Here is a 53,719-nt window from a genome sequence, read left to right as displayed (position 1 = left end):
GGGAAATCGACATCGACGAGCTGGTTGCCCCCGCAGACGGCGGTGCGCAACCGGCGGTACAGGCTTCCGCCGCCGTGCCGGAACATCCCGCGCCCGCCGCAGAAGAAATCCCCGCTTTGGAAACGCCCGCCGAAACGGCAACACTCCTTGAAGCAAAACCGCAGCCGGAAACATCATCGGATGCGGAAACGGCTTCCGAAGCGCATTAGTCCCCATCCGCGCCACCAAAGGCAAAAGGCCGTCTGAAAAGCAATTTTCAGACGGCCTTTTTGGAACACAGGCAATACCCGCGCATCATTTGCGGCGCAAGCCGAAAACGCGGCAGCACAGCGGATAAAGCCATATCAGCAAACGGCAGGCGGGCAAGGCACAACGCCCAAATGCGCCGCAGGTATGGGAAAAAGGTTGCGGACCGTAGGGCGTGCCGCACCAGCGACGCACGCCCTCCCTAGCGTAGCGCAAAGGCCGTCTGAAAACCAAAACCGCGTGCGTGGCTGCGCCACACACCCTACGCAGCAAGCCCGCCTGGCGTGTCCGCTTCAAGGAACACACATTCCGAAACCATCCGCAGGGCGTGCCGCACCAGCGACGCACGCGTTCCCTAGCGTAGCGCAGAGGCCGTCTGAAAACCAAAACCGCGTGCGTGGCTGCACCACACACCCTACGCAGCAATCCCGCCTGGCGTGTCCGCTTCAAGGAACACACATTCCGAAACCATCCGCAGGGTGTACCGCCAAAGCGACGCACGCGTTCCACGACTTTCAAAAAATAAGGCCGTCTGAAAATTGGTTTTCAGACGGCCTCTGCACAGATGTTTCCTGACGAAACAACGGTTTGCCTGTTTTCAGACGGCCTATTCTATGCCCAGCCTTTCCATGCGGTAGCGCATGGAGCGGAAGCTGATGCCGAGGAGTTTGGCGGCCTGGGTGCGGTTGTAGCGTGTGATTTGCAGGGCTTGTTCGATAATGGAGCGTTCGAGCAGGTCGAGGTATTCCTGTATCTGGCTGCTCCCCGGCACAAAGGGGGGCAGGCCGCTGAAATCCAGGGGCGGGCAGTCGCAGCCTTCTTCTTCGGGCTGGGCGAACGAGGATGCGTCGGCGGGTGCGTTCTGTTCGTTCAGGTCGGCGGGGCGCACGCCGTTGCCGGCGGTAATCTGCAAATCGTCGATTTGGATGACGCTGCCGGCGGTGAGGGCAACGGCGCGTTCGAGGATGTTTTCCAGTTCGCGGAAGTTGCCGGGATAGCTGTATGCAAGCAGGGCTTCTTGTGCGCCGGGGCTGAGTTTGTAGCCGCCGGGAACGTTGCCGCTGTATTTGTGCAGCATACGCAGGATGAGGCTGCCGAGATCTTCGCGCATTTCGCGCAGGGGCGGCATATGCAGGGTAACGACGTTGAGGCGGTAGTAAAGGTCTTGGCGGAATGCGCCGGATTCGACAAGGGCTTCGAGATTTTTGTGGGTGGCGCAGACGATGCGTACGTCTACGGGTGTTTCTTTCGCATCGCCGATGCGGCGCACGGCTTTTTCCTGAATGGCGCGCAGGAGTTTGACCTGCATGGCCAGCGGCAGGTCGGCCACTTCGTCGAGAAACAGGGTGCCGCCGTCGGCGTGTTGGAAGAAGCCCATGCGGTCTTGGTCGGCTCCGGTAAAGCTGCCTTTTTTGTAGCCGAAAAATTCGCTTTCCATCAGGTTTTCGGGAATCGCGCCGCAGTTTACGGCGATAAAGGGGCCGGTGGTGCGCGGGGATAGCTCGTGGATGCTGCGGGCGGCCTGTTCCTTACCCGAGCCGGATTCGCCGGAGATGTAAACAGGAACGTTGCTGCCGGCAAGGCGGCGGATGAGGTGGCGCACTTCTACCATTTGCGGCGACATGCCCAGGAGGCGGGGCATATCGATGTCGCCGCCGACTTCGGGTTCGGATGCTGCTGGGCTGTGGGCGGTCATTTCGGAAACGGGCGGCGGCGCGCTGCGGAAGCGTTCGCGCAGGGAGCTTAACGCGCCCGAGGGTGCCATCGGTTTGTCGATGCCGCCGGAGATGCCTTTGCGGACGGGGCGGGATGCGTCGGGCGTGCTGCGGACGGGGACGGGCGGGGCGGCAACGGGCTGCGGGCGGGGCGGCGGGGTGTAGGCGGGTGCGGCGGCAGGCTGCGGCGCGGGCTGTGCGGCGGCCGGTTTGGGCTCGTGGGCGGTGTCGGCTTCGTTTACTTTGACGGCGGATTTGACCAGCGAGCGCAGCTGGGAGAGGGTGATGGGTTTTTGCAGATAGTCGAATGCGCCTTCTTTGAGGGCTTCGACGGCCTGATCGGCGTTGCCGAAGGCGGTGATGACGGCTACGGGTGTGTCGAGGGCGAGGCGGTTGATGTGCTGTACGACTTCGAGGCCGGAGCCGTCGGGCATACGCATATCGGTCAGCACGAGGGAGTAGTCGCCGCCTTCGAGTTTGCTTTTCGCGTCTTCCACGCCGACGGCGGTATCTACGCGCAAACCCATTTTCATCAGGGTCATTTCCATCAGGTCGCGGATGTCCGCTTCGTCGTCCACCACCAGTACGGGGTGTTGCAGATCGTTACTCTTCATGGTTTTTGTCCTTTGGCAGAATGAACTCGAAGCCGTTCATTTCGGGGTGGTAATGCAGCTCGCCCAAGTTGGCGTGCGCCAGTTCGCGGGCAACGTAGAGACCCAGACCGGTGCCGCCTTGTGCGGTGGTGAAAAACGGCTCGAACAGGCGGTTGCGGATGTCGGGCGGCACGCCGGGTCCGTTGTCGGAAACAACGACGGAGATGTTGAGCTTGCCGCTGGGTCGGATGGTTACTTTGATGGCGTTTTCGTCTTTTTTGCTGTGCCGCCAGGCGTTGTTGCAGAGGTTCCACATAATCTGCTGGACGTGCATGGGGTCGGCGGTTACCGAGAGGTTTTTGCCCTGCATTTCCATTTTCATGCAGTGGACCGCATCGGGATTGTTGAGGGTGAATTCCTGTTTGAACGAGAGCCAGAATTTCATCATGTTGATGTGTTCGCGGCCGAGGTTGTCTTTTTTGTTGAGCATCGACACTTCTTCGAGCATTTTGTCGATGCGGCGGATGTTGCCGTCGATGATGCCGTGGAGCTTGTTTTCCATCGGGTTTTCGCTGCTTTCTTTCAGCAGGTCGTTGGCATGGCGGATGGCGGACATGGGGTTGCGGATTTCGTGGGCGAGGTTGGCGGTAAGCTGTCCGAGGGAGGCGAGCTTGGTGGCCATCGCTTCGGAGGCGATTTCGCGCAGGGAGCGCACGAAGAGCATGAGGAGTTTGCCGTCTTCCTGCACCAGGGGTACGGCGCGTACGTGCATGGAATGCTGGTGCAGGTGGATGTCGGTTTCGAAGGTGCGTTCGGGGCTGTAGAGCCAGCGGCGGGCGATGTCTTCGAAGATGGGTTCTTTGCGCTCGGGGGCGAGTCCGGGGAAGTAGGTTTTGGCCTGGCGGTTGAACAGCCAGACGGTGAGTTCGGGGTCGATGACGATGACGGCTTCCTGCATACGGTTGAGCACGAGCTGGTTGAGGCCGCGCACGCGGTTGTAGTTGCTTTTGTGTTTCTTGGCCGAGGCGTTGGCGGCTTTGAGGAAAATCGCGCTGTATGAGGTGAGGTAGGCAACGGCAAACGAGGCGGCAATCAGCACGACGGCCGTGCCGATGCTGCGGCCGTTCCATTTTTCCATGTCCAGCCCGAACTGGTCGTTGAGGAACATGACGCAGATGACGCACAGGGCGGTAAAGCCGGCATAGAGGGCGGGAAAGCGGCCGTAGCTGAGCATACAGGAGGTGGCAACGAAAGGCAGCACGAGGATGCCGATGCCCGAACCGATGCCGCCTGTGAGGTACACCAGCACCATAATCATCAGGATGTCGATCACCGCGCTGGCGTTGGGCAGGCGGTCGTTGCGCTGGTGCATCCAGCCCGGGCGCAGGAACGAGAGCAGCGCAATGCCCGTGTACGCCGTTGTCCACACATAAAACACGACGGGCGACATGATTTCGCGCAGGCCGTTGTTTTCGGTAAGCACGGCCATCAGGTGCAGGCAGACCATGGATACGACGATGGTAAGCCGGCAGATATTGATGAGCCACGGGATGCGGTCGATTTGTTCTTCCCAGTCGTCGGCTTTGGTTAAGAAGGAGTTTTTCATGTTGTTTCTGACTGTGCTTTTGTCTGTTTGTCCGCATACGGCTCTCGGGCAACCGTGTCGGAGAGCCTTTTGTTCTTTGCATACGCATTATCGCAAACCGGTGCGGCAGGATGTTTGCAGACGGCCTTTGCGGTTGCCGTTCGGCATGAGTGGCGGGCGGCACGCGCTATTGTAAGGCAAAACCGCGCAGCGGCGGCGGCAAGAGGCCGTCTGAAACGGCTTTTCAGACGGCCTCTTGCTGTGTTTGCGGCGGCGGCGTGTTATTTTTTCTCTTCGCGCGCCCGGGCTTTTTTCTCTGCCGCTTCAATCCGCGCGGCCACGTAGTCCACCATCAGGTCTTTCTTTTCCCAGAAGAAAGTCTGCATTTTTTGCAGGGAGTAGATGCGGCGCACCATGCCGGGCAGGCCTTCGTGGATGATGGCGGCCACCTGCTTGTTCAGCTCTTCGTCGTCCATCGCGGTTTTGAGGTCGGTGTTTTTTTCGATGAGGAAGGCGTTGAGGTTTTTGACGACTCCGCCGTGGATTTCAAATTGTTTGAGCATGTCGTTTTCCCTTGTTCGAGATTGGTTTGAAAGACGGTATTCTAGCAAATGCAGCCGTCCGCCGCCATTGCCTGCTATATAATGCGGGCGGTTTGGGAGCGGGAACGAAGAGGCCGTCTGAAAAATGTATTTGTGGTTTAAGCTGCTGCATCTGTTTTTTATCATTTCGTGGTTTGCCGGGCTTTTTTACCTGCCGCGCGTGTTCGTCAATCTGGCGCAGGTGGCGGACACGGAAGGCGCGGAATACCGCCGGCTGTTGGAAATGGCGCGGCGGCTGTTCCGTTTTATGACTCCGCTGGGGATGTTCGCTCTGCTGTTCGGCTTCCTGATTCCGTTTGCGGCGGGCTGGTGGGGGCAGGGCTGGGTGTACGGCAAACTCGCGTTGGGACTGGGGCTGGCGGGCTACCATCTGCTTTGTTTTTTCCTGCTGCGGGATTTCGCGGCGGGGCGCAACCGCCGCAGCCACAGGTGGTACCGCGTATTCAACGAAATTCCGGTGCTGGCGATGGCTGCCGCACTGTATTTTGCGGTGTTCAAACCGTTTTAAACCGATTCACGGAAAGGCCGTCTGAAACATGACTGTGGAAATAGAACGCCGTTTTTTACTGGCGGACGACAGCTGGCGCGGGGAAGCGTCCGCGCCGCGCCTCTTGGTGCAGGGCTATGTGAGCGTGGAAAAGGAGCGCACGGTGCGGGTGCGTATCGACGGAAACAAAGCCTGGCTGACGCTCAAAGGCTATGTGTCCGACATCACGCGCAGCGAGTTCGAATACGAAATCCCTCTGGCGCATGCGCGGGAGATTTTTGCCACGATGTGTCCGTTTTGCATGGAAAAACGCCGCTACGAAATCCGTGTCGGCGGCTTTGTCTTTGAAATCGACGAATATCTCGGCAGCAACGCGCCGCTTGCGCTGGCCGAAATCGAGCTGCCCTCTGAAGACGCGGCCTTTCCCCGCCCGGCCTGGCTGGGGCGCGAAATCACCTGCGACGGCCGTTTTACCAATGCCTATCTGAGCAGGCATCCGTATGCGCAATGGGCGGCGGAACAAATACAGGCCGTCTGAAACACCCGCCGGCCGTTTTCAGACGGCCTCCCGACTTTCAAACCGACAAGGAACACAATATGTACGAAACCAACCGCAGCGCGTTTCTGCTGATTCCGCGCGAACCTTTCCTGCACTGGCTGGAATCGGCCGGCATCAGCGGCATGACGCTGGAAGAGCTGCAATCCGATGCCAACGCCTACCTGACCGATCCCTGCGACAACGCCGACGGCATTTGGAAAATTGTCGAAAGCCGAGCGGCGGAACTGTTTGCCGCCGAGCTGGCCGACTGGTGCGCCGATGAAAGCCTGTGGCCCGACCTGCATCCCGACATTTTCGCCTCATGGTTCGACATCCGCCCCGCCGCCGTCGTAACCGACCTGTCCGCCGCGCCGTTCGAGCGCGAAGCCTTCCGCCCCCTGGAGCCGTGATGGCAGGCTGCACCGTCCGCATCCGCAACTACCACCTCGACGGCTACGGCCACGTCAATAACGCCCGCTATCTCGAATTTCTCGAAGAAGCCCGCTGGCATCTGTTCGAGCAGCACGGCCTGTTGGCAACGCTAGGCGGCGTGCAGATCGTGGTTGCCCGCATCGACATCCGCTACCGCCGCAGCGCGGCGGCGGGCGATGTGCTGACTGTGTGCAGCCGCGTCCAATCCGCCGCGCCGCGCCTAGCCGTTATCCGCCAAACCGCTTCCTTTGCCGACGGCGGCACCGCCGCAGAAGCCGCCGTCAGCCTTGTTCCCGTTTCAGACGGCCACCCGACCGTATTCCCGTCTGCCGTACTGAGTGTCCTGAAAGAGTTGTCCGCACCATGAAAAAAATCCTGACCGCCGCCGCGCTGCTTGCCGTGGCCGCCCTCCTCGCCCTGGTCCTCATCCCGTCGGACAAGCCCGCGCCGGCTTTCGTTCTGTCCGACCTCGACGGACGCACGATTACCGATGCCCGCTTGCAGGGGCGCGTTTCCTTCGTCAATTTCTGGTTTCCCTCCTGCCCCGGCTGCGTGTCCGAAATGCCGAAAATCATCGATATGTCGCGGCACTACAAAAACCAAAGCGGCTTCCAAATCCTCGCCGTCGCCGAGCCTTACGATCCGGAAAGCACGGTGCGTACCTATGTGCGCGAACACGGCATAGACTTTGCCGTGATGTACGATGCCGACAAAGCCGCCGCCCGAGCCTTCGGCACCGCCGTTTACCCCACTTCCTTCCTCATCGACAAACAAGGGCGCGTGCTGAAAACCTTTGTCGGCGAACCCGATTTCGCCGAGCTCTACCGCCAAATCGACAGCGAACTGGCCAAATAGGCCGTCTGAAACAATAGAGGCCGTCTGAAAACCTGTTTTACGGTTTTCAGACGGCCTTTGGCATTGCTGTTTCAATACCGGCGCACAAAATGCCGCCAATCCGCCGCGCGCTTACAGCCCGCCGTAGGAGTGCAGTCCGCTCAGGAACAGATTCACGCCGACAAAAGCGAAAGCGGTGATGGCGAGGCCGACGATGGCCCACCAGGCCAGCACTTTGCCGCGCCAGCCGGCGACAAGACGCAGGTGCAGCCACACGGCATAGTTCAGCCACACGACGAACGCCCAGGTTTCTTTCGGATCCCAGCTCCAATAGCGTCCCCATGCGTCTGCCGCCCACAGTGCGCCGAGAATGGTGGCCAGCGTGAAAAACAGGAAGCCGACGGCAACGGCTTTGTACATGATTTCCTCAATCAGGGCGGAATCGGGCAGGCGGCGCGGGCTGTCGGCAGCTTCGGCACGGATGGCGAGCAGCTGCGCCACGCCGAGCATGGCGGCAATGCAGAACGCGCCGTAGCCGATGAAATTGGCGGGAACATGGATTTTCATCCACCACGACTGCAAGGCGGGGATGAGCGGTTGGATTTGTTGGGCGTTGCGGCTGAGGCTGTACCAGAGGACGAAGCACACTACGCCGGACATGAAGAGATAGACGAAGCCGCCGAGTTTCTGTACGGAAAAACGGCTTTCGTAATACCAGTACATCAGGGCGCAGATCACGAGAAAGAGGATGAACACTTCATAAAGGTTGGACACGGGGATGTGTCCCGCGCTGCCGAGGATGAGGTAGCTTTCGTGCCAGCGCACCAAAAGGCCGGTAAAGCCCGCCAGCGCACAGAGCCAGCCGAAGGCGGTGGCCATGCCCAGCAGGGTATTGGTCTGCTGGCGGCGGTGCAGGGCGATGAGGCCGCCCGCAAGATAGGCGAACAGGGCGCAGAAAATCAGGGCGCACTGCCACATGATGGCCGACTGGCTGCTGAGGAAATAGCGCAGCAGGAAGCGGTCGCGGTGGGCGAAATCGCCGCCGTAAAGCAGGACGCTGCCGTAGGCAAGAGCCAGCGACAGGGGTATAAACCATCTTAACGGCTTGAAAAACCAGCCCAATCCTGCCGCACAGGCCGCGCTTAGCCAGAGTATGACGACTTCGTATGCGTCCATATGGTGCGGCAGGGTATATTGGACAAAGGCGGCAACCGCAAAAATCAGAGCGGCATACAGCCAGTCCGCGCCGCCGAGATTTTTGCAGAAAGACCGGCGTACCAGCAGTTCGTGCTGCGGCACGGCGGAAGGTTCGTGTTTGGTGTGTGTCATGTTTCGAGTTCCTCTGACAGCCGCCGCAAATCGGAAAGGCGGGCGGGAAATTCTTGTTTGAGATCGCGCTCGTGGCGGTTGGACGACATGGCAAAGCGGATTTGGCCGCCGTCAAACAAAATCCAGGCGCGTTTTTCGCGGATGTAGAACATAAACACCGTGCCGAGAACCAGCAGCAGCGAGCCGAGATATACCAGCGACGCGCCGGGCGATTTGGTCATTTGCAGGCCGGAAGAACGGACTTCTTTGAAGCCGTCCAGTTGCAGCAGCACGGGAGAGGGGTATTCGGTCAGGCCGGTGTAGGCATCCATCGCGCCGAGCAGGAAGCGTTTGCGCGCCTCATCCGCAAGGGGCGGCCTACCCTGCCGCTTGAAGGCTTCGTCCAGCACCGGCTCGGCTGCGGCATAGAGTATTTGGTAGAAATAGCCGTTCATTTTGTCGCGTTCGGCGGCGGGTACGGCGGTTTGGATAAAGCGGTCGAGCTCGAGATAGCCGCCGCGCGCAAACAACACCATGGTGTTTTCTACGGCGGTGGCAAATTGGCCGCGCATGGCTTCGGGCGCACTTTCTGCCGCCCGTGCGGCAATGCTGCGGCGCAGGGTTTCGTCGCGTATCAGTTCGCGCCAAAGCATGAAGGTGTCGGGGCTGTTTTTGTCATCGGCGGGAATACGCAGCCAGCGGTATTGCTGTTCCAGGCCGGTGCGGGTGCCGGTCATAAAAAAACGGCCGTCCTCCTGCTTTACCGGCAGCATATAGTTTTTAAATTCCACCGCCTGTCCGGCTTTGTCGCGCAGACGGTAAACGATGCTGGGGCCGATGTTGGTGAATTTTTTGTCCTGCCGCACGCTGCGCACATCGTTGATTTTGTCTTGCAGGCCGTCTGAAACCTTTTCAGACGGCCTCTCCATGTCTTCCACGTTCATAGAGGAAAACTGGTCGAGTTCGAGCGTATATTGCTGTTTGCCACCCATATTGAGCGGAAAAGTATTCATCGATCGGCCGGACAAATCGGCAAAGCTGCTGCCGCCGTCGGCCAAATCCCATGCCTTGAAGCGCACGTCCGAGCCGCCGTCGGCAAAGCTGGCCTGATAAATGGTTACGCCGTGGAGGGTAAAGGGATGGTTGACGCGCACGGTGTGTTTTTCCGTTTTGCCCGTAGCCTTGTCGGTAACGGCCAAAACGCTGGCAAAATCGCTGGGCATACCGGTCGGATAAAAATCGATGTGGAATTTTTCCAGTTTCACCGAAAACGGAAGCTGCTGCACCAGCAGCCCTTTGTCGGCATTGAGGAAGACAACGTCCGCCTCCTGCCCTTCGCTGATGTTCACATTGCCGCGAAACGAGGGATTGCCCGCGCCCAGCACACTTTGCGGTTTGAAATCGCGGGCGAACACAGCAGTATCGTCGGGCACGATTTTGCCCGCCAGCATACCGGCTTTCAGCAGCAGATTGCTGTCGATCAGCCCGCCCAGGCAAATCACAATTACCGCCAGATGGGCAAAAATATAGCCCCATTTGTTCATCGCCCCTTTTTTCGCCGCCACCAGCACCGAGCCGTCTTCGCGCTCCTGCCGCTTCACGGCAAAGCCCTGTGCGGCAAAATAACGCACCGCCACTTCCGGCGGCAGCGGCTTGTCGAGCAGGGCACTATGTTTCATTGCCGCCAGCGAACGCTTTGAGGCTTTCAAACGGAACGAGCGCATTTCCCGCCAAAACGGCGGCACATTGCGCCACAGGCAAAGCGCGGTGCTGAGCACGAGAAACAGCATGATGACGACAAACCAGCCCGAAGCGTATACGTCGTAAAGGCCGAGAAAGCCGAAAATCCGCGCCCAAAACGGGCCGAATTTGACGATATAGTCCGCCTGGGCCTGATTCTGCTGCAATACGGTGCCAATCATCGAAGCAACAGCCAGCACGCACAACAAGGCAACCGCAAAGCGCATGGAGCTTAAAAAGGCAAACCACGGGCGGCGGCTCAACGGAATTTTTTCGGCGGTGGTCATGGCAGGGAGAGAAAGAAAGGGAAAAAATACGGAAAATCAAAGACGCACATTCTACTACAAACAGGGCTGCCGATAAGTTTGGACATATCGGCAGCCCGTTGCTCATAGGCCGAATCAATCGTGTTTTTCAGACGGCCTGACCATGTTTTTACAGAAGTCGGCCGTCTGAAAATCAATGGAGGCCTTGGATGAAGTTTGCCACGGCGTTGATTTCGTCTTCCGACATCCGCTTGGCGATTTCCTCCATCATACCGTTGGGACTGGTGCGCTGCCCGGCGGCATAAGCCTTAATCTGCGTAACCGTATAGTCTTTGTGCTGACCGCCCAAGCGCGGATAGGCAGTAACATCCGTACCGCCGCCGACAATGCCCGCACCGTTCGGGCCGTGGCAGGACATACAGGCAGGCAGCTTTTTACCGGCCAAACCGCCACGGAAAATCTGCGCACCCAGTTTGAGATTGTCTTTCGGATTGGCTTCGCCGGACTTGGGTGTCTGCGTAGCGTAAAACGCCGCCACATCGGCAATATCCTGTTCGCTGAGGCCGGCCACCATCGGTTTCATTGCTGCCGCCCCTCCGGTCGTGCGTTTGCCCTCTTTAATGGCGGCAGTCTGCACGGCAAGATAGCGGGCGTGTTGCGCGGAAAGTTTTGGATAAGCGGAAATGCCGCTGTTGCCGTCGGCGGCATGACAGGACGCGCAGACGGTTTGGGCAATCTGTTTGCCTTTGGCGACATCCGCCTTGGGCGCGGCAAACACCACACCGCCGGCCAACGCCAAAGTCAGTAGGGTTAAACGTTTCATGGAGGCTCCTGATTGCAGCGTTGCATCATCCGCAACACTCTTTTTTATGTCTTATTGATACTCTGATGCGGCAGCTTTGCGCCGCGACGAACCGATTTCGATACAAACGTGGTATTCTATACCAAATTTACTTATCTTTTCCATAGCTATGAACTTATTCCGAAACGCAAAATTCTTCACTACGGTAAACCATCTGCAAGATTTGCCCGACACGGGTGCGGAAATCGCCTTTGTCGGCCGATCGAACGCGGGCAAATCCAGCGCGATCAATACATTGTGCGACCACGTCCGACTGGCCTATGTTTCAAAAACGCCCGGCCGCACACAGCATATCAACTTTTTCGAACTGCAAAACGGATGCTTCATGGCCGACCTGCCGGGCTACGGCTACGCCCAAGTGCCCGAAGCCGTACGCCGACACTGGGAAGGACTTTTGGGCGACTACCTGCAAACACGCCGCCAACTTGCCGGACTGGTCATGATTATGGACTGCCGCCACCCGCTCAAACCGCTGGACATCAAAATGCTCGATTTCTTTGCCCTTACCGGCAGGCCTGTGCATATCCTGCTTTCCAAAGCCGATAAATTATCCAAGAACGACCAAATCAAAACATTGTCTTCTGTCAAGAAAGCGTTAAAACCGTTTTCCGAACGCCAAGCAGTATCCGTCCAGCTCTTTTCCAGCCTGAAAAAACAAGGGATTGAAGAGGTAAACACAACTGTCGCCCAATGGCTTTCGCATACAGGAAAACATATGGGAGACGGCAAGGCCGAAACGGGAGAATAAAGACTCGAAAGGCCGTCTGAAAATCTCAAAACGGATTTTCAGACGGCCTTTCGATATAGGTCTGCCGTTAATGCCCACCACATGCCCCGAGATAAAAATTTTCCAACGGAAATAACCGGGGCAGGAAGCTGTTCAAACAACGCGGGACTGATGCACAGATATAGCGGGACAAAATACAAATCTGCGACATTGCCGCACCTTACCGTACTACCTGCCGGCCACGGTTTGCTACCCTGTATCTTTTCTATTTTATTTTAATATAGTATCGCAGAGCTGCTTCAAGAGATAAAAAATACCGGAATCCCGGTATTTTCACAGATAAACATATTGATTGGTGCCCGGAACCGGAATCGAACCGGTACGCCCGTATCAGGGGCGACGGATTTTAAGTCCGTTGTGTCTACCAATTCCACCACCCGGGCTTTACCTCTACCCGAAAGGAGGAAAAGGCAGAGATAAATTTTGGAGGCGGGGGCGCGGATTTTAACCGGCCTGTACAGGACTTGCACATCCTGTCGCATAAACACTCTGCCACCCCGCCGCTGGAAAAGACTATATCAGCTATATTGTTGGAGGCGGGAGTCGGAATCGAACCGGCGTAGACGGATTTGCAATCCGCTGCATAGCCACTTTGCTATCCCGCCATAAAGAAAAAAGTTGTTTTACCAACAACTTTGTCTTAAATGGAGCGGGAAACGAGTCTCGAACTCGCGACCTCAACCTTGGCAAGGTTGCGCTCTACCAACTGAGCTATTCCCGCATATCAATACGGTTTCTTGGAGCGGGAAACGAGTCTCGAACTCGCGACCTCAACCTTGGCAAGGTTGCGCTCTACCAACTGAGCTATTCCCGCTAAACCGGATTGCATTTCAAACTGTGGAGCGGGAAACGAGTCTCGAACTCGCGACCTCAACCTTGGCAAGGTTGCGCTCTACCAACTGAGCTATTCCCGCTTGGATTTTTTTATCGCCCTAAGGCAAAGAAGCCGACATTATAGCTGCTTTTGCGGTGCTGTCAAGCAAGAGGGGATTTATTTGAACTCGCGCCATGCCATTTTAAGATAGTAAAACATCGACCAAATGGTCAGCACGGATGCTGCGGCCATCAGTATATTGCCGACAAAGAGCAGATTCCAGCCGCGCCAGTCTTTCAAACCGACAAGCAGCATGATGATGGCGGCCATTTGCGCGGTGGTTTTAAATTTGCCGATACGGGCAACGGCAACGCTGCCGCGTTTGCCCATCTGCGCCATCCATTCGCGCAGGGCCGAGATGGTAATTTCGCGGCCTATGATGATCATGGCGAAAACCGGATGGGTACGGTTGAGGCTGACAAGCAGGATGAGGGCAACAGCCACCATCAGTTTGTCGGCCACCGGATCGAGAAAGGCACCGAAGTCGGAAGTTTGCTGCCATCGGCGTGCCAAGTAGCCGTCGAACCAGTCGGTTACTGCGGCGGCGGAGAAAACGAAAGCAGCCGCCCAATTGGCGGTTTGCGGTTTTATCCAGTCTTCCGGCAGGTAGAAAAGGAGGGTAAAGACCGGAATAAGGAGGACGCGCATCCAGGTCAGAAGGATCGGTATATTCCACGGCATGGGTCGGTTCTTTCGGGCAGCGGTTTGTGGTGCGGCAGATGTGTTTTCAGACGGCCTCATATGTATGACAGGCCGTCTGAAAACGCTGCGGGGCATTATAGCGGATTTGCCGGCGGCTTCGGTTTCCATGGAGGGGGCTTTGTTTTAGAATGTTGCGCGAATGATGCTTAGGGCTTAGAGGTTTGCCTGCGCCGTTTCTTCTTTACAATTAAGATAGGATGTCTGCTAGGAGATGAAGATATTACGAAAAACAGGTATAGCAATATTGCTTGCTTTGAGTTTGGGCGCATGCAAACCGGAAACAGCCGAAAATGCCGCACTTTTGATCAAGGCGTTGTCCGCATGGTTCAAAACCAATAAACAAAATGATGGCGGCGGGGCTGTTCATCAAACAGAGAAAACCATTCCGGACGCGGGGCAGCAGGTCTTGGCAGACCGTATTCTTGCATTCCAAAAGGCCGAGCAATCAATTAAGAACGGGAACGCCTATTTTGACTATACGCCTGTAACGCATTCCGAAATTTATTATTTTGACAGAGCGGGCAAACCCGTTACCAAAAAACAGGCGGAAGGCTATTACCGGAAAGTCTTGGGTAAAACGGGAAAAGGAAATGTGGTGGCGCAAGATTTTTACAGCGATACCGCACAACCTCAGACCAGTCCTTTTATACTGAAACCCAATATCGATATTCAAAATTTTTCAGCTGAAGGCACTTTTGAAGGGGTTATTTTCTGGTTCGACAAGCAAGGAAAAGTCAGCACCGCAGCCTCGGACAAAAACAATATGATGTTGTATAACACACAGGAACGTGCGTTCGCCATGTTGTCCGTCAAAGAGGGTAAAGCAGCATATTAGGATGAATCCGGCAGGATTTTTGCCATTGAATATCACGACTCAGATAACGACGCAAACCCGCAGATTCAAATTTGGCTGCTTAACAGCAATTTGCAGGCATGGAGTTATGCCAAACAAAACAGCAAGAAAGAGGGATTTATTCTGCTTAAAGACAAACAAGGACATATCCGCGTTTTTGATAAAAACATCAGTAAAAAAGAGGTCAGGGAATTGAAGCCGTATATCAATGAAGTAACCCAATCCCTTCAAAAAGTAGAAATTCTGGAACAAGAAGTAAGAAAAATAATTACGAACAAATCAAACCAATAATAAAATATACAGGCCGTCTGAAACAAAATCCTGTTTTCGGATGGCCTGTATATTTGCCATCTTGCCTTTAAGGATACACTCGTGTCTGTCAATCATTATGAAAATTTCCCCGTCGGCTCTTGGGTGCTGCCGCGCCGCCTGCGCCGCCCCGTACACGCTGTGTATGCGTTTGCACGTTATGCGGATGATATAGCTGATGAAGGAGAGGCTGACGCTGCGGGGCGTTTGGCGGCTTTGGACGGGCTGCGTACGGAATTGGGCCGTATCGAAAGGGGAGAGGAGCCGCAAACGGATTTGATGCGGCGGTTGAATAGTGAGGCGGTTGCGCCGTTTGCCATGCCCTTGCAGCCGTTTTACGATCTGCTTGACGCGTTTTCACAGGATGTGGTGAAAACCCGTTACCAAAATTTCGCCGAGCTGGCCGACTACTGCCGCCGCTCGGCCAATCCCGTCGGCCGCATCATGCTTCATCTCTACGGGGAAACCGACACGCGCAGTATTGCACAGAGCGACGGTATCTGTACTGCCCTGCAACTGATTAATTTCTGGCAGGATGTGGCTGACGACTGGAAAAAAGGACGTGTTTATATCCCGCAGGACGATTTGGCCAAATTCAAGGTAACGGAAGACCAAATTGCTGCCGGCCGCGCTGATTTTGCCTTCCAACAGCTGATGGCATACCAGTGCGAACGGGCTTTTAAGATGCTCAAAGCGGGTTCGCCGCTGGGCAGAACGCTCAAAGGCCGTATCGGTTTGGAGCTGCGTATGATAGTGGTGGGCGGACAGATGATTCTGCAAAAACTGGATGCCTGCCGCTACGATGTATTTGAACAGCGGCCCGTATTGGAAAAACAAGATTGGTGGCTGATAGTGAAGCGTGCTGTAATGGGAAAATAGGCCGTCTGAAAAGCCTTCCCATCCCAAACCCAGCCTAGCCCGACAAGTTATGAAATTACCAAAATCCCTACTGTTTTCCTGTTCGACCGTACTACTGGGCGCATGCCAAAGCCTGCCCGACCTTTCTCAACGCAGCGTTTCGACCTACATCGACACCGAATCCTCTCCCCGCTTGGAAGCCGCCCTACCCTCTGACAGGCCGTCTGAAAAAGAAGCAGGGCAAACCGGAGTTTATCTGCTGGCCGATCCGCACGATGCATTCGTCGCCCGTGCCATTCTAATCAGCCACGCCGACCACACGCTCGACATCGCCTACTATATTTGGCACGATGACGTATCCGGTAAAATACTGTTCCAAATGCTGCAACAGGCAGCGCGGCGCGGTGTTCGTGTCCGGCTGCTGCTCGATGACAACAATACGCGCGGCATGGACGATACTTTGGCTGCCTTGGATGCCGAACCGAATATTGAAATCCGCTTATTCAACCCGTTCATACACCGAAAATTCCGCGCTTTGGGTTATCTGACCGACTTCCCACGCCTTAACCGCCGTATGCATAACAAATCCCTGACCGCGGACAACCGTTACACCATTGTCGGCGGCCGCAACATCGGCGACGAGTATTTCAATGTCTCCACCAAAACGGGCTTTGCCGATTTGGACGTGCTGGCAAAAGGAGCAGTAGTAGGCGATATATCGCGCGATTTCGACCGCTACTGGGCAAGCGGGTCAAGCTACCCGTTTTCTGCCGTTGCCAAGCGCGCCGATGCAGAAAAAGGCCGTCTGAAAATCAGACAGTCGCGCAAAAAAGACGCATTGGTGCGGGAAAGCTATTTAGACGACCTGAATAGCTCCCCACTGGCTGCCTCCGTAGCTGCCGGCAATATCCCCTGGCTCTACACCGAAGCACAGCTCGTCAGCGACGACCCATCCAAAGGCCTTTCACGAAGCAAGGAAAAACCCTCTGTTGCCGACAAACTTCTCGAAACGCTTGGAGAGCCACAACAGGATTTGTTCATCGTTTCCCCCTACTTCGTTCCCAGCAAATGGGGTATGGAGGCTTTGCGCAGCATCACTGCCAAAGGCGTAAGAGTAACCGTCCTTACCAACTCGCTGCGTGCCACCGACGTAGCTGCCGTACATTCCGGTTACGCCCGTTACCGAAAAAAACTGCTTAAAGCAGGGGTAGAGCTTTACGAAGTAAAGCCTGATTTCGCACCGCCGAAAGCAAAAGACAAAGGACTTACCGGTAGTTCCGCCACCAGTCTACATGCCAAAACTTTTGTTGTCGACGATAAGCGCGTCTTTATCGGTTCACTCAACTTCGATCCACGCTCAGCCCGACTCAATACCGAAATGGGCATGGTTCTTGACGGACAGAAAATCGCAGCCGATATGCGGCGGGATCTACGGCAAATGGCACCGGAATACGCCTATAAAGTCATCCTTGATCCCAAAGGCCGCCTTCGCTGGCAAGACCCAGACCATCCTGAAGAAATTCTGACACAAGAGCCAGATGCGGGATTGTGGAAACGCTTTTTCAGCAACATACTTTCCTTACTTCCGATAGAGCAACTTCTTTGACGGGGTGCCGGCAGGCCGTTGTGCCGGATTACGGGGCAGGTTGGAGGCGCAGTAAAACCGGCCGGCAGTATTTGGTCTGCCGGCCGGTTTTGTCTTTACGGTATGGTGTTATGCGCTTTTACGGTTTTTTGGCGGCCGGGACGGCGGCCTGTGCCGGTTTTGCCGGTTTGGCGGCGGGAGCCGCACCAACCGTTGCCTGATCCTTCAATTTGCCCAAAATACCGTCGCCTATTCCTTTGACCTTTTTCAAATCGTCCACCGATTTGAACGCACCGTTTTCCTTACGGTAATCCACAATCGCCTGCGCCTTCGCCTGACCGATACCCGGCAGGGCCTTCAACTCCTCCGCTGTGGCCGTATTGATGTTGACTGCAGCCGAAACCAAAGCCGCTGCGGCATACGCCAAAAGACCGAACAAAGATTTTTTCAGATTCATCACTCACCTTTCAATCAAAATAAAAAAACGAAAGCCATCATAATCAAGAAACCCGTATCAGGCAAGCCTGTCTCACCGACCCCGGTTTGCTTCCGTCCCTGCACGCAAACAAAAACCCCGCCGTTAAAGGGCGGGGTTTGCAATAAGTGCCTGGCAGTGACCTACTTTCACATGGGAATCCACACTATCATCGGCGCTGGTTCGTTTCACTGTCCTGTTCGGGATGGGAAGGAGTGGGACCAAACCGCTATGGCCGCCAGACTAAAACTGTCAAATCGGTAAAGCCGGGGTCGGAAGGCATCTGCCTGTCCAACCGCAATCAACTGTGATGAAATATATCGGAACAAGTCCTATGTAGGCTTTGTCATCAAAGGATACAAAGTCCTTCAAATGATAGAGTCAAGCCTCACGAGCAATTAGTATCGGTCAGCTTCACGCGTTACCGCGCTTCCACACCCGACCTATCAACGTCCTGGTCTCGAACGGCTCTTTAGGAGGATTAAATCCTCAGGGAAGTCTCATCTTCAGGCGAGTTTCGCGCTTAGATGCTTTCAGCGCTTATCTCTTCCGAACTTAGCTACCCGGCGATGCGACTGGCGTCACAACCGGTACACCAGAGGTTCGTCCACTCCGGTCCTCTCGTACTAGGAGCAGCCCCCGTCAAACTTCCAACGCCCACTGCAGATAGGGACCAAACTGTCTCACGACGTTTTAAACCCAGCTCACGTACCACTTTAAATGGCGAACAGCCATACCCTTGGGACCGACTACAGCCCCAGGATGTGATGAGCCGACATCGAGGTGCCAAACTCCGCCGTCGATATGGACTCTTGGGCGGAATCAGCCTGTTATCCCCGGAGTACCTTTTATCCGTTGAGCGATGGCCCTTCCATTCAGAACCACCGGATCACTATGTCCTGCTTTCGCACCTGCTCGACTTGTCGGTCTCGCAGTTAAGCTACCTTTTGCCATTGCACTATCAGTCCGATTTCCGACCGGACCTAGGTAACCTTCGAACTCCTCCGTTACTCTTTGGGAGGAGACCGCCCCAGTCAAACTGCCTACCATGCACGGTCCCCGACCCGGATTACGGGTCTGGGTTAGAACCTCAAAGTCACCAGGGTGGTATTTCAAGGACGGCTCCACAAGAACTGGCGTTCCTGCTTCTAAGCCTCCCACCTATCCTACACAAGTGACTTCAAAGTCCAATGCAAAGCTACAGTAAAGGTTCACGGGGTCTTTCCGTCTAGCAGCGGGTAGATTGCATCTTCACAACCACTTCAACTTCGCTGAGTCTCGGGAGGAGACAGTGTGGCCATCGTTACGCCATTCGTGCGGGTCGGAACTTACCCGACAAGGAATTTCGCTACCTTAGGACCGTTATAGTTACGGCCGCCGTTTACTGGGGCTTCGATCCGATGCGCTAACATCTTCAATTAACCTTCCAGCACCGGGCAGGCGTCACACCCTATACGTCCACTTTCGTGTTAGCAGAGTGCTGTGTTTTTAATAAACAGTCGCAGCCACCGATTCTCTGCGACCCTCCTATGCTTACGGAGCAAGTCCTTAACATTAGAGGGTATACCTTCTCCCGAAGTTACGGTATCAATTTGCCGAGTTCCTTCTCCCGAGTTCTCTCAAGCGCCTTAGAATTCTCATCCTGCCCACCTGTGTCGGTTTGCGGTACGGTTCTGATTCAACTGAAGCTTAGTGGCTTTTCCTGGAAGCGTGGTATCGGTTACTTCGTGTCCGTAGACACTCGTTATCACTTCTCGGTGTTAAAAAGACCCGGATTTGCCTAAGTCTTACACCTACCGGCTTGAACAAACTATTCCAACAGTTTGCTAACCTAACCTTCTCCGTCCCCACATCGCATTGAATCAAAGTACGGGAATATTAACCCGTTTCCCATCGACTACGCATTTCTGCCTCGCCTTAGGGGCCGACTCACCCTACGCCGATGAACGTTGCGTAGGAAACCTTGGGCTTTCGGCGAGCGGGCTTTTCACCCGCTTTATCGCTACTCATGTCAACATTCGCACTTCTGATACCTCCAGCATACCTTACGATACACCTTCTTCGGCCTACAGAACGCTCCCCTACCATGCCTTGCGGCATCCGCGGCTTCGGTTACAGATTTGAGCCCCGTTACATCTTCCGCGCAGGACGACTCGACCAGTGAGCTATTACGCTTTCTTTAAATGATGGCTGCTTCTAAGCCAACATCCTGGCTGTCTGGGCCTTCCCACTTCGTTTACCACTTAATCTGTCATTTGGGACCTTAGCCGGCGGTCTGGGTTGTTTCCCTCTTGACAACGGACGTTAGCACCCGCTGTCTGTCTCCCGAGGAACCACTTGATGGTATTCTTAGTTTGCCATGGGTTGGTAAGTCGCAATGACCCCCTAGCCATAACAGTGCTTTACCCCCATCAGTGTCTAGCTCGAGGCACTACCTAAATAGTTTTCGGGGAGAACCAGCTATCTCCGAGTTTGTTTAGCCTTTCACCCCTATCCACAGCTCATCCCCGCATTTTGCAACATGCGTGGGTTCGGACCTCCAGTACCTGTTACGGCACCTTCATCCTGGCCATGGATAGATCACTCGGTTTCGGGTCTACACCCAGCAACTAGTCGCCCTATTAAGACTCGGTTTCCCTACGCCTCCCCTATCCGGTTAAGCTCGCTACTGAATGTAAGTCGTTGACCCATTATACAAAAGGTACGCAGTCACCCCTTACAGGGCTCCCACTGTTTGTATGCATCAGGTTTCAGGTTCTATTTCACTCCCCTCCCGGGGTTCTTTTCGCCTTTCCCTCACGGTACTGGTTCACTATCGGTCGATGATGAGTATTTAGCCTTGGAGGATGGTCCCCCCATCTTCAGACAGGATTTCTCGTGTCCCGCCCTACTTGTCGTATACCTAGTACCACCAACGAAATTTCGAATACGGGACTATCACCCACTATGGTCAAGCTTCCCAGCTTGTTCTTCTATCTCATCGGCTATCGTATACAGGCTCCTCCGCGTTCGCTCGCCACTACTTGCGGAATCTCGGTTGATTTCTTTTCCTCCGGGTACTTAGATGGTTCAGTTCTCCGGGTTCGCTTCTCTTGTCCTATGTATTCAAACAAGGATACCGTACAGAATACGGTGGGTTTCCCCATTCGGACATCACCGGATCATAGCTTTATTGCCAGCTCCCCGATGCTTTTCGCAGGCTTACACGTCCTTCGTCGCCTATCATCGCCAAGGCATCCACCTGATGCACTTATTCACTTGACTCTATCATTTGAAGTACCTTTCTGACTTCGGTGCTTTGCCGTTGACTAACTCGGCACCTTCAGGCCTCTACTTTGATACAGCCTACTGCTTGTTGTGTCCCGATCCTGCCTTTTGTGCTTCAGAATCGGGTCGATACAATCACCACCCAAATTTTACCGTCTGATTCTTTGATGCTTAAACCATGATTGCAACAATGATTTAAACCAAATCAAACGACTTTGTCTTTGTTTGTTGATTTCGGCTTTCCAATTTGTTAAAGATCAATGCGTTGTTTTCGCAAATTAAAACAGTCTGTCTTTCTTTCAGACTGCTTTGATTTGGGAAATCCTGGTGGAGGCAAACGGGATCGAACCGATGACCCCCTGCTTGCAAAGCAGGTGCTCTACCAACTGAGCTATGCCCCCAGTCTAGCTTGGTGGGTCTGGTAGGACTTGAACCTACGACCCCACGCTTATCAAGCGTGTGCTCTAACCACCTGAGCTACAAACCCTTTGTAACGCTCTCTACGATTACCGATAAGTGTGGATGCACCCGCCCCTTTCTCTAGAAAGGAGGTGATCCAGCCGCAGGTTCCCCTACGGCTACCTTGTTACGACTTCACCCCAGTCATGAAGCATACCGTGGCAAGCGGCCTCCTTGCGGTTAGCCTACCTGCTTCTGGTATCCCCCACTCCCATGGTGTGACGGGCGGTGTGTACAAGACCCGGGAACGTATTCACCGCAGTATGCTGACCTGCGATTACTAGCGATTCCGACTTCATGCACTCGAGTTGCAGAGTGCAATCCGGACTACGATCGGTTTTGTGGGATTGGCTCCGCCTCGCGGCTTGGCTACCCTCTGTACCGACCATTGTATGACGTGTGAAGCCCTGGTCATAAGGGCCATGAGGACTTGACGTCATCCCCACCTTCCTCCGGTTTGTCACCGGCAGTCTCATTAGAGTGCCCAACTTAATGATGGCAACTAATGACAAGGGTTGCGCTCGTTGCGGGACTTAACCCAACATCTCACGACACGAGCTGACGACAGCCATGCAGCACCTGTGTTACGGCTCCCGAAGGCACCCTTCCGTCTCTGGAAGGTTCCGTACATGTCAAGACCAGGTAAGGTTCTTCGCGTTGCATCGAATTAATCCACATCATCCACCGCTTGTGCGGGTCCCCGTCAATTCCTTTGAGTTTTAATCTTGCGACCGTACTCCCCAGGCGGTCGATTTCACGCGTTAGCTACGCTACTAAGCAATCAAGTTGCCCAACAGCTAATCGACATCGTTTAGGGCGTGGACTACCAGGGTATCTAATCCTGTTTGCTACCCACGCTTTCGGGCATGAACGTCAGTGTTATCCCAGGGGGCTGCCTTCGCCATCGGTATTCCTCCACATCTCTACGCATTTCACTGCTACACGTGGAATTCTACCCCCCTCTGACACACTCTAGCCTGCCAGTTCAGAACGCAGTTCCCAGGTTGAGCCCGGGGATTTCACATCCTGCTTAACAAACCGTCTGCGCCCGCTTTACGCCCAGTAATTCCGATTAACGCTCGCACCCTACGTATTACCGCGGCTGCTGGCACGTAGTTAGCCGGTGCTTATTCTTCAGGTACCGTCATAAGTTCATGGTATTAGCACAAACCCTTTCTTCCCTAACAAAAGTCCTTTACAACCCGAAGGCCTTCTTCAGACACGCGGCATGGCTGGATCAGGCTTGCGCCCATTGTCCAAAATTCCCCACTGCTGCCTCCCGTAGGAGTCTGGGCCGTGTCTCAGTCCCAGTGTGGCGGATCGTCCTCTCAGACCCGCTACTGATCGTCGCCTTGGTAGGCCTTTACCCCACCAACTAGCTAATCAGACATCGGCCGCTCGGATAACGCGAGGCCCAAAGGTCCCCCGCTTTCCCCCTCAGGGAATATGCGGTATTAGCCTTCCTTTCGGAAAGTTATCCCCCATTATCCGGTACGTTCCGATGCATTACTCACCCGTTCGCCACTCGCCGGCAGTAGTGCAAGCACTACCCCGCTGCCGTCCGACTTGCATGTGTAAAGCATGCCGCCAGCGTTCAATCTGAGCCAGGATCAAACTCTTATGTTCAATCTCTAACTTACTTAACTTCTGGTCCGCTTCAAAGAAACCGACAGGAAATATAAAATTCCTTGTCTGTTTTTCGTCGCAGTATGGGGCCAAACGCACCCACACTTATCGGTAATCATCTTGTTAAAGAACTGCGCCGCCGAAGCAGCAAAGACGCACACTATACCCACCAGAAAAAAAACAGTCAAGCAAAAGCACAGGGCATCCTGCCAATAAAAATACATCCAACTGGATAATAAGGAAATTTTTTAGAGAAAATTCGGCAACAAAGAGTACCCCATCACAAAAGACTTTGCTCAAACACAAAACAGAGGCCGTCTGAAAACTGTTTGTCAGCTTGTATGATGGGATTTCACGGCTTTTTTGACTTTTGCCAGCCATGCCCTTTGCTCCGCTGCCGTGGGAGGCTTTTCGCCGGCAAACTGCCAGTCTTCGTATTGGCGCAGCAGTGGCGCGGCAGGATGGCCTTCGGAATGGTTTTGCCCTATCCATTGCAGAAGTTCGGAGGAGGTAACGGCAGGGAAGGTGTCGTCTGTTTCGGCAACAAACAGCGATTTGAGCAATAGGAAGCCTTCCGTGAGCGGCTCTTGTTCTTTACGGCGGCCGCGTTTCCACCACCAAACGACGGGTATCAATGCGGCAGAGATGCCGACCAGGGCGGCAAGCAAGGCCGTGCCGGCACTGAAACGGCCGAGTCCGAGTTTGCCGAACAGGCTGTTTTGGCTGCTTTCGTCATAGTTTACCACCCACTGCTGCCAGTAAAACTGTCCGCTTTCGAGCCATTTGTTCCAGATTTTCACGCTGCTGTCGCTACCTGCGATCATTTCCCGCTCCTGTTCGGGCAGGGCGTTGTCGAGGCCGCCGGAGAGGCGTTGTTCGGATACGGCGGCGGTCGGGTCGATGCGCAGCCAGGTCTGTTCGTTTTCCAGCCAGATTTCCGCCCATGCGTGGGCGTTTTTGCTGCGTATCTGCCAGAAGTTGCCGCTTTCCTGGTAGTCCGCGCCGAGATAGCCGGTTACCACCCGCGCGGGTACGCCGACGGCGCGCATCATGACGACGAAACTCTCGGCGTAGTGTTCGCAGAAACCTTGTTTGCCGTCGAACATAAAGGTGTCGATGCTGTCGCCGCGGCTGCCGCTGTATATGGGCGGCTGCAGGGTGTAGGCGAAATGCTGGCTGCGGTAGTAATTGAGGACTTTTTGTGCGAAATCTCTGGCGGAGGTGCTCTGCTGCGCCAGCATTTGCGCCAGTTGGCGGGTACGGGCGTTGCCCGAGGCAGGCAGGCGCAGGTAGATTTGTTTTTCGAATTGTTTGAGTTTTTGCGGCAGGTGGTCGCTTGCCCGCGCCTGCAACTGCACCCTCCTCAGGCCTTCGCGGCTGCGTACGCGCACTACGTTGCCAAGCTGTATTTTCATACCCCCTTCCCTGCCGAGTAAGGGATGATCCAGTGCGGGAATCATGCCGTTTTGGTCGCGCAGTATCATTTGGTAGGAAAATCTGCGGCCGTCTGAAACCTGCGGGTTGCTGACTTCGTCGAAATCGGGCATGGCGCGCCACGTGCTGCCGTCGAAATCGGCCATCACGATGGCACGCCAGTAGAGCTGCTCGGGACGCGGATTGAGGCCGTCTGAAAAGGTTACGTTGGCCACCAGCTCGTTGCTCTGCACCAGATTGCCGATGCTGCCCGGCCGCATGGTGTCGGACAGGCCGGTTTTCGCCTGGGCTTCCTTTTGCTGCGGAATCGCCCACAGCGGCTCGCTGCGGCGGGGCATCACGACGAACAGCACTGCTGCCAGAGGCAGGGTCAGGCCGAAAGCCAGCAGCCCCTGGCGCAGGGCGTTTTTCATGTTTGCGCCGCACAACAGGGCGAAACACAGTCCCACCGCCAGCAGGGCGGACAACAGCCACAAGCCCGTTGTCAGTCCTTGCTCGAACAATACGGCGGAGCCGATGAGGAACAGCATGGCCAGCAGCAGCACCTGCCAGTCGCGCATCCCTTTGCCCTCGAAGGATTTGACCAGCACCATCAGCAGCAGGAAGGAAATACCGCCGTCGCGGCCGATGAGCGTGCCGAGCTGGCTCCACACCAGCAGCCCGCCGCCCACCGCCAGCACCAGCAGCACCACGGCATGCAGTTTGCCCACGCCTATCTGCAACAGGGCAAAACGCAGCAGCAGCAGGCCGAGAAATACGGCACTCACCCCCAGTGGGAGCTGCGCCAAGAGCGGCAGTGCCGACCACAGCAGAGCCAGCAGCACCGCCGCCACGGCTTTTTTCGGCGGCGTTTCTTTTAAAAATTCGGGGTTCAGAATCAGCATGATGTTTGGTTTTCCGTCTGTGTGTTTTGCCGTTTGCGCCGCAGAGGCCGTCTGAAAACGCCGGAACGGTTTTTCAGACGGCCTCAAAGCGGTTTAATGCCTTCCCGCCCGGATGCTGCCGACAAACTGCCGGAATTCTTTTTGCAGTTCGGGTACGGCCGATTGTGCCAGCGGCTGCAGAATCTCCGCGCCGCGTTTTCCGCCCGCGATGCGGTACACCGCCCACATGATTTTTTTCTGCAAGGGGTAGCGGCCGGCATACGGCGGATCAAAGGCAAAGGCGCGGACGAGGTGCGGCAGCGACGATTCGTGCGGGCATCCGGCCAGCAGCATCACAATGTCCTCATGCCGTTCGTGCCAGCTTTGCGCCAGCAGTTTTTGAAACGCGGCGAGTGTCTGCGGGTCTTTGCACGACAACACGTCGTGCAGGATAACCGCGTATTCCACGCCGTCGGCCGCCTGCCCTTCCGTTACCCGATGCAGGTATTCGAGCAGGAAACGGCTGCGCTCCTGCGGCGGCACTTCGCGTCCGTCTCCGCCGAAAAGGCAGAAAAGCAGGTCGTACTTTTGCAGCCTGCCTTCTATATATTGTTCGAGCAACAACTCGGCTTGTGTGCAATCCATTGTTTTTTTCCTTATCTGCTTTCCATCCGGCAAAGAGGCCGTCTGAAAAACACAAACCGCGCTTTCAGACGGCCTCTTTGCCGTTTACCACAAGGCCAGAGCCGTCAGGCAGATTTCGCGCTGGCCGTGCTGCGGGGCGATGCTGTTGCGTGGCAGTTCGAGGATGTAGGGCAGGCCGCTGCGGTCGGCATCGAGTACGCGGCGGCACAAGAGGCCGGCAAGGCGGTCTTTCGGCGTGCCGGCGGGATAGTCGCGGTAGGAGATGATGTTTTTGTCGGCCGGCGGCACTTCTTCTTCAAAACGCTTGGACAGCATTTCGCCTGTTTTGGCGTAGGTTTTCCAAGCAATGTGCTGCACGGGCATTCCGTCCAGATGCGGCTGCAGCCAGGCGGGTTCGTCGCCGCCTTCGGCCGGACGGCGTTCGGCGGTTTCGCCGCTGCCGCGCGGTGCGGCGGCGGGTACGGCGTGTTCGATCGGGGCGGGAAACACCACCGCATCGCTCGGCCAGTGCCACACGCATTGCGACACGGTCAGGCCGAAGGGGGCGACGGAGGCGGTGCGCAGCGGCGGCACGCGCAGATGGCCGCGCATCAGGGCGGGCACGCGCCAGAAGAACGCGCCGCCGCCCGCTTCCACTTGCCAGGGCTGCCAGATTTTTTCAGACGGCCTCTCTGCAGCCAGATAGTCGTCTTCGCTGCACAGCCAGAGAAAACGGCTGCGCGGCGCGCCCTCGGCGGTCAGGTGCAGCACCGCGTCCTGCCCGGCAAACACTTCCTGCGGCATGTCCACATCGATTTTCAGCGCGAGAAGCTGGCGCAGGTTGAGCAGCACGCCCACGGCGAGAAAGCCCAAAAGCCAGAAGGCGGCAACATAGGCGAGATTGACCTGGTAGTTCACGCCCACCAGCCACAGCAGCAGCACCACCACCAAAAGCCCCGCGCCCAGCCGCGTCGGCAGGCAGCGGATGGATGCGAGGGTGGGCGAACGGCCGGCGGCGGGCGGGGCGGGATTATTGGACGGCCACATGGCTGAGGATGCCGTCGAGAATCTGCGCCGCCGTCGCGCCCTGCTGCACGGGTTGCAGGCGGTGGTTGGCCACGGACACCCACACCGCCTTTACGTCGTCGGGCAGCACATGGCCGCGTCCGTGCATAAACGCCCAGGCTTTGGCCGCATTGGCCACCGCCAGCCCCGCGCGGGGACTCAGGCCGGTAACAAACTGGCCGGGGCGGCGCGTTGCCTCCACCAGCCGGTAGACATAGTCGGCCGCCGCCCGGGCAAAACGCACCTGCGCGGCCTGCTGCTGCCAGCCGAGCAGCGTTTTGCCGTCGCACACCGCCTTAATCTGCGGCAGGGCGCGGCGGCGGTCGCCTTGGAAATACAGCATTTTTTCCGCCTCGGGCGCGGGATAGCCCATGCTCAGGCGCATCATGAAGCGGTCGAGCTGCGATTCGGGCAGCGGAAACGTGCCGATTTGTTCGGTGGGGTTTTGCGTTGCCACAACGAAAAAGGGCTGCGGCAGGCGGTAGGTCTTGCCGTCGGCGGACACCTGTTTTTCCTCCATCGCTTCCAAGAGGGCGGATTGCAGCTTGGGCGAGGCGCGGTTGATTTCGTCGGCGAGCAGAAAGGAATGGAACACGGGGCCGGGATGGAATTCGAATTTGCCTTCGTTGGGACGGTAGACACTCACGCCCAACAGGTCGGCGGGCATCATGTCGTTGGTAAACTGCACGCGGCGGTAGTCCAAACCGAGCACCGCCGCCAAACCGTGCGCCAGCGTGGTTTTGCCCACGCCCGGCACGTCTTCGAGCAGCACGTGGCCGTCGGCGAGGATGCAGGCGAGAAGCTGTTTGAGTACGGGTTCTTTACCCAAAATCAGTTGGTTGAGCTGCGCGAGCGCGGCCTGTATGTTGTTTGTCATATACGTAATGTGTTCAAGCGTTTGCAAAAAGGGGCGGATTGTAGCACAGAGGCCGCCCCGCCCGTATGGAAACGGCATAGGCGAAACAGGCGGCGGGGCGGCTTTCAGACGGCCTCACAGCCACGGAAAGAGCCGCCGCATCCGTTTGCCGGCAAAGCCGCGCACCGAGCGGGAAAACAGGCGGACGATGCGGCGGGATGCGGGGTCGGGCAGATCGGCGGTACGCGCGTCGAGTGCGTCGAGCAGGGCAAGGGCGCGGGTGCGTTCGCCGCGTATCCAGCGGCGCAGGACGGGATGGGCGGACAAGGCGGAAAAAGCGGGGCGGACGGGGGCGGAACGGGGCAAACCGTTTGCCGCCGTCCGCACCCCGCCGCCGTTTGCGGCTTGGCCCGCAGAGGCCGTCTGAAAAAGGGCGGACGGCGGCTTTGCAGACGGCAGGCCGGCTTCGTGCCAGATTTCCGCCGGAATATTGATGATGCCGGCGGCAAGGTCTTCGGGCAGGTCGCGCATGGTCGAACACCAGCCCAGCGCGTCGGCCAGCTCCGGCACGTCGCGGCTGCGCACAGACGCGCCTGCGGCGGCGAAAAGCAGGTCGAGCGACAGGGAAAACGTGGCGCGGTGCTGCGCGGCAACGGCCTCCGCCGGCCACAGTTCCGCCGCTTCGGCACGGAAGCGGTCGCGGCGCATGACGCGCAGCAGGGAGGCCGTTCCGATAAAGGCTTTTTCTGCCTCTGCGGGCGGCAGCACCGCATTCAGACGGCCTCGGAAATGCGCGGCCAAACGGCTGTAACGGTCGTTTTCCGCAAACCTGCCGCTCTGCCATGCGTTTATCAGGCGGTCTGCTTCGGCCGGCGGGTTTTCAGACGGCCTGTCGCCGTCCATCAAATCGTCGAAAGCCTGCAAAAAGCAGTAGCCCGCCGCCATCAGGCCGCCGCGCTGCGGGCGGCGCAGACGGTAGAGGGCCAGCAGGAGGCTGATAAGGGCATAGCGGCGGTGGCGGCGGGCGAAAGCGGCCTGTTCGCGCCAGAGCAGGTATTCGGTTTCGGCACGGCGGAACACGGCTTCGCGCCCCGCCCTTGCGGAAACGAGGCGGCAGGCGGCAAAGGCCAGCAGGAAGCCGGCGGCCAAATCAATCAGATGGTGTTCGTGTATCAGCACGGCGGACGCGGCAACCGCCGCCGCCCACGCGCCGAACCATACGCGGGCGGACAGCCGCTGCCGGAAGGCAAACCATGCGGCGGTGCAGGCAAAGGCGGCGTGCAGCGAAGGGAGATGGTTGCGCGAAAGGCTCACCGCGTCGGCAAACGCGAAAAACGGCTGCCAAAACCCCTCCGCAACACGCGGCGGCCAGGATGTCTGCACGGGCAGCAACACGAAAAACGGCACGGCGGCGGCCAGCTCCGCAGCCAGCACGGCAAACAGCACCCACGCACCGCGCCTGTCCGCACGCAGGCCGCACAGCACCAGCAGCAGCGGCAGGCTGAGATAGACGACGCTCCACGCAGGCGCGAAAGGCACGGCGGCCTCAAAGGGCAGCGCGGGACGGATGCGCCAGGGCACGTGTTCCGCCAGCAGGTTTGCACCGCCGTAAAGCAGGGCAAACAGCAGGACAAAAAGCGCGGACAGCGCGAGGGCGAAGGCGGAATCGCGGTTTTTGCTCCGCTGAAACGCACTTTGCTCGTTTTCAGACGGCCTGTTCGGGTTTATCGGATTCATGGTCGGTTCGGGGCGGGGTTGGTGCAGCGGCGGATTGTTATCCGACGGCGGGCGCGGTTTGCCGCGTTAAAAGGTTGCGCCATATCGGGCTGTGTACGGGCGGCGATGCCGTTTCCCCTTAAAGGATAGCATTTGCGGCCTCTCCCGCACGACCGGCAGACTAAGGGCTTTGCAAAACGAAAATCCCCCGCCGGCGCGGGAATAACGGATGTCGGCAGCGGGACTTTGCGCAGGGTGCGCCGAGGCGGGGTACGCGCTCCACGGCTTTCGGGCAGAGGCCGTCTGAAAAAGCATCTGCCGCGTGCGCGGCTGTGCCGCACACCCTACACAAATCCCGCGTAGGGTGTGCCGCCCCAAAGCGGCGCACGCGTTCTCCGATTTTTAGAAAAAGGCCGTCTGAAAACGGACAAAGTGCGTTTCAGCGGAGCAAAACCGATGAATCCGACGCAAACCCACTCCCTCCCCTGCGCCAACGCGGGGGAGGGTTGGGGTGGGGGTGGCGGTTCGCAGAGCCGCTTTTCCACCCGAAAACGCAAACGCAGCCGAAGCGGCAAAGCCCCCACCCTAGCCCTCCCCTGCGTGCGGGGGAGGGAATAACGTCCTCAGTTTTGCCGAAAAATATGCTGCCCACATTGTCTGCACGCAGCGGGAGGGAGCAGAGGCCGTCTGAAAAACATCGGCCGCGTGCGTGGCTGCGCCGCACACCCTACACAAATCCCGCGTAGGGTGTGCCGCCCCAAAGCGGCGCACGCGTTCTCCGATTTTTAGAAAAAGGCCGTCTGAAAACAAACAAAGTGCGTTTCAGCGGAGCAAAAACCCGTTTTCACACGATGTCCCGTTCGGTAAAGCGCGGAAAGTCTTCAATGCGGCGCGGGCCGCGCAGGCAGGCAAGCCACACATCGGTGAAACGCGGGCCGCGTGCGGGGCGGCGGAACAGCTCGTACCACGGCAGTTCGGGATGGCGGTGGTGGGTGAGGTGCAGGTGGTAGTTGAGGAACACCAGCCGCAAAAGGCGCGGCACGGCCAGATTCCACGCGCCGTTTTTGCAGTCGGGCGGCGAAAAGGCGTGGTCGGTGTATTGCAGCGAACTCCACACAAAGCCGAAGGCGGCATAGCAGGCCAGCCAGCCGCCCCACGTCCAGTCCAAAGCCCATGCCCAGAAAAGCTGCCACGCCGCCGCGCCGAACACTTCCAAACGGGCGGACATGCCGAGGCGGTCGAGTGCGCCGATGTAGTCGTCCGCCCCCGTCTGCACGCCGCCGCGCCTGCCGAAGGCGCGGACAAGGGCGCGGCGCAGAAAGCGCGGCGTGAGGGCGTAAAGCAGCACGCCGAGTACGGACACCGGCCAGTAAACGCCGGTGTAGATGGCATACCATTGGGCGTATTTCAGCCACAACACATCGCCCTCGTGCAGGATGTCAAACTGCTCCGAGGGCGATCGGTTGTTGCGGTGGTGGGTCAGGTGGAACACGCGCTGCACGGACAAGCCGGTGGGAAACCAGGCCGCCGCCAGCCGTCCGCACCATTCGTTCAGACGGCCTCTGCCGCCCTTTTTTCCCGCCGCAAACACGCCGTGCACGCATTCGTGCAGCAGCGAGAACATGGTGTTGTTGGACAGGGAAAACAGCAGCACGGCGGGCAGCGCGCCCCACAGCGGCGCGTGCGAGGCGGCGGTGAGCAGGGCGAGGTTGGCGCAGGCGGCGGCGGCGAGAAGCAGGATGTTGCGGGCGGCGGGGGTCATGGCGGCGGGATCGGCTGGTTGCGGGGCGGCGGCTTGGAGGCCGTCTGAAAAACGGGCGGACGGCCTGTGCGCCGTCAGTAGCGGTAGGCGGACAGCCTGCGTTTGATTTCGGGCAGGGCGGCGCGGGCGGCGGCTTCGCCCGCTTTGATGGCCTGCCCTTTGCGGTCGAAGCCGCCCACCGCGCCGAAACCCTGCACCTGCGGTTTGATCACGACATCGGCTTTGCCCAGCTCGCTGTTGAGGGCGGCGGTGTTCATGATGTTGAGCGTTTGGTCGAGGTAGGAGAAGAAACTTTTGTCGGGCGCGTTGTCCGGTTTGGCGGAAATGTCCACCGCGATGACGAAGTTTGCGCCCTGCTGCCGCGCGGCGGTTACCGGCACGGGCTGCACCAGGCCGCCGTCCACGTATCTGCGCCCGCCGATTACCGCCGGCTGGAACACGTTGGGAATGGCGGCGGAGGCGCGGACGGCCTGTCCGGCGTTGCCACGGTTGAAGGCCACGGCCTTGCCGCTGGAAAAATCGGTGGCGACGGCGGCGAATTTGAGCGGGAATTTTTCAATCGGGCGGCCGCCGACTTTGCGGTTGACATATTCTTGCAGCTTGTCGCCCTTGATAAAGCCGCCCGAGGAGAGGGTCAGATCCACCAAGTCGGTTTTGCCGAGGATCTCGGCTTCGAGCTCCATGCGGTCGGGCGACATACCCGATGCGTACAGGCTGCCGACCAGCGCGCCCGCGCTGGTGCCGGTTACGACTTTGACGGGAATGCCGTTTTCTTTCAGCACTTTGAGAATACCGATGTGGGCGAAGCCTTTGGACGCGCCGCCGCCGAGGGCAACGGCCACCACGGCCTGCGGCTTCTGCTTCGGCGGGGTGTGTACCTGCGGCGGCGGGGTGTTGCCGCTCGGGCAGGCGGCGAGCATGAGGGCGGCAGCAGCGGCGAGAAAAGCGCGGCGGGTTTGCAGTTTCATATTTTTCCTTTGTTATTTAAACAGTTAAACATATCCAAAGCGTTTTCAGACGGCCTCTCGGCCTTGACAGGCCGTCTGAAAACACGGACGGGCTTGCCGCAGCGGCATTGGTGTCTGTTTGGCGGTTTCCGCGTAGGAAGCGCGGACAGGCCGTGTGATGCGGCGGTGTTTGCACTATCAGGACGCTTGGCCACGCGGGAAAAAGCGCACTTCGCTTTCGCCTGCGGGCAGGTGTTTTTTCTTCAGCGCGTGGCCGTATACGGTTTCCAGAGTGATGTGGCGCAATTCGCCGCTCTGCCACATTTTGTCCGTTGCGGCGCGGGCGGCGGCGGGATCGTCGAAATCAAGGGCGCGCCACAGGCCGAGTGTGTCCGCGTCCTGCCAGAAGGTGTCGGCGTGGCGGTAGTCGAGACGCAGGGCGGCGGTGTCGGTTACGGGATCGTAAAACCCGCTGTCGGCCAGCATATCGCCGAGATCGTGCATATCGACGAGGGCGGGGGCGCGGGCGGCAATGCCCTGCGCGTTCAGACGGCCTGTGAGTTCGGCCAGGGTGTCGCGGCCGAAATGGGTGAAAAACAGCAGGCCGTCGGTTTTCAGGGCGTGCGCCCAAGCACGGAATACGGGCAGGGGATCGGCTTCGGTGGCCAGACCGAGGTTGGACCAGAGCATATCGGCGCAGGCTTCGGGCAGGGGGGCGGACAGGCTTTGGCAGTGCTGCGGCACGGTTTTGCCGGCCAGTCTGGCCAAAAGGCCGCTTTTGCGCTCGGCGGCGGCGGCCTGCAAAAAACCGGCGCGGGGGTCGTATTCGGAAAAGGCGGCTTTGGGATAGCGGGCGCAAAGCAGGCTGCGGCTGACATCGCCGTCGGCTCCCGCCAGCAGGATGTGCTGCGGGGCGGTTTTGAAGAGGGCGAGCCGCGAATCGGCCGTTTGGGCGAGGTAGCGGTGGATTTGCCAGCGGTCGTTGTTCATGGGGAATCCGTGTGCGGCGGAAGAGGCCGTCTGAAAAGCCGAAGCGGCGGCGGACTGTTCAGACGGCCTGCCGCCGTTTATTTCATCAGGTTTTTCAAGGCCAGGCGCACGCCTTCGCCCACTTCGGTGTCGGGCGGGATGCCTTTGGCGGCGGCGCGGGCTTCGCGTTCGCTGTAGCCGAGGGCGAGCAGGGTTTGGACGATGTCTTCGCCGCCGCCGTCCTGCGGGGCGGGCAGGCCGTCTGAAACGGCGGCGGGGGCGAGTTTGCCGCGCAGCTCCAAAATCATGCGTTCGGCGGTTTTTCTGCCGATGCCGGGCGCGGCCGAGAGGCGTTTGACATCCTCTTGGGCAATGGCTTGGGCAAGCTCTTCCGTGTTCATGGCCGAGAGTATGCCCAGCGCGGTTTTCGCCCCTATGCCGCCAACCTTGACCAGTTGGCGGAAGGCGGCGCGTTCTCCTGCTTCGGCAAAGCCGTAGAGCAGGTGCGCGTCTTCGCGCACGACAAGCTGGGTGTAGAGGCGGACGTTCGCACCGACAGGCGGCAGGACGCAGAAGGTCTGCATGGAAACTTCGGCTTCGTAGCCGATGCCGTTGACATCGATGACGATTTGCGGCGGATGCTTTTCGGCCAAAACTCCGGTGAGGCTGCTGATCATTGTGGGGACTTTCGGTAATGGGGAACGGCGGGCGGATTATATAGCGGAACAAAATAGGAAAGATACAAGGCCGCAGGCAGTACGGGCGGCACGGCGGTGCGGCAGGTTTTTTGTCCTGTGGCAGCGGTAAAACAAAAGCCCGTGCGTGCGGCGCGGGCTTTTGTGCTGCTGCGGATGCGTCAGATGGGGGTTTGGCCTTTTTTCTTCGCATCGGTAACGATGCCGTTGCGGCGGTTTTGCTGCCGGATGGTTTTGCCGTCGGCGGCGATTTGTTCGATTTTGACCTGTGCGGTGCCGGTGCGGATGAAGCCGAGCTCTTGGGCGGCGGCTTTGGAAAGATCCAGTACGCGGTTGCCGTGGTAGGGGCCGCGGTCGTTGATGCGCACGACAACGCTTTTGCCGTTGGCAAGATTGGTTACGCGCACGCGGCTGGAAATCGGGAGGGTGCGGTGCGCGGCGGTGAGGGTGTTCATGTCAAACCGCTCGCCGTTGGCGGTTTTCCTGCCGTGGAAACCGGGGCCGTACCACGAGGCTTTGCCGGTTTGGCTGAATTTTGCGGCTTTGTCGGATTTGGCTTTATCGGATTTGGCGGCTCTGTCGGCCTTAGTGTTTTTTTTCGCCGCCGTTTGGCTGGCGGAGGATTTTTTGGCAGCGGGCGCGGCTGCGGCCTGCTGTGCTGCGGAGGCGGCTGCGGCTGCGGCGCGGGGTGCGGCGGCTGCGGGAGGGGCGGTTTCAGCGGCGGGCGCGGCAGGCTGCTGCTGCGCGGCGCAGGCGGAGAGGGTAAGGGAGGCAAAAATGCCGGCAAATAAAGTGTTTTTGGTTTGTATCAAAACGTGGTCCTGTTCCGGAGTTGGTAGGGGTGGGTGCCGCATTTGCGTTTTTTCCATACGCGCTTTGTACTGCGGCGGGGTTTCAGAAAGGCCTTTCCCGCGCGGGCGGGCTGCTTACAGGCCGTCTGAAAAGCCGTTCTGCCGCCATGCTTCAAAAACCATGACGGCAACGGTGTTCGATAAATTCATGCTTCTGCTGCCCAGGCGCATCGGCAGGCGGATTTTGCGCTCCGGCGGCAGGCCGTCGAGGATTTCGGCGGGCAGGCCGCGCGTTTCGGAGCCGAACAAAAACACATCGCCTGCTTGAAACGCCGCCTGATCGGGGCGGGTGCTGCCTTTGGTGGTGAGCGCGAAAATGCGGCGGCCTTGCAGGGCGGCCATGCAGTCGTCGAAATTCTCATGGACGCTGACGCGGGCAAACTCGTGATAATCAAGCCCCGCGCGTTTCATTTTGGCCGAATCGAGCGGAAATCCGAGCGGCTTGACCAAGTGCAGATCCGCGCCGGTGTTGGCGCACAGCCGGATGATATTGCCGGTGTTCGGCGGGATTTCCGGCTGGTGCAAAACGACAGTAAACATAAAATCAGATACTTGAAACGCGCGCACTATGCCGCCATGCGGCGGGTGCGTCAAGATTTTTGCATTTTTGCCTGCGCCAGCGTCCAGCAGCATACCCGCGCAGCCCCCGCCCGCTTTAAGGTTCGCGCAAGTTCGGCCAATGTCGCGTTAGTGGTGGCAACGTCGTCGATTAACAGCAGATTGCGTTTTTTAACGCAGGCATGCACTTCAAACAGCCCTGCGGCGTTTTTGCGCCGCTCTTTATAAGGCAGCGTGCTTTGCGGCACGGAAGGCCGTCTGAAAACCGTGTCTTCGGGCAGGATGTCCAAACGGAAAAACGGCGCAACCAGGCGGGCGAGTTCGGCGCACTGGTTGAAACCGCGCTCCGTCAGCCGCGCACGGCTCAGGGGCATGGCGAGAATGCCGTCGAAATGTGCGCCGTTCAGCCACGGCGGCGGCAGCGCGGCCATCGTACAGGCGAGCGGACGGCGCAGACCGATCCTGCCCAAGTGCTTAAATTCGTGCAGAATCCCGCTAATCGGCGGCTCGTAGAAACACGACGACCACAGCAAATCGAAGGGCGGCGGTTTCTTTTGGCACGCACCGCAGGGCGCAATGCCGTCGCCTGTGCCGCCGCACTGCGGGCAGACACGCTCGGGCGGCACGGCGTTTTTCAACAAATCGGCCATGCAGCCGCCGCAGATGCCGCCGAAAGCCCGCGCGTGGCATAATGCGCAGCGTTCCGGCTCGAAAAGCCGTTTCCATTTGGAGAACATTCCCATGACAAGCCATTCTTCCCATTCGGTTTATCTGATACACGGCTGGGCCGCGAACGGCCGCATCTTCGACCCGCTGCGCCCGCTGCTGCCCGCACACTGGCAGGTACACGCACCCGATCTGCCCGGCCACGGGCAAACGCCGCCGGAGGGCGCGTTCGACATCGCCGCTGCCGCCGACCGCATCGCGGCGGAAATGCCCTGCAACAGCGACGTGCTGGGCTGGTCGCTGGGCGGCGTGGTGGCTCTCTTTATTGCCTACCGCCATCCCGACAAGGTGCGCCATCTCTGCCTCACCGCCTCGTTTGCCAAATTCCTTGCCACGCCCTCCTACCCGCAGGGTGTGGGCCGCCCCGCGCTGGACAAAATGGCCGGCCTGTTCCGGCAGGATTTTCCGAAATATATGCGGCAGTTTCTCGAGTTGCAACTGCTGAACACGCCGAACGCCGCAGCCGTCATCGACGCGGTGCTGCCCGGCCTCACGGAACACGGCACGCCGCCCGCGCTCGAAAGCGCGCTTTCCGCCCTTGAAAGCGCGGACGCGCGCCCTTTCCTGCCGCGCGTTTTCCATCCCGCGCTGTTGGTGTACGGCGGCAAAGACGGCCTCACGCCGCCGCGCATCGGCGGATATTTGCAGGAACACCTGCCCTGCGCCGAAACCGTCGTCATCGACAAAGCCGCCCACACGCCCTTCCTCAGCCATCCGGAAGAATTTGCCGCCCTCATCGCCCGCTTTTTCGGCTGAACGTTGTTTCAACGCTTTTCAGACGGCCGCCAAATACGCAGAGGCCGTCTGAAAACATCAAGGCCGCAGGCCGTCTGAAAGGACAATATGAAACTCAACGCCCGCTTCAACACCTTCACCCTGCCCCGCTACCGCGAAGCCATTGCAAACCACCAGCGTTACACCGACTTCAACCCGCTCGCGCTCTACCGTTCCATCGTCGAAAACGACAGGCTCGGCGACGCGGAAAAGCTCGAAGTCCTCGCGCTGGCCAACCAAGCCTTTCCGCGCTTTTACCGGCATCTGCTGCTCAAAGACCTCCACACCTACGCCGCCCTCTCCCGCCTCGGCCTCGAGCCTCTGTGCGACGTGCAGATGCGCCAATACACCGCCGGGCTGCGCCGCGAACAAGACAAAGAGTTTGCCAAACGCAAAATCCGCAACCGCCGCATCGGCGTGTACACCGTTTGCGAATGGGCCGACGGGGGCGAAGAGCGGAAATGGATGAACCGCCACAAATCCGTCAAAGCCTGCTGCGCCGCCGACAAACCGCCCGCCCACCGGCAAAACCGCAAAGGCCAAGTGCGCGACATCCGCCGCCTGCTCGACGAAGAAAACGGCTGAGGCCGTCTGAAAACGCCGTTTCAACGCAATTAAAAAACAAAAAACAGGAAAAATGACCGAACACGATCCCGCCGAATCCCAATGGCACCACTGGCCGCGCTGCTGGTATCCCGCCGCCCGCGCCGACGGCTTTGCCCCCGGGCAAATCCGCAGCGGCCACATCGCCGGCCGCCAATGGGTACTCTACCGCGCCGCCGACGGCACATTCCGCGCCGCCGACGCGTTCTGCCCCCACATGGGCGCACACCTCAAAGCCGCCTGTGTCGCTGGGCAGGCACTGCGCTGCGGCCTGCACGGCTGCCTGATCGAGCCGCAGCAAAACCCCCGCATTTCAGACGGCCTCCCCGCAATCGGGGAAGGCTGCCGCCTGCCCGCGCAAGGCTGGCCGTGTGCCGAACGTTTCGGCCTCGTCTGGCTGCATCCCCCGCTCCTGCCCGGGCAAACCGCCCCGCCCCTGCCCTTTGCCGACAACGGCCATCTGCGCCTGACCGCCTCCCGCATCATCCCCGCCGACTGGCGCGCCATGATTTGCAACGGCTTCGATTTGTCGCACATGGCCATCGTCCACCAGCGCACCCCCGAAGGCGAACCCGTGTTCGACCACACGGCCGAAGGCGGCATCAGAATGCGTTTTTCCACCCGCATCCTGCCCAAAGGCGGCTTTTCAAGCTGGCTCATGCAGCGGCTCTCGGGCGGACGCATCGAACTCGCCCACACCTGCAACGGCAGCAGCATCATGGTGGAAAGCCGCGTCGGCCGTTTTGCCACCAGCGGCATCTTTGCCCTGCTGCCGCAGGATCCCCCCGACACCCCGCCCGAACACCGCCGCACCCTCGCCTTCGCCTCCATCGGCATCCCCCCCTCCGCCACCCTGCCCCGCCTGCAACTGTATCTCGCCCGCTTCCTCTATCTGGCGTTTTTGAAAAAGGATTTCGCCATCGTGGAAAATATGCGCCTCAAACTCGACGGCGCGGACGACCCCGCCGTCTTGCAGGCCGCGCGTTACCAAAGCACGCTGGAAAGTCTGTAAAGCCCGTACGCCGTCCCGTCGGCCGGATTTGCGGAACGGCGGCTGTATCAAGGCCGTCTGAAAATACGGTTTTCAGACGGCCTGTTTGTCCGTTCTTACCCGCTGCGGGGCGTGCCGTCCCGGCGGCGTACGCGCCGGATTCTCCGCCGCAGGGTGTGTCGCCCCAGCGACGCACGCGTTTTAAGCGATTCGTGTATAGCACCCGTTTTTATGTTATGCGGACACAGAGGCAGCCTGAATCTCCAAGCCGCGTGCGTGGCTGCGCCACACACCCTGCACAGGCCGTCAGCGCGAAAGCAAGTTAAGAGGCCGTCTGAAAAACGGATTTTTCCCTTTTCAGACGGCCTCTGCTGCGAAAGTAGGGTGTATCGCGCAGCCACGCACGCGGTTGGCAGATGCCGGCGGCAAGCACTGGAAATAAAAAACCATTACTTCGTATTGTTGCATATTGCGTGAAAAATCAACAGCTAAAAATCAAGATAGCGGACTATTGCAAGCCGTTGGCACATTTGGCGTTATACTCTTTGCACCAAATTTGCACCAAAAAACGATATGGCAACCATTACCCAGCGCAACGGAAAATACCGCGCCCAAGTCCGTCTTCGCGGCGTTTCCAAGTCCGCCACTTTCGAGCGGCATGCGGATGCGAAAGCGTGGGCGGCGCGGATGGAGACGCTGATTCTTGACGGCGTGCAGGGCAACGCCGACCGCAATACTTATTTCGCCGACATTTTACAGCGTTACTTGAGCAGCGTAACCCCGACGCGGCGCGGCGCGAAGTTCGAGGGTTTGCGCATCCGGGCATTTCTGCGCGATCCGCTGGCTGAAATTCGCCTTGACGACCTGCGGCCACAGCACTTTGCCGACTGGCGCGACAGGCGGCTGCAGCAGGTATCGGCGGGCAGCGTGCTGCGTGAAATCGGCATCTTGTCTGCCATCTGTACCCATGCCGTAAAGGAATGGGGGCTGCTGCGGGAAAATCCTTTGTCCAAAATCAGCAAACCCAAAGAACCGAAAGCCCGCACGCGCAGGCCGTCTGAAAGCGAGATTGACGCACTCTGCACCGCCCTGCTCTACTCGTCCGATGCCAAGCCCGAGCTGGTTTACCAGCGGGCGGCGGCGGCGTTTCTGTTTGCGGTGGAAACAGCGATGCGGGCAGGCGAAATCTGTGGTCTGAAGTGGCGGGACATTGATTTCAAACGCCGTCTCGCTCATCTGCCCATGACGAAAAACGGCCACAGCCGCGATGTTCCTTTGTCGCGCCGCGCCTTGTCTATCTTGGAGCAATTGCGCGGCATAGACGACACCCGCGTCTTCGCGCTGGATACGGGAACGCTGGATGTCGTGTTCCGCCGCGCCCGCGACAGTTGCGGCATTGCGGATTTGCACTTTCACGACAGCCGCCGCGAAGCCTTGACGCGGATGGCAAAAAAAGTCCCCGTGGAAACGCTGGCAAAAATCAGCGGCCACAGGGATTTGCGGATTTTGCTCAATGTCTATTACAACCCTGATATGGCCGAAGTGGCTGATTTGCTGGATTGAGTATGCGGGTTTTACTTGAACACCGAAACCAGCGCGTTGTGTCTCTCGGCGCAGTCTTTGTACAGATGCACGGTCTGCAATGCCCAGGGCAGGATGTCCGCGCCCGTCGTTCCGTCCAATGGCTGCAACTTGGCGCAGGGCTGCACCAAATCGGCGGGCGGTTTATTCTGCGATGGCGGCGTTGAGTTGGCGCAGGCCGTCAGTATCGATGCAGTCAGTATGGTAAACAGGGCGTTCGATGGTTTTCTGCACTTGCACATAGCGTATCCTTTCTTTCTGCTCGCGTTCGGCCTTTGCGGCCTGATAGTCTGCGCTCGCCTGCCGCGCGGCTGCAGCCTGCTTCTGCGCCGCTTCTGCCAGCGCAAGGCTGATTTCGGCGGCCTTGTCGGCCTGCCCGCGTCTGTATTGCGCGGCGCGGTCGGCCTGCCATGCGGCAAACAGCGCAACACAGAGGGCGGCGGCAAGGGCGGGTTTCCAATGTTTTAAAAACAACATTAATTTTCTCCAAAAATACACAAAACGCTTGCCCTTACTTGCTTTTTGTGTAATAATACACACATCTTAAACAAACAAGGAAAGGATATGAAAAGCAGGGAGTTAATCGCTATTCTCGAAGCCGGCGGCTGGCAGCTTGTCCGAGTGAAAGGCAGCCACCATCAGTTTAAGAAAGACGGCGTTCCACACTTGATTACCATCAGCCATCCCGAAAAAGACGTATCTTTGGGGCAACTGAAAGATGCAAAAAAGAAATCGGGTTTGGATTTTTGAAACAAACGCCCCGCAAGGGGCTTTCCCTGCCATATCCGAAAAAAGGACAAAGCATGATTTACTATCCGGCCGCCCTGTTTCAAGATGCGGGGCAAAGCGGCTACGGCATAGTCATTCCCGACCTGCCCGGCTGCTATCCTGTGGGCGATACGGTGGAGGAGGCCTTGGCCGACGCGAAAGCCGCCGCCGCGTTCCACATTGAGGGCATGATTGCCGAGAGCTTGGAATATGTTACCGCGCCGCGCGGCATTGCCGAGCTGCGCAGCCTGCCCGATTATGCCGACGCGCTTATGTGGGTGTTGGTAGAGGTGGATGAAACCGTGTTTTCCAAACAGACGCGCTTCAATGTGAGCTGGCCGCAGTATTTGCTCGACCGCGTGGACGAATACACCGCCATACACCATGAAACACGCAGCGGCTTTCTCGCCCGTGCCGCGCTGGACGCGCTCAACCGTTCCTGAAAAACTCTTTCTGTTCTTCTTTGCGGCGGTTTTCCAGCCCGCGCACCACGCGCCCGCCTGCTTTGTTCCACAGGGCAAAGGCGGCGCAGGCGGCCTGATAGCGTTTTTCGTTCAGCAGGCGCACGGCGGAGGATTTGGCAAAGGCCGCTGTGCCGATGTTGTAGCAGAGCGAAACGCAGGCGTTAAACTGCGACTGGGTGAGCGGGGCGCGGACGTATTGGCGCACCGCCGCTTCGTAGCTTTGCACCTGGTTGAGAAATTCGGCGCGGATTTCGGCTTCGCTCATGCTGTCGCCCATTTTCACGCGCTGGCCTGCGCGTGCGCCCAGCGTGTAGCGGATGAAGCCGATGCCTATTGTCGGAATCCCCGCGCTGTCGAGATAGGCGCGGCTGCGCGTGCCTTCGAAGCGGGCAAGCAGGGCATAGCCCGTGTTGTCGAGTTTGAGGTTTTCATTCATTTGCTTTTCCTTTCTTGCTTTGAGGCCGTCTGAAAGCTACTCCCCCAGCCATTCTTTGCAGATTTTCAGCAAAGCCTGCGTACGGCTGCCGCCCGCTTTGGCTATGGCCGCGTCGATAATGTCCATTTCCGCCGCTTTGGCGCGGATCGTGTATTGGCGGTATGCACCGCTGGACAGTTTTTTCTTGGCCGCTGCTGCCGCTGTGGCCGCCCGCAGTTTTTTAGAATGCTCGGTATTGGCGTTTGCCATGATATTGCTCCTTAAACGTTTTTGTATTAGAGTAGCATCCGTTCGGAAAGATGGATAAAGGGCAGCGGTGTTCTGCCGCCCTTCTTGTTGCTTCAATCTGCTATGTTAGTATGCTGGGGAGCAAGCCAACAAGAGCATGATAAATAAGACAACTTTTACCATCTTTGCTACTCCTTCCTATCCGGACTTAACTAGCCCCGCTTGGCTGCCACCTTGCGGGGCTTAGTGCTTTCCGAATGGTTGTATTATATCATTATTAGTAACAAAGTCAAGTCATTTCTGCGGATTTTTTTAAGCTAAATCGTTGATTTTTTCGGGAAGTCCAAAATTGGGGAGGCCGAAACGTCAAAAAGCATTTGACAAATTTGAGATGTTGAAATTATTATGCCGCTTCCTACTTCATAAGCTGCACCGCGCCAGTTGCGCGATTTTTCATATCTCGAATTTCCCCACGGCTGTTTTTCAGACGGCCTGTTCAAGTTTCAATGGGGTTGCGGGTATCGGCAACGACCCGGCGTTCTTATGACGTAGGACAACCCCGCCTGATTCTGCTTACTGCTCAAAATTGAGCAGTAAGCGAAAATCAAAGAGTTAGGCAGTTTCCAATCCTAAACATAAGGAGTTCATCATGAACGCAGTAGCAAACTTCCAAGACTTTGTTCAAGTCAAACATTCCCAAACCGTTACCACCAGCGAATTTATCGCTCAAGCATTCAAAAAACAGCACAGAAATGTACTGCGCGACATTGAAAATCTGCTGGCCGATATAGACCCCGCGTTTGCCGCACAAAACTTCAAAGCCGTGGAGCGCGTGCAAAAAACAGGTTTCGGCGAACGCAGCACCCGCGCCTACGAGCTGACCAAAGACGGCTTTATGCTGCTGGTTATGGGTTTCACGGGCAAAGCCGCACTGGCAATTAAAATTGCCTACATCCAAGCCTTTAACACAATGGCCGAGATGCTGGCAGGCCGTCTGAAAGCCGAATCCGCCCCGACTTCCGTTGACGAGCGCACGCCGCTGCGCCAAGCCGTGTCCGCTTTGGTGGGGCTGCGGCGGGTGGACTATTCCACGGCCTACAATATGGTGCACCAGCGTTTCGGCGTGGAGAAAATCGAGGATTTGCCGCGCGAAATCCTGCCCGATGCGGTGCGCTATGTCCACGCGCTGACGCTGGACAATGCTTTGACGGGCGAGGTGTTGGAGCGGCTGGACAGGCCGTCTGAAAAACATCTGGCCGACCATGAAATCCACAATCTTGCCGTGTGCCTGAAATATCTTTCCGACAGCATGGACTTCCTGCGCCCGCTGTCCGATTCGCTGCGCGGCTTGGGCAGCCACTACGCAGGCCGCGCTTTCTCGCTCTCGCAAGAGCCGCATACGTGGCTGCACTCCGCCAAACACAGCCTGACGCGGCTTGCCGACGGCCTCCAAGACCCCGCGCCCGTGCGGCAGATGCTGGGGCGGATGCTGTAAAGGCTGCGTGCGCGGCCGGTGCGGCACGCACCGGCTGATTTCCGCGTGGGGTGTGGCGCAGCCGCGCACGCGGTTTTTGCTTTGGCGGTAGGGGTGTCTGTTGCGGGGTTTGGGACGCGTGCGTCGCTTTGGCGACACACCCTACGTGTTTTTTCAGACGGCCTCTGTGGTTTGGGTAGGGTGTGTGGCGCAGCCACGCACGCGTTTGTCCTGCCTGCCTGCTTTTCAGACGGCCTACCAGTTGCGCGCCCTGCTGTTTCGCAAACGCCAGGTCTGGGCGGCGAAGTAGGCGGCTGTGGCGGCGTTGAGGATGACTTCGTGCGGGTTGGCGGTGTCGGCCGAAGAGGCGGCCACGCCGACGGCGGAAGCGAGCAAGACGGCGTGTATCCACAATTCGGGCTGGCGCAGCGTCCAGCGTTGCACGGTGAGGCGGCAGGCGCAGTGCACGAAGATGAGCAGCGCGGATGCGAGGTTGGCAAGATTCATCAGGGATGGGGCGTTCATGCTTTGTCCTCCTTTTTCAGACGGCCTAAGATATGCTCGCGCACCAGCGGCAGCAGCCACGGCCAGCCGCCGCCAAGCACGACGGGCAGCAGGGGTTTGAGCAGTTCGGCGGCGCGCTGCGGGTCGAGTGCGCCGCGCTGCACCAGCCATTCGGCCAGCACGGGCGAAACCGCGCCGGCCAGAAGCATGGACAGCAGGATGGAGAAGAAGCCGGCTTGGCGCGAGGCGGCCGGATGCAGGCCGCGCACCACCGCGCCGGATAAGCCGCCGAGTATCAGCGCGTCCAGCGGCATGCCGAACAGGGTGCCGACGATGCCGATGCCGCCTATGCTGTACAGGTAGGCGGCGGAAGTGCTTGTTTCGATGGGCATGGTTTTTCCTTTGTTTTCAGACGGCCTGTTGCGGCCGTTGCGGTTTGCGCCGCTGTTTTCCCTTATCTTGATTGTGTCTTTTCAGACGGCCTGTTGCGCCGTGTACCGCTTCACTCATACGGCAATATCGCTTATGTCCGAATCGGGCGCGGGGGCTAGGATGCTGCCCGTGCCTGCGTCGTAGAACACGCGCCGCCCCGCTTCGCCCTGCCCGCGCAGGATGACGGTGCGGCCGCTTTGCGTTTGCGCCTGCCATGTGCCGCCGCCGAGATCGGTGGTGAGTGTGGCGGCGGCGCGGGTGTGGCGGTCGGTGAGGCTGATGAGTTGTTGGTAGAGGTTCACGGGCTTTCCTTTTGGTTTTCAGACGGCCTTTGCCGTTATCCGGCGGGGGTGCTTTGCGGCATAGGACGCGTGCGCGGCTAGTCGGCGATGTAGCGGTCTATGCTGACGGTTTGCATGACGACGGGCGCGTCGTTTTCGATTTCGACGGACAGGGTCAGGCCGGTTACCACGCCCTGCCAGTTGCCGCTTGGCTCTTGGATTTCCCAGATTTCGCCCAATTCGGCGCGGGATATGGCGTATTTTTCCGCTACGGGCAGGGTTACGGATTCGGTTTTGTGCGTGCCCGCTTCGTTGAGGGCGGCGACTCCGGCGGCTTCGAGAACGGACAAATCGGTGTAGAGCGGGCCGATCAGGGCGGCGGCGCGGGGTTCGCGGCTGCTGCCTTTTTTGTACACGTCGGCGGCTTTGCCCTGATTGTGTTCGGCATAAACGAATACGCCGGAGGCGGTGGGGCGGACGGACAGGCTGCCGCTGATTCTGACGATGACGGAGGCGGGGATGACGCGGTCGGGCGCGGCCTGCTGCCAGGCGGGGGCTTTGCGTTTGGGCAGGACGGAGATTTCGCCGCGCGCCGGATGGCTGTATACGAACGCGCCCGCCGTTTCGGCCAGCTCGCGCACCACGGCCATCGGGGTCTTGCCTTCGGTGGAATAGATGCCGCCGGGTATCAGCCAGTCGGCGGCCTGCCAGTCGGCAATGCGGATGCCGCTGTATTTAAGGGCCTGATCGGCAATCTGACGGGCGTAGATCGGGTTGTCGATGAGGCCGCCGCGCCGTGCGGCGTAGCTTTCGCCCAGCCGTGCGCTGCGGCTGCGGCCGGAAACGGTGTAGCTTTTTTGGCCGAAGCTGCGGTTGTCGCGGTATTCCTCTGCGAGTATGGCGAAGGTTTCGCCGTTGATGTCTGCTTCAATCAGGGCTTCGCGGCCTTTTTCGCGCCCGTCCATATCCAGGCGGGCGAAGTCTTCGGGCGGGATGGTCAGGCTGCCCAGCCAGCAGTAGCCGGAAGTGTCGGCGGTGAACGAGGCGGAAAAGAGTTCCAGCGGTTTGCCGCCCGCTGTGGCGCGGATTTTGTTTTCAATCATGTAAACCTTCAAAATGGGCGTGTGCGCCTGCGCATCGCAGGCAAAGGGCAGCGGCACGGCGGCGGGATGGTGGACGATGTGGCGGCGGCGCAGCGGCAGCGGCAGGCGGTCGGACTTGGGGCGTTTGCCGCACAGATGGGTTTCGGGATCGGGCGGGGTCGGTATGGGGATGTCGTGCCATTCGCACGGCGGGCGCAGGGCTGCGCTGTGGCGTGTGCGCAGGCAGGCGCAAAGCGGCTGTTTGTGCAGCAGGCCGAGTGCGGCGCAGCGTGCCAGCGGCTGCTGTGCGGTGGTGGTTTGCACGGTGCAGGCGCGTGCCTGCGACAGGGCGGACAACACCGCTTCGGTGCAGCGGCGCAGCTTGGCGTAGCGGCCGGTATGGGCGGCGGTGCAGCGGCGCAGTTGTTCCGCCTTGCCGTAGCGGATAGCGGTGCGGCGTTGGAGGCCGTCTGAAACGCTTGTGTTTTGGGCGGCGCAGCGGCGCAGCTCTTGCATGCCAACCACGGCGGAGCGCAGGCAGGCGGAGAGCGGCAGGCTTTCGCTCTGCACAAAGCGGGGCGCGGCCTGTACTTCGAGGCCGTCTGAAAAGGCATTCAGGCACCCGACAGCCCCCGCTGCGGCGGCATTCGGAAACGCGAAAGCGGCGGCTACCGGCACGCGGCGGCTTGGCGGCGGCGCGGGCGGATCAGACGGATCGGGCAGACTGCCGCCCTCCTCCGTCTGCCCCAACAGGCGCGCAAAGGGCAGCGGCAGGGCGGCGGCGTTTGTGCCGGACAGAGGCCGCCCAAAGGGCAGCGGCAGGGCGTTGTATTTGACGGAATCGGACATGTTCAGACCTTGCGGCATAGGACGCGTGCGTCGCAAGCGACACACCCTGCGCGCTTAGGGGGTATCTTCCACGGCGCGGACGTAGTCGTAACAAACGGGTTCGTATTGCCGCTTGTGGTCGAGGGCGATGACAAGGAAATCCTGTCCGGTGTCCAATTGCTCGAACAGATAGCTGCCGTCGTCGGCAGACCAGGTGTCGTCGATGACTTTGAAACGCTCGCGCTCAATCAGCAGGATGCGGCGGGATGCGGGCCTGCCGCCGACGGTAACGATGCCGATACCGCGTCCGGCGATGATGCCGCGCCCGTGGTTGCGTTCCCTGTACTGCACAAACCGGGCGGCAAAAACCTGATTCTGCGGCACGGCATGGCGCGTCCGCCGCCATGTGAGGATGCGCGGGGCAAAAACGCTGTTCATCATATTTCCCAATATGAGGTGTTTACCAAAACGGCGGTATCGCGCTGGTTGCCGTCGCCAAAGTCCATGCAGATGAAATTTTCGCCGGCGAGCTGGTCAAAACGGGTGCCGACGGGAACGGCGGACATACGCTCGGCCACGGCAGAGATGCCCGGCAGCAGCCCGCGCGGCATAGTGAGGCTGTTGGCGTATTCCATAATGTATACGGGGAAGGCGGAAAAGCCGCCGGAAACAGGCGAGGGGTATTCCTGCGGAGTCTCGTTTGCAGAATATAGAGAAAATGCGGCAGTTTGCAGATTTGCGCCCGCGCCTTTTCTCAGGCCGTCGTAGGATTTGAGCAGCGCGGCAAAAGTGTATGCGCTACCACCGCGCGAATAAAACCCCCTTGGAACAATGTTTTGCCCGTAGGATTGGCCGAAGGAGCCGATGCAAACCATATTGCCGTTGTCGCCCGCCGAGAGCGTGGGAAAGTCGCCGAAATACAGATAGCGGCAGCCGCCGCCGCGCCCTTCCGCAAAAAAGGCAAAGCCGCGCGGGCAGGCAATCAGCCACCATTTGCGTGTTTGGTAAGAATAGTCGGTCAGATGCAGGTTCTGTGTTTGGTTGAATACCGCTTCGCCGCTGTCGATGCCGCTCATGGCGGTGTAGGCCTGTATGTAGGCAATGCCGGCCGTGCCGTTGTCGATGCGGATGAGGCCGCGCGGCGATTTGGGGTCGGCGGGGCGCAGGGCGATTTTGTTGTTGCCTTCAAAAGCCGCCTCCCAGCCTGCGGCGGCTTTCGCGCCGTAGCCGGTAAGCAGGCAGGCTTTGAGGATGGTTTTGAATGCGCCGGCGGCGTTTGCGAGCTTGGGCGCGGAGGGGTCTTCGGAGGTGTAGAGGGTAACGGGGACACGTTCGGTGCGCAGCATGGGGTTTCCTTTCTGTCGGGCAGGCTATGGTAGGGAAAACCCCGCTGCCGCGCGGTCTGCGCGGTTTCACTGCAATAAAAATCCCGCCATGGGGCGGGATTCGTGTTCAGGCATAAGCAGGGATGATGTGCGGCCGCTCTTTTTGGCCGGCCTGCCATAAATCGTAATCGGCTTGCTGGTGCAGCCAGCTTTCGGGGCTGGGGCTGTTTTCGCCCAGCCATGCGTGCAGTCTGATTGCCATGTCCGCGCTGATTCCCGCTTTGCCGTTTAGCAGGCGGGAAAGGGTTACGCGGGACACGCCAAGCTGCCGCGCGGCTTCGGTAACGCTCAATCCCAAAGCGGGCAGTATGTCCTCTCGGATGGTTTCGGCGGGGTGCGGGGGGTTGTGCATCTGCATGGGTTTTCCTAGTGGTAGTCTTGATAATCGACGATTTCGGCACGGCCGTTTTCCAGCGTAAAGGTAATGCGCCAGTTGCCGCTGACGGTAACGCTCCAATGGCCTTGCAAACTGCCTGCCAGCGGGTGCAGCCGCCAGCCTGCGATATTCATATCGGCGGGGTCGGCCGCGCTGTTGAGACGGGCAAGTATGCGGGCGATTTTGGGGGCGTGGGCGGCCTGTATGCCCGCCTTGCTGCCTGTTTCAAAAAACCTTTGCAGCCCTTTGTGCCTGAATGAAAGTATCATTTGTCTGTATCGCGTCTGTTTGCCATATTGTAACGCATGGCGATACAAAAAGACCAGTATCCGGCTTTTCGGAAACGTATTGCCGCGTTGATGCCCGAGGGTTTTCAGACGGCCTCAACCGTCGGCCACGGTGTTGCCGCGCAGGCAGGCGGTAAAGCCGTCGCGGCGGCTCTGCCGCTCGGGCGAGGGCTGCACGGCGCGCAAAATCCACACGGGCGTGGGCGTGCCGTAGGTGTTGAAACGCACGCAGTTTCTTGCCGCCCAGCCGCCGCCGAATGCCGTGCGCGGCAGCGTGAAATAAGGCTTGCCGGTGGCGGGGTTGGCGGGAGCCAGGTCGGACAGGGTGTCGCCTTTGGCAACCAGTCCGAGGGTTTCGCCGTACAGCTCGAACTGGTTTTCCGAGGTAAACAGAATCAGCCAGCGTTGCGTTACCGCGCCGCCGCTGATTAATTTGAACGGGTAGTTGCGCACGTCCAGCCGCGCAAGGATTTCTTCGCCGTCGATTTCGTCTTTCCAATGCCTGCTCCACGTCTGCTGCGAGAAAGGCTCGCTGGCGCGTACCAGCAAATCGCCGGCAATCAGGGCGGAAGAAACGTAGGTACCCGCTTTCGGATAAGCGCGGGACACGGGAAACTGCAGTTTCAGACGGCCCGATATGTCGGCGCGGGCAATGCGGTTTTCCTCTTCCCACGCCTGCACGGCCGTCAGCGGCATTTGGTAAGCGGACAAATCCAGCGGGTCGGCAAAGGCCAGCGTGCCGGCGGATACGGTGTAATGCTCGGACAGGACGTGTTTGCCCGCCGCGTCAGTCAGACAGACGCGGTCGGCATCCGGCCGCTCCAGCGGGATGCGCTGCCCGGCCGTGAACGCGCTGCCGAGGTTTTGTTTCAGGCGGTTGCCGATGACGATCATGTCGCCCTTGCGGAAGATGGGGACGCGGCCGTCGGCGGGCAGGCGCACGGAATCGATGCCGATGACGGAGGAATCGAGCGGGATGTCGTCCTGCAACACCACGTTGTAGCGCAGGGTGTCGGGCAGAAAGCCGCGCTCCCGTTCGATTTGGAAAAAGCCGGTGCGGTAGTCGATTTTGCCGGTAAAGTCTCCCGTAAGATTGCCTTCCGCGTCGGAGCGGGCGGAAATCAGGCCGCCGCCGCCCGATGCATAGACGGTAAAGCTCTCGGGCTTGACCGGTGCGCCGCCGACCCGGCCGCAGAAGCTGAAGGCGGGCTTGGGTTCGAGGGATACGATGCCCGCCGTTACTTTCAGCGCGGCCAGATTGAGCGAAGGATCGGATACCTGCACGTTGCCGTTTTCCAAATTCAGACGGCCTGCCGCTTCGCCGCGTCCGGTTTCGGGCTTGAAGTTTTTATACAGCACGCCGCCGCGCTCAATCAGCCGCACGCCGCCGATGTCAAACGCCCAACTGTCCTGCACCGGCCGCGCGCCCGACTGCGGCAGTACGTTGGCCCACACATTGGACGGCGTTTCGGTAAGGTGCACCTGACGGGTGGCGGTGCTGTCCAGATAGCGGCAGGCGGCGGCCTGAATTTGGTAGGCTACATTGGCAACCACGCGCTCGCGGCCGTATTCGGCGGCCTGCGACGCGCCGGGCAGGATTTGGACGCTGCCGGTGTCCTGCGAAGTGCCGGAGATGGCCAGGCCGAGCCTGTCCGGTTCGGGCAGGACGATTTTGCCGGTGCCGTAGTCGATTGTTGCGCCGGGCAGGGTTTTGCCGTCGGCCATCAGGCCGCCCGCGCCGTTGTCGGTAAAGGTGATTTCCTGTGCGCCGTAGACTTCTTTTTTGTCGTAGGCCAGCCGCAAATCGTGTTTTTCGCTTCGACGATTTGCGCACCGTTGACCATCTGTCCGGCTTGCAGGCGGTTGTATTTCATCTGCACCCAGCTTTCGGTCTGCACCGTGGCGCGGGCGGTGTAGGCCACGCGCAGGCACAGGCTGCCGGGCGCGATGCGGCCGAGTGTGAGGTTTAATGCACCGGTGGTCTGTTTGCCGACGCTGTATTCTTTCGCTTCGCCGGTGTAGGCCTGATAGGCGATTTCCACGGCTGCGGCTTCGAGGCCGTCTGAAACGGCCGCCCGCCCGCCGTAATAATCGACATAGCCCGCCGCCGCGCCTTTCAGACGGCCTGCTTCGTCTGTGGCCGTTTTGCCGTTCCACGACAGGCGCAGCGTGCCGGGCTTGATGAAGCCGCCGTCCGCAGCGGGCAGCACCGCGCCGCCGCCCAGGGTTTGACCGCCGGCTGCGTGCCCGCCTCTTTCGCGTCGTAGGTTTGGAACACGCTCTTGTCGCCCCATTGGAAAACAATGCGGCTGCCGACATCCGGCAGGGCGGGCAGATTAAGGACAACCGAGCCTGTGGCCGACACCGTGCCGCAGGCTTCGCCCGCTTCGTCGCGCAGAATGCCGCCGCCTTCGTCGGTGAGCGTGTACCACGCCCCCAAAGACATAAACGACACCGACAGCCCGGCAGGGGCGGACGGCAGCAGCGGGGGCAAACTGCGTGCCCTGATTGCTGTCTTTGATTTCCAAGAAAGCGGCAAAACGGGCGGCGTTGACCGGCACGGCGGGGATGGCGGACACGGTCAGGCCGTAGCTGTCGGGAAAGGCCTGTATCAGGCCGCGCCGGTAGTCGGCTTGCACGCTCTCGCCGCCGCGTACGAGCTGGCCGCGTCCGTTGTCTGCCCAGCCGTCTATCTCGATGCTGCCGGGCAGTACCGGATTTTCCAGCCAAATATCGCCCGAGGCTTTGGCGGCCGTCTGAAACACATTGCGGCGCGGCGCGGACGGCACCCACGTCTCGGAAGACACCGGATACGCGTCGGCTTCGGCGGTTTCCACCGTGGCGGTGGGACGAGTTTGGCAAAAATGCTCTCTACCAGCACTTGTGCGCCGCCCGCCGCCAAATCTTCGGCCAAAGGCTGCACGCCGCAATAATTGGCCGAATCGGCCACATGGGTTTCCAAAACCAGCGTTTCGGCATTGGCATAGCCTTCGGCCGGGTAGTCCACGCCTTTAAAGTCTTCGACCAGCGCGTTGGGAATTTCCATTTTCAGCACGCGCCGTTGGATTTCTTTGGTCTGCCCGCTGGGCAGTACGATTTCAAAGGTGCGGATTTCGTCTTTGACCGACGCAATGCGGAAAACTGCTGGCGCGTGCGGCTGCGGTTTTCCAAACAATACCGCTCGCCCACCTTCGGCAGCGGGGCTTCGACGCGCTGGTAGGCCTGCACCAGCCGACCGCCCGCCAAATGCCGCCCCAAAAGCGTCATGCGGCTTTCGATGGTCGGCACGCTGTATGCCTCAATGCCGGCAGAATATCGGCGCGGCTTTCGCCGTAGTTTTTTGCTTTAAACGCCAAATAAGACACGTTCTGCGCCTGGGGCGGCTCGGAAATAACCAGATGCGCCCCGTAGAGCGGCTCGGCATCGTCGCGCAGCACGCCGGGATAGACCAGCCGCGCGTCAAAACTGCCCATCGTCCTGTCCAAATCGGACACCGGCGGGAACAGTTCGTTGTCTTTGCCGGTGAGCGGCTCGCCCACCATCAGGCCGCCGCCGTCGGGCGGTCGGTGAGGCGTTGCGAGGGGTAAATCCGCAGGTCTTGCTGTGTGAGTTTTGCCATTTTGCTATACCGTCATTAAGTTAATTGTTGCCAGATAAGGCGTGTCGTCCGTTCGGGGGTGCGGAAGGCCACCGCCTCCGCCTTGCCGAACAGCTTGTCGTGCAGACGGAAGGCAAGTATCGAAACTGCGGCCGTCCGGCAGCGTCAGCGTCATGATTAAGCCCGCCGTGTCGCTCCAGCCGCGCAGCCGCAGCAAATCCGCCCGCCTGTGCCACGCCCAATCGCCGGAAAGGGTTACCGGGCGGCCGTTTTGCTTTACCCCCTGCTGGATAACGAGGCCGCCCGACAAAGTGCGCTGCGGCGCGGCCTGCGCCACCGCGCTCCATTCCATCTCGTCCTGCCACTGCATATCGTCCGGCAGGGCGAGGATTTCGCCGGTGTCTTTGCGTTTGAGCTGCATATCCAATCCTTTACACCATCCGCCGCAGGCCGTCTTTCAATTTTTCGATTAAGACCGCCGCCGCCGCATCGGCCACTTTCGCATCACGCCTTTCCAGCGCGTTTTTCCATTCTTCAATCAAGCCCGCCACCCCATCCCAGCCGATATTGATCTGCGGCTCGGCCAGGGCGGACAAATCGGGCGTTTTTTCCGCTTTCGCCTGCTTTTCCGCTTCGCGCTTTTCCCGCTGGCGGCGGAGAGTGCTCCTGCAATTCGGCCGCTTTGCGGTATTCGGCCGCCGTGCCGTCGTCCGCCGATTCTGCGGCTTTTTTCTTCCATGCTTCAATCTTGCGCCGCGCCTCCAATTCGTGCGCGGCCTCTTCGTTGCCGTCCAGTCCCGCCAGTTCCGCCTCCAAAGTTTCCCGCGCTTCTTGGCTTCGTTCTGCATTTCGCGCAGCTTCTGCCGCGCTTCGTCGATTTGCGCGTGCAATTTCGTCAGGCGCACGGAGTCGAGCTTGCCGGTGGCTTCGGCAGCGGCCTGCGCGGCGCGGGCAAGTGCCTGCTGGTTAATCGTGCCATCGCGTGCCATTTGCGACACGGCATCGCCCGCCTCTTCGGCTTCGCGGATGATGGCGGCAAAGCCGTCTTTGACCGCCTGCAATTGGTTTTTGTATTGAATCCAGCGCGTTACGCTCATGCTTTCGGGCTGGCCGACGTTGAAACGGTCGATTTCGGCATTGAGTGCGGCAAACTCTTCGCGCGTGAGCCTGATGTTGCCGTGCTGCGTGGAGAACACTTCGTGCAGGCGGGTAACGCGGCGCACCGCACCGGCGGCGGCTTTGTCCGCGCCCTGCGCTGCCTGCGCGGCGGCGTTGGCGGTTTGCGCTTCGGCATCCGCATGGGCGCGGGCGGCGTTGGCGGCCTGCTCGTGGGCGGCTTTTGCCGTGTCGCCCATCGCGCTGTGCCACCTCCGCGCTGCGGCGTTTCACTTCGGACAGGGTTTGGCCGTATTGCGCGGCGGTAATCAGGCCGTCTGAAAACGCCTGCCGCCTGCCGCCAGCGTTTTCGGCGGCATCATCGCGGCGGCTTTGACGGATTGGGCAAGACGATCGTAGGCCGTGCGCGCGCCGTCTGCGCCGTGTTCCGCCGCTTCGTTGA

At 59.0% G+C, this 53,719-nt stretch carries 57 protein-coding genes, 8 tRNA genes, 3 rRNA genes and 1 pseudogene (1 of these 69 cut by a window edge); 20 read left to right on the top strand and 49 right to left on the bottom strand.

Features of this window, described 5'->3' with window-relative positions; all coding sequences use genetic code 11:
- Nucleotides 1-209, top strand: the final stretch of a protein-coding gene (locus DYE40_RS06680; RefSeq protein WP_245944087.1) for an MlaA family lipoprotein. The gene continues 757 nt to the left of window position 1, outside the view; 209 of the gene's 966 nt are visible here — the last part of the coding sequence; its start codon lies off the left edge, out of view; its stop codon occupies nucleotides 207-209.
- Between the two features lie 644 nt (nucleotides 210-853).
- Here DYE40_RS06680 and DYE40_RS06675 read toward each other — a convergent pair.
- The 3 genes from DYE40_RS06675 to DYE40_RS06665 all read right to left on the bottom strand — a co-directional run bounded on the left by DYE40_RS06675 (nucleotide 854) and on the right by DYE40_RS06665 (nucleotide 4,702).
- Nucleotides 854-2,575, bottom strand: a complete 1,722-nt coding sequence (locus DYE40_RS06675; protein WP_115308370.1) for a sigma-54-dependent transcriptional regulator — start codon at nucleotides 2,573-2,575, stop codon at nucleotides 854-856.
- Nucleotides 2,565-4,160 (bottom strand): two-component system sensor histidine kinase NtrB, encoded by a 1,596-nt coding sequence (locus DYE40_RS06670; RefSeq protein WP_115308369.1) that lies wholly within the window; start codon nucleotides 4,158-4,160, stop codon nucleotides 2,565-2,567. Before DYE40_RS06670 ends, DYE40_RS06675 begins: the two co-directional genes overlap by 11 nt.
- A gap of 260 nt (nucleotides 4,161-4,420) precedes the next feature.
- Nucleotides 4,421-4,702, bottom strand: a complete 282-nt coding sequence (locus DYE40_RS06665) for a hypothetical protein (protein ID WP_115308368.1) — start codon at nucleotides 4,700-4,702, stop codon at nucleotides 4,421-4,423.
- A 124-nt stretch (nucleotides 4,703-4,826) separates the two neighbouring features.
- Here DYE40_RS06665 and DYE40_RS06660 point away from each other — a divergent pair, with 124 nt between their 5' ends.
- The 5 genes from DYE40_RS06660 to DYE40_RS06640 are packed head-to-tail and all read left to right on the top strand — an operon-like array spanning nucleotide 4,827 to nucleotide 7,053.
- On the top strand, nucleotides 4,827-5,249 hold the full coding sequence (locus DYE40_RS06660; RefSeq protein WP_115308367.1) for a CopD family protein: 423 nt from the start codon (nucleotides 4,827-4,829) through the stop codon (nucleotides 5,247-5,249).
- A 28-nt stretch (nucleotides 5,250-5,277) separates the two neighbouring features.
- Nucleotides 5,278-5,766: a CYTH domain-containing protein gene (locus tag DYE40_RS06655; RefSeq protein ID WP_115308366.1), complete on the top strand. Its 489-nt coding sequence runs from the start codon at nucleotides 5,278-5,280 to the stop codon at nucleotides 5,764-5,766.
- A 59-nt stretch (nucleotides 5,767-5,825) separates the two neighbouring features.
- The gene (locus tag DYE40_RS06650; RefSeq protein WP_115308916.1) at nucleotides 5,826-6,176 is read left to right on the top strand and encodes a VacJ; all 351 of its coding nucleotides are present in this window, start codon (nucleotides 5,826-5,828) and stop codon (nucleotides 6,174-6,176) included.
- Nucleotides 6,176-6,565, top strand: coding sequence for an acyl-CoA thioesterase (locus tag DYE40_RS06645; RefSeq protein ID WP_115308365.1), 390 nt, complete (start codon nucleotides 6,176-6,178; stop codon nucleotides 6,563-6,565). Before DYE40_RS06650 ends, DYE40_RS06645 begins: the two co-directional genes overlap by 1 nt.
- Entirely contained in the window at nucleotides 6,562-7,053 is a 492-nt protein-coding gene (locus tag DYE40_RS06640; protein ID WP_115308364.1) for a TlpA disulfide reductase family protein, read from the top strand. The genes DYE40_RS06645 and DYE40_RS06640 overlap by 4 nt, the downstream gene beginning before the upstream one ends.
- A 111-nt stretch (nucleotides 7,054-7,164) precedes the next feature.
- Here DYE40_RS06640 and ccsB read toward each other — a convergent pair whose 3' ends face one another.
- The 3 genes from ccsB to DYE40_RS06625 form a co-directional block, all read right to left on the bottom strand.
- The gene (gene ccsB, locus DYE40_RS06635) at nucleotides 7,165-8,361 is read right to left on the bottom strand and encodes a c-type cytochrome biogenesis protein CcsB (RefSeq protein ID WP_115308363.1); all 1,197 of its coding nucleotides are present in this window, start codon (nucleotides 8,359-8,361) and stop codon (nucleotides 7,165-7,167) included.
- Entirely contained in the window at nucleotides 8,358-10,367 is a 2,010-nt protein-coding gene (locus tag DYE40_RS06630; RefSeq protein WP_115308362.1) for a cytochrome c biogenesis protein ResB, read from the bottom strand. The genes ccsB and DYE40_RS06630 overlap by 4 nt, the downstream gene beginning before the upstream one ends.
- A 172-nt stretch (nucleotides 10,368-10,539) precedes the next feature.
- The gene (locus DYE40_RS06625; protein WP_115308361.1) at nucleotides 10,540-11,169 is read right to left on the bottom strand and encodes a c-type cytochrome; all 630 of its coding nucleotides are present in this window, start codon (nucleotides 11,167-11,169) and stop codon (nucleotides 10,540-10,542) included.
- Nucleotides 11,170-11,317: 148 nt separating this feature from the next.
- On the opposite strand from DYE40_RS06625, the gene yihA reads away from it, so the two are divergent.
- Nucleotides 11,318-11,956 (top strand): ribosome biogenesis GTP-binding protein YihA/YsxC, encoded by a 639-nt coding sequence (gene yihA / locus DYE40_RS06620; protein ID WP_115308360.1) that lies wholly within the window; start codon nucleotides 11,318-11,320, stop codon nucleotides 11,954-11,956.
- A 332-nt stretch (nucleotides 11,957-12,288) separates the two neighbouring features.
- Here the strand turns inward: yihA and DYE40_RS06615 are convergent.
- The 7 genes from DYE40_RS06615 to pgsA all read right to left on the bottom strand — a co-directional run bounded on the left by DYE40_RS06615 (nucleotide 12,289) and on the right by pgsA (nucleotide 13,550).
- Nucleotides 12,289-12,378: transfer RNA gene (locus tag DYE40_RS06615), tRNA-Leu, on the bottom strand.
- A 41-nt stretch (nucleotides 12,379-12,419) separates the two neighbouring features.
- Nucleotides 12,420-12,497: transfer RNA gene (locus DYE40_RS12580), tRNA-OTHER, on the bottom strand.
- A gap of 29 nt (nucleotides 12,498-12,526) precedes the next feature.
- A tRNA-Cys gene (locus DYE40_RS06610) sits at nucleotides 12,527-12,600 on the bottom strand.
- Between the two features lie 40 nt (nucleotides 12,601-12,640).
- A tRNA-Gly gene (locus tag DYE40_RS06605) sits at nucleotides 12,641-12,716 on the bottom strand.
- A gap of 17 nt (nucleotides 12,717-12,733) precedes the next feature.
- Nucleotides 12,734-12,809 (bottom strand) — tRNA-Gly (locus DYE40_RS06600).
- Nucleotides 12,810-12,833: 24 nt separating this feature from the next.
- Nucleotides 12,834-12,909 (bottom strand) — tRNA-Gly (locus DYE40_RS06595).
- Nucleotides 12,910-12,986: 77 nt separating this feature from the next.
- Nucleotides 12,987-13,550 (bottom strand): CDP-diacylglycerol--glycerol-3-phosphate 3-phosphatidyltransferase, encoded by a 564-nt coding sequence (pgsA, locus tag DYE40_RS06590; protein WP_115308359.1) that lies wholly within the window; start codon nucleotides 13,548-13,550, stop codon nucleotides 12,987-12,989.
- Nucleotides 13,551-13,782: 232 nt separating this feature from the next.
- On the opposite strand from pgsA, the gene DYE40_RS06580 reads away from it, so the two are divergent.
- The 4 genes from DYE40_RS06580 to DYE40_RS06565 all read left to right on the top strand — a co-directional run bounded on the left by DYE40_RS06580 (nucleotide 13,783) and on the right by DYE40_RS06565 (nucleotide 17,197).
- Nucleotides 13,783-14,406, top strand: a complete 624-nt coding sequence (locus DYE40_RS06580; RefSeq protein WP_147286603.1) for a hypothetical protein — start codon at nucleotides 13,783-13,785, stop codon at nucleotides 14,404-14,406.
- Nucleotides 14,407-14,496: 90 nt separating this feature from the next.
- Nucleotides 14,497-14,715 carry a hypothetical protein gene (locus DYE40_RS06575; protein WP_115308357.1) on the top strand — a complete coding sequence of 73 codons (219 nt, stop codon included), beginning with the start codon at nucleotides 14,497-14,499 and terminating at the stop codon, nucleotides 14,713-14,715.
- A gap of 81 nt (nucleotides 14,716-14,796) precedes the next feature.
- A complete protein-coding gene (gene hpnC / locus DYE40_RS06570) occupies nucleotides 14,797-15,612 on the top strand; it encodes a squalene synthase HpnC (protein ID WP_115308356.1) in 816 nt (271 codons plus the stop codon).
- A gap of 49 nt (nucleotides 15,613-15,661) precedes the next feature.
- Entirely contained in the window at nucleotides 15,662-17,197 is a 1,536-nt protein-coding gene (locus DYE40_RS06565; protein ID WP_115308355.1) for a phospholipase D family protein, read from the top strand.
- 118 nt (nucleotides 17,198-17,315) lie between these two features.
- Here the strand turns inward: DYE40_RS06565 and DYE40_RS06560 are convergent, their stop codons facing one another.
- The 11 genes from DYE40_RS06560 to DYE40_RS06505 form a co-directional block, all read right to left on the bottom strand.
- Nucleotides 17,316-17,633: a ComEA family DNA-binding protein gene (locus DYE40_RS06560; RefSeq protein ID WP_115307676.1), complete on the bottom strand. Its 318-nt coding sequence runs from the start codon at nucleotides 17,631-17,633 to the stop codon at nucleotides 17,316-17,318.
- Between the two features lie 148 nt (nucleotides 17,634-17,781).
- Nucleotides 17,782-17,894 (bottom strand): 5S ribosomal RNA (rrf, locus tag DYE40_RS06555).
- Between the two features lie 134 nt (nucleotides 17,895-18,028).
- Nucleotides 18,029-20,915 (bottom strand): 23S ribosomal RNA (locus DYE40_RS06550).
- Nucleotides 20,916-21,243: 328 nt separating this feature from the next.
- Nucleotides 21,244-21,319: transfer RNA gene (locus DYE40_RS06545), tRNA-Ala, on the bottom strand.
- Between the two features lie 9 nt (nucleotides 21,320-21,328).
- Nucleotides 21,329-21,405, bottom strand: a tRNA-Ile gene (locus DYE40_RS06540).
- 57 nt (nucleotides 21,406-21,462) lie between these two features.
- Nucleotides 21,463-23,003 (bottom strand): 16S ribosomal RNA (locus DYE40_RS06535).
- Together the 16S, 23S and 5S rRNA genes with 2 tRNA genes alongside form the textbook arrangement of a ribosomal RNA operon.
- A gap of 332 nt (nucleotides 23,004-23,335) precedes the next feature.
- Nucleotides 23,336-25,321 (bottom strand): transglutaminase TgpA family protein, encoded by a 1,986-nt coding sequence (locus DYE40_RS06525; protein WP_115308915.1) that lies wholly within the window; start codon nucleotides 25,319-25,321, stop codon nucleotides 23,336-23,338.
- A 93-nt stretch (nucleotides 25,322-25,414) separates the two neighbouring features.
- Complete coding sequence (locus DYE40_RS06520; RefSeq protein ID WP_115308353.1) at nucleotides 25,415-25,945, bottom strand: hypothetical protein; 531 nt, start codon at nucleotides 25,943-25,945, stop codon at nucleotides 25,415-25,417.
- A gap of 84 nt (nucleotides 25,946-26,029) precedes the next feature.
- The gene (locus DYE40_RS06515) at nucleotides 26,030-26,971 is read right to left on the bottom strand and encodes a DUF58 domain-containing protein (protein ID WP_115308352.1); all 942 of its coding nucleotides are present in this window, start codon (nucleotides 26,969-26,971) and stop codon (nucleotides 26,030-26,032) included.
- Nucleotides 26,955-27,866, bottom strand: a complete 912-nt coding sequence (locus DYE40_RS06510) for an AAA family ATPase (RefSeq protein ID WP_115308351.1) — start codon at nucleotides 27,864-27,866, stop codon at nucleotides 26,955-26,957. The genes DYE40_RS06515 and DYE40_RS06510 overlap by 17 nt, the downstream gene beginning before the upstream one ends.
- Nucleotides 27,867-27,980: 114 nt before the next feature.
- Nucleotides 27,981-29,582, bottom strand: a complete 1,602-nt coding sequence (locus tag DYE40_RS06505) for a phosphatase PAP2 family protein (RefSeq protein WP_115308350.1) — start codon at nucleotides 29,580-29,582, stop codon at nucleotides 27,981-27,983.
- Nucleotides 29,583-29,927: 345 nt separating this feature from the next.
- Here DYE40_RS06505 and DYE40_RS12280 point away from each other — a divergent pair, with 345 nt between their 5' ends.
- Nucleotides 29,928-30,179, top strand: a complete 252-nt coding sequence (locus tag DYE40_RS12280; protein WP_147286602.1) for a hypothetical protein — start codon at nucleotides 29,928-29,930, stop codon at nucleotides 30,177-30,179.
- Nucleotides 30,180-30,405: 226 nt separating this feature from the next.
- Here the strand turns inward: DYE40_RS12280 and DYE40_RS06500 are convergent, their stop codons facing one another.
- The 7 genes and pseudogenes from DYE40_RS06500 to DYE40_RS06470 form a co-directional block, all read right to left on the bottom strand.
- Nucleotides 30,406-31,323, bottom strand: a complete 918-nt coding sequence (locus DYE40_RS06500; protein WP_115308349.1) for a fatty acid desaturase family protein — start codon at nucleotides 31,321-31,323, stop codon at nucleotides 30,406-30,408.
- Nucleotides 31,324-31,397: 74 nt separating this feature from the next.
- Nucleotides 31,398-32,291 carry a patatin-like phospholipase family protein gene (locus tag DYE40_RS06495; protein WP_115308348.1) on the bottom strand — a complete coding sequence of 298 codons (894 nt, stop codon included), beginning with the start codon at nucleotides 32,289-32,291 and terminating at the stop codon, nucleotides 31,398-31,400.
- A 177-nt stretch (nucleotides 32,292-32,468) separates the two neighbouring features.
- Complete coding sequence (locus DYE40_RS06490; protein ID WP_115308347.1) at nucleotides 32,469-33,260, bottom strand: class I SAM-dependent methyltransferase; 792 nt, start codon at nucleotides 33,258-33,260, stop codon at nucleotides 32,469-32,471.
- A 77-nt stretch (nucleotides 33,261-33,337) separates the two neighbouring features.
- Complete coding sequence (gene ruvA / locus DYE40_RS06485; RefSeq protein ID WP_115308346.1) at nucleotides 33,338-33,916, bottom strand: Holliday junction branch migration protein RuvA; 579 nt, start codon at nucleotides 33,914-33,916, stop codon at nucleotides 33,338-33,340.
- Nucleotides 33,917-34,182: 266 nt separating this feature from the next.
- Nucleotides 34,183-34,473: pseudogene (locus tag DYE40_RS13280) on the bottom strand (septal ring lytic transglycosylase RlpA family protein); the annotation flags it as partial.
- 387 nt (nucleotides 34,474-34,860) lie between these two features.
- Nucleotides 34,861-35,325, bottom strand: coding sequence for a tRNA (cytidine(34)-2'-O)-methyltransferase (locus DYE40_RS06475; RefSeq protein WP_115308345.1), 465 nt, complete (start codon nucleotides 35,323-35,325; stop codon nucleotides 34,861-34,863).
- A gap of 50 nt (nucleotides 35,326-35,375) precedes the next feature.
- The gene (locus tag DYE40_RS06470; RefSeq protein ID WP_244731554.1) at nucleotides 35,376-36,086 is read right to left on the bottom strand and encodes a ComF family protein; all 711 of its coding nucleotides are present in this window, start codon (nucleotides 36,084-36,086) and stop codon (nucleotides 35,376-35,378) included.
- On the opposite strand from DYE40_RS06470, the gene bioH reads away from it, so the two are divergent.
- The 4 genes from bioH to DYE40_RS06450 all read left to right on the top strand — a co-directional run bounded on the left by bioH (nucleotide 36,085) and on the right by DYE40_RS06450 (nucleotide 40,000).
- Nucleotides 36,085-36,825 (top strand): pimeloyl-ACP methyl ester esterase BioH, encoded by a 741-nt coding sequence (gene bioH, locus DYE40_RS06465; protein WP_244731555.1) that lies wholly within the window; start codon nucleotides 36,085-36,087, stop codon nucleotides 36,823-36,825. The two genes, DYE40_RS06470 and bioH, sit on opposite strands and share 2 nt — an antisense overlap.
- An 87-nt stretch (nucleotides 36,826-36,912) precedes the next feature.
- Nucleotides 36,913-37,428, top strand: coding sequence for a hypothetical protein (locus DYE40_RS06460; protein ID WP_115308342.1), 516 nt, complete (start codon nucleotides 36,913-36,915; stop codon nucleotides 37,426-37,428).
- Between the two features lie 52 nt (nucleotides 37,429-37,480).
- Entirely contained in the window at nucleotides 37,481-38,458 is a 978-nt protein-coding gene (locus DYE40_RS06455; RefSeq protein ID WP_115308341.1) for a Rieske 2Fe-2S domain-containing protein, read from the top strand.
- 552 nt (nucleotides 38,459-39,010) lie between these two features.
- The gene (locus DYE40_RS06450) at nucleotides 39,011-40,000 is read left to right on the top strand and encodes a tyrosine-type recombinase/integrase (RefSeq protein ID WP_115307219.1); all 990 of its coding nucleotides are present in this window, start codon (nucleotides 39,011-39,013) and stop codon (nucleotides 39,998-40,000) included.
- Nucleotides 40,001-40,011: 11 nt separating this feature from the next.
- On the opposite strand, the gene lysC is transcribed toward DYE40_RS06450, so the two are convergent.
- Nucleotides 40,012-40,260 carry an Rz1-like lysis system protein LysC gene (lysC, locus tag DYE40_RS13215; RefSeq protein ID WP_425451168.1) on the bottom strand — a complete coding sequence of 83 codons (249 nt, stop codon included), beginning with the start codon at nucleotides 40,258-40,260 and terminating at the stop codon, nucleotides 40,012-40,014.
- A complete protein-coding gene (locus DYE40_RS06440; RefSeq protein ID WP_115307218.1) occupies nucleotides 40,163-40,495 on the bottom strand; it encodes a hypothetical protein in 333 nt (110 codons plus the stop codon). The genes lysC and DYE40_RS06440 overlap by 98 nt, the downstream gene beginning before the upstream one ends.
- Before the next feature lie 87 nt (nucleotides 40,496-40,582).
- Here DYE40_RS06440 and DYE40_RS06435 point away from each other — a divergent pair, with 87 nt between their 5' ends.
- Nucleotides 40,583-40,768: a type II toxin-antitoxin system HicA family toxin gene (locus DYE40_RS06435; RefSeq protein ID WP_115307217.1), complete on the top strand. Its 186-nt coding sequence runs from the start codon at nucleotides 40,583-40,585 to the stop codon at nucleotides 40,766-40,768.
- A 53-nt stretch (nucleotides 40,769-40,821) separates the two neighbouring features.
- Complete coding sequence (locus DYE40_RS06430) at nucleotides 40,822-41,229, top strand: type II toxin-antitoxin system HicB family antitoxin (protein WP_115307216.1); 408 nt, start codon at nucleotides 40,822-40,824, stop codon at nucleotides 41,227-41,229.
- On the opposite strand, the gene DYE40_RS06425 is transcribed toward DYE40_RS06430, so the two are convergent.
- Together DYE40_RS06425 and DYE40_RS06420 are read right to left on the bottom strand one after the other, a co-directional pair.
- Complete coding sequence (locus DYE40_RS06425; protein ID WP_115307215.1) at nucleotides 41,216-41,686, bottom strand: lysozyme; 471 nt, start codon at nucleotides 41,684-41,686, stop codon at nucleotides 41,216-41,218. The two genes, DYE40_RS06430 and DYE40_RS06425, sit on opposite strands and share 14 nt — an antisense overlap.
- Nucleotides 41,687-41,722: 36 nt before the next feature.
- Nucleotides 41,723-41,935, bottom strand: a complete 213-nt coding sequence (locus DYE40_RS06420; RefSeq protein WP_115308340.1) for a hypothetical protein — start codon at nucleotides 41,933-41,935, stop codon at nucleotides 41,723-41,725.
- A 628-nt stretch (nucleotides 41,936-42,563) separates the two neighbouring features.
- On the opposite strand from DYE40_RS06420, the gene DYE40_RS06415 reads away from it, so the two are divergent.
- The gene (locus DYE40_RS06415) at nucleotides 42,564-43,409 is read left to right on the top strand and encodes a Rha family transcriptional regulator (RefSeq protein ID WP_115308339.1); all 846 of its coding nucleotides are present in this window, start codon (nucleotides 42,564-42,566) and stop codon (nucleotides 43,407-43,409) included.
- A 234-nt stretch (nucleotides 43,410-43,643) separates the two neighbouring features.
- Here the strand turns inward: DYE40_RS06415 and DYE40_RS06410 are convergent, their stop codons facing one another.
- The 11 genes from DYE40_RS06410 to DYE40_RS06360 form a co-directional block, all read right to left on the bottom strand.
- Entirely contained in the window at nucleotides 43,644-43,913 is a 270-nt protein-coding gene (locus tag DYE40_RS06410; protein WP_147286534.1) for a hypothetical protein, read from the bottom strand.
- Nucleotides 43,910-44,284 carry a hypothetical protein gene (locus DYE40_RS06405; RefSeq protein WP_115307209.1) on the bottom strand — a complete coding sequence of 125 codons (375 nt, stop codon included), beginning with the start codon at nucleotides 44,282-44,284 and terminating at the stop codon, nucleotides 43,910-43,912. The genes DYE40_RS06410 and DYE40_RS06405 overlap by 4 nt, the downstream gene beginning before the upstream one ends.
- Before the next feature lie 114 nt (nucleotides 44,285-44,398).
- Nucleotides 44,399-44,626 (bottom strand): hypothetical protein, encoded by a 228-nt coding sequence (locus DYE40_RS06400; protein ID WP_115307208.1) that lies wholly within the window; start codon nucleotides 44,624-44,626, stop codon nucleotides 44,399-44,401.
- A gap of 77 nt (nucleotides 44,627-44,703) precedes the next feature.
- Nucleotides 44,704-46,536 (bottom strand): hypothetical protein, encoded by a 1,833-nt coding sequence (locus DYE40_RS06395; RefSeq protein ID WP_147286533.1) that lies wholly within the window; start codon nucleotides 46,534-46,536, stop codon nucleotides 44,704-44,706.
- Nucleotides 46,537-46,590: 54 nt separating this feature from the next.
- On the bottom strand, nucleotides 46,591-46,956 hold the full coding sequence (locus DYE40_RS06390) for a hypothetical protein (protein ID WP_244731562.1): 366 nt from the start codon (nucleotides 46,954-46,956) through the stop codon (nucleotides 46,591-46,593).
- Nucleotides 46,953-47,861, bottom strand: coding sequence for a hypothetical protein (locus DYE40_RS06385; protein WP_115307206.1), 909 nt, complete (start codon nucleotides 47,859-47,861; stop codon nucleotides 46,953-46,955). Before DYE40_RS06385 ends, DYE40_RS06390 begins: the two co-directional genes overlap by 4 nt.
- A 106-nt stretch (nucleotides 47,862-47,967) precedes the next feature.
- Entirely contained in the window at nucleotides 47,968-48,357 is a 390-nt protein-coding gene (locus DYE40_RS06380; protein ID WP_245944035.1) for a HigA family addiction module antitoxin, read from the bottom strand.
- Complete coding sequence (locus DYE40_RS06375) at nucleotides 48,267-48,545, bottom strand: type II toxin-antitoxin system RelE/ParE family toxin (RefSeq protein WP_115307204.1); 279 nt, start codon at nucleotides 48,543-48,545, stop codon at nucleotides 48,267-48,269. The genes DYE40_RS06380 and DYE40_RS06375 overlap by 91 nt, the downstream gene beginning before the upstream one ends.
- Before the next feature lie 114 nt (nucleotides 48,546-48,659).
- Nucleotides 48,660-50,366, bottom strand: a complete 1,707-nt coding sequence (locus tag DYE40_RS06370; protein ID WP_115308338.1) for a hypothetical protein — start codon at nucleotides 50,364-50,366, stop codon at nucleotides 48,660-48,662.
- On the bottom strand, nucleotides 50,288-50,857 hold the full coding sequence (locus DYE40_RS06365; RefSeq protein WP_115308337.1) for a hypothetical protein: 570 nt from the start codon (nucleotides 50,855-50,857) through the stop codon (nucleotides 50,288-50,290). Before DYE40_RS06365 ends, DYE40_RS06370 begins: the two co-directional genes overlap by 79 nt.
- A gap of 42 nt (nucleotides 50,858-50,899) precedes the next feature.
- Nucleotides 50,900-51,400: a hypothetical protein gene (locus DYE40_RS06360; protein ID WP_115308336.1), complete on the bottom strand. Its 501-nt coding sequence runs from the start codon at nucleotides 51,398-51,400 to the stop codon at nucleotides 50,900-50,902.
- 113 nt (nucleotides 51,401-51,513) lie between these two features.
- On the opposite strand from DYE40_RS06360, the gene DYE40_RS06355 reads away from it, so the two are divergent.
- Nucleotides 51,514-51,783, top strand: coding sequence for a hypothetical protein (locus tag DYE40_RS06355; RefSeq protein ID WP_147286601.1), 270 nt, complete (start codon nucleotides 51,514-51,516; stop codon nucleotides 51,781-51,783).
- A 43-nt stretch (nucleotides 51,784-51,826) separates the two neighbouring features.
- Here DYE40_RS06355 and DYE40_RS06350 read toward each other — a convergent pair whose 3' ends face one another.
- The 3 genes from DYE40_RS06350 to DYE40_RS06340 all read right to left on the bottom strand — a co-directional run bounded on the left by DYE40_RS06350 (nucleotide 51,827) and on the right by DYE40_RS06340 (nucleotide 53,516).
- The gene (locus DYE40_RS06350; RefSeq protein ID WP_115308334.1) at nucleotides 51,827-52,105 is read right to left on the bottom strand and encodes a hypothetical protein; all 279 of its coding nucleotides are present in this window, start codon (nucleotides 52,103-52,105) and stop codon (nucleotides 51,827-51,829) included.
- 81 nt (nucleotides 52,106-52,186) lie between these two features.
- Nucleotides 52,187-52,582 carry a hypothetical protein gene (locus DYE40_RS06345; RefSeq protein ID WP_245944085.1) on the bottom strand — a complete coding sequence of 132 codons (396 nt, stop codon included), beginning with the start codon at nucleotides 52,580-52,582 and terminating at the stop codon, nucleotides 52,187-52,189.
- A 10-nt stretch (nucleotides 52,583-52,592) separates the two neighbouring features.
- Nucleotides 52,593-53,516, bottom strand: coding sequence for a hypothetical protein (locus DYE40_RS06340; RefSeq protein ID WP_115308333.1), 924 nt, complete (start codon nucleotides 53,514-53,516; stop codon nucleotides 52,593-52,595).
- Nucleotides 53,517-53,719 lie beyond the last annotated feature (203 nt).

The organism is Kingella potus, assembly GCF_900451175.1.
GTDB classification, from domain to species: Bacteria; Pseudomonadota; Gammaproteobacteria; order Burkholderiales; family Neisseriaceae; genus Neisseria; species Neisseria potus.
Note: the sequence above shows the minus strand (reverse complement) of the source record. Positions and strands in the feature narration are given on the sequence as shown.

Coding starts and splice junctions, on each gene's coding strand:
- DYE40_RS06460 (WP_115308342.1), top strand. CDS start 36,913: ATGAAACTCAACGCCCGCTTCAACACCTTCACCCTGCCCCGCTACCGC.
- DYE40_RS06365 (WP_115308337.1), bottom strand. CDS start 50,857: ATGGGGCGACAAGAGCGTGTTCCAAACCTACGACGCGAAAGAGGCGGG.
- ccsB (WP_115308363.1), bottom strand. CDS start 8,361: ATGACACACACCAAACACGAACCTTCCGCCGTGCCGCAGCACGAACTG.
- DYE40_RS06410 (WP_147286534.1), bottom strand. CDS start 43,913: ATGAACGCCCCATCCCTGATGAATCTTGCCAACCTCGCATCCGCGCTG.
- DYE40_RS06500 (WP_115308349.1), bottom strand. CDS start 31,323: ATGACCCCCGCCGCCCGCAACATCCTGCTTCTCGCCGCCGCCGCCTGC.
- DYE40_RS06420 (WP_115308340.1), bottom strand. CDS start 41,935: ATGGCAAACGCCAATACCGAGCATTCTAAAAAACTGCGGGCGGCCACA.
- DYE40_RS06425 (WP_115307215.1), bottom strand. CDS start 41,686: ATGAATGAAAACCTCAAACTCGACAACACGGGCTATGCCCTGCTTGCC.
- DYE40_RS06515 (WP_115308352.1), bottom strand. CDS start 26,971: ATGTGGCCGTCCAATAATCCCGCCCCGCCCGCCGCCGGCCGTTCGCCC.
- DYE40_RS06390 (WP_244731562.1), bottom strand. CDS start 46,956: ATGATGAACAGCGTTTTTGCCCCGCGCATCCTCACATGGCGGCGGACG.
- DYE40_RS06580 (WP_147286603.1), top strand. CDS start 13,783: ATGAAGATATTACGAAAAACAGGTATAGCAATATTGCTTGCTTTGAGT.
- DYE40_RS06520 (WP_115308353.1), bottom strand. CDS start 25,945: ATGGATTGCACACAAGCCGAGTTGTTGCTCGAACAATATATAGAAGGC.
- DYE40_RS06650 (WP_115308916.1), top strand. CDS start 5,826: ATGTACGAAACCAACCGCAGCGCGTTTCTGCTGATTCCGCGCGAACCT.
- DYE40_RS06560 (WP_115307676.1), bottom strand. CDS start 17,633: ATGAATCTGAAAAAATCTTTGTTCGGTCTTTTGGCGTATGCCGCAGCG.
- DYE40_RS06495 (WP_115308348.1), bottom strand. CDS start 32,291: ATGAAACTGCAAACCCGCCGCGCTTTTCTCGCCGCTGCTGCCGCCCTC.
- DYE40_RS06655 (WP_115308366.1), top strand. CDS start 5,278: ATGACTGTGGAAATAGAACGCCGTTTTTTACTGGCGGACGACAGCTGG.
- DYE40_RS06340 (WP_115308333.1), bottom strand. CDS start 53,516: ATGGGCGACACGGCAAAAGCCGCCCACGAGCAGGCCGCCAACGCCGCC.
- DYE40_RS06675 (WP_115308370.1), bottom strand. CDS start 2,575: ATGAAGAGTAACGATCTGCAACACCCCGTACTGGTGGTGGACGACGAA.
- DYE40_RS06385 (WP_115307206.1), bottom strand. CDS start 47,861: ATGCTGCGCACCGAACGTGTCCCCGTTACCCTCTACACCTCCGAAGAC.
- DYE40_RS06440 (WP_115307218.1), bottom strand. CDS start 40,495: ATGTTGTTTTTAAAACATTGGAAACCCGCCCTTGCCGCCGCCCTCTGT.
- DYE40_RS06455 (WP_115308341.1), top strand. CDS start 37,481: ATGACCGAACACGATCCCGCCGAATCCCAATGGCACCACTGGCCGCGC.
- DYE40_RS06470 (WP_244731554.1), bottom strand. CDS start 36,086: ATGGGAATGTTCTCCAAATGGAAACGGCTTTTCGAGCCGGAACGCTGC.
- DYE40_RS06475 (WP_115308345.1), bottom strand. CDS start 35,325: ATGTTTACTGTCGTTTTGCACCAGCCGGAAATCCCGCCGAACACCGGC.
- DYE40_RS06510 (WP_115308351.1), bottom strand. CDS start 27,866: ATGACAAACAACATACAGGCCGCGCTCGCGCAGCTCAACCAACTGATT.
- yihA (WP_115308360.1), top strand. CDS start 11,318: ATGAACTTATTCCGAAACGCAAAATTCTTCACTACGGTAAACCATCTG.
- DYE40_RS06345 (WP_245944085.1), bottom strand. CDS start 52,582: ATGCAGCTCAAACGCAAAGACACCGGCGAAATCCTCGCCCTGCCGGAC.
- ruvA (WP_115308346.1), bottom strand. CDS start 33,916: ATGATCAGCAGCCTCACCGGAGTTTTGGCCGAAAAGCATCCGCCGCAA.
- DYE40_RS06405 (WP_115307209.1), bottom strand. CDS start 44,284: ATGCCCATCGAAACAAGCACTTCCGCCGCCTACCTGTACAGCATAGGC.
- DYE40_RS06670 (WP_115308369.1), bottom strand. CDS start 4,160: ATGAAAAACTCCTTCTTAACCAAAGCCGACGACTGGGAAGAACAAATC.
- DYE40_RS06355 (WP_147286601.1), top strand. CDS start 51,514: ATGGGTTTCCAAAACCAGCGTTTCGGCATTGGCATAGCCTTCGGCCGG.
- DYE40_RS06375 (WP_115307204.1), bottom strand. CDS start 48,545: ATGATACTTTCATTCAGGCACAAAGGGCTGCAAAGGTTTTTTGAAACA.
- DYE40_RS06565 (WP_115308355.1), top strand. CDS start 15,662: ATGAAATTACCAAAATCCCTACTGTTTTCCTGTTCGACCGTACTACTG.
- DYE40_RS06525 (WP_115308915.1), bottom strand. CDS start 25,321: ATGCTGATTCTGAACCCCGAATTTTTAAAAGAAACGCCGCCGAAAAAA.
- DYE40_RS06430 (WP_115307216.1), top strand. CDS start 40,822: ATGATTTACTATCCGGCCGCCCTGTTTCAAGATGCGGGGCAAAGCGGC.
- DYE40_RS06625 (WP_115308361.1), bottom strand. CDS start 11,169: ATGAAACGTTTAACCCTACTGACTTTGGCGTTGGCCGGCGGTGTGGTG.
- DYE40_RS06435 (WP_115307217.1), top strand. CDS start 40,583: ATGAAAAGCAGGGAGTTAATCGCTATTCTCGAAGCCGGCGGCTGGCAG.
- DYE40_RS06490 (WP_115308347.1), bottom strand. CDS start 33,260: ATGAACAACGACCGCTGGCAAATCCACCGCTACCTCGCCCAAACGGCC.
- DYE40_RS06505 (WP_115308350.1), bottom strand. CDS start 29,582: ATGAATCCGATAAACCCGAACAGGCCGTCTGAAAACGAGCAAAGTGCG.
- bioH (WP_244731555.1), top strand. CDS start 36,085: ATGACAAGCCATTCTTCCCATTCGGTTTATCTGATACACGGCTGGGCC.
- DYE40_RS06630 (WP_115308362.1), bottom strand. CDS start 10,367: ATGACCACCGCCGAAAAAATTCCGTTGAGCCGCCGCCCGTGGTTTGCC.
- DYE40_RS06640 (WP_115308364.1), top strand. CDS start 6,562: ATGAAAAAAATCCTGACCGCCGCCGCGCTGCTTGCCGTGGCCGCCCTC.
- DYE40_RS06395 (WP_147286533.1), bottom strand. CDS start 46,536: ATGTCCGATTCCGTCAAATACAACGCCCTGCCGCTGCCCTTTGGGCGG.
- DYE40_RS06660 (WP_115308367.1), top strand. CDS start 4,827: ATGTATTTGTGGTTTAAGCTGCTGCATCTGTTTTTTATCATTTCGTGG.
- pgsA (WP_115308359.1), bottom strand. CDS start 13,550: ATGCCGTGGAATATACCGATCCTTCTGACCTGGATGCGCGTCCTCCTT.
- DYE40_RS06450 (WP_115307219.1), top strand. CDS start 39,011: ATGGCAACCATTACCCAGCGCAACGGAAAATACCGCGCCCAAGTCCGT.
- lysC (WP_425451168.1), bottom strand. CDS start 40,260: ATGTGCAAGTGCAGAAAACCATCGAACGCCCTGTTTACCATACTGACT.
- DYE40_RS06415 (WP_115308339.1), top strand. CDS start 42,564: ATGAACGCAGTAGCAAACTTCCAAGACTTTGTTCAAGTCAAACATTCC.
- DYE40_RS06665 (WP_115308368.1), bottom strand. CDS start 4,702: ATGCTCAAACAATTTGAAATCCACGGCGGAGTCGTCAAAAACCTCAAC.
- DYE40_RS06645 (WP_115308365.1), top strand. CDS start 6,176: ATGGCAGGCTGCACCGTCCGCATCCGCAACTACCACCTCGACGGCTAC.
- DYE40_RS06350 (WP_115308334.1), bottom strand. CDS start 52,105: ATGGTGGGCGAGCCGCTCACCGGCAAAGACAACGAACTGTTCCCGCCG.